Genomic DNA, 57,671 nt, shown 5'->3' with positions numbered 1-57,671 from the left:
CTTAAAGAAATGAATGACAATTACACCACAAAGGAGTAAATAAAGTCTATTTAGTATACTTAAAGCGGTGAGAAATCACCGCTTTTTTTATGCTCAAAAATTATTAATAATAGATTATCACATTCGTTTCAGTCTAAATTACTGCGTGAGTAAAATTGAATATCTGTATTTCTCTTTAAGATTGTGGCATTAGAGACATAATATTTTACTTGTAAAATATGAAGAAGTAGGCTTCAGATATTAATTTATTAGGGATTTTTTTAGAAATATTATAAGCTAATTTTTCAGGTGTTTAATTGAATTTAGACCTCAGTGTAAGCTATGATTTATCTTAAATTATTGATTGTTTTGTAACCTATTTGAAATCATAAATAGAGCGTATATTGCTCGTTATTTTATGATGTTTTATCACTGTAATATAATCTACTTTTAACTAACAAAATTGATCCTTAATGAGGGTGTGTTTTGTGTGTAAATTTATCTGAGGGCTAGTCATATTTTTAGCTTGTGAATGTTGTTATGCTATGTTCAATTTAGTTGAACCGGTGTGATGGAGTAAACCAGGCTATGCCTTTTTAAATATTGTGGTGAGTAATCTTCCTAAGGCGAATTGATTTCCTAAGGTATTTAGACTAAATATTATTTTAGCTTAATCTAAAAATATGTAATAAATTGATTTATTGACTCTTGCGATGTAATAATCTAGTGAGTTTAATAGAGAGATCAGTAAGGATAATCTTTGCATTACCGTTGCGCTCTATGTGATATTCGGCATCTTGTATGGCTTCTACAATGGGAAGTATATTGTTATTATGCACAAATGGAGCAAACTTAGAAAGATCAAATCCCGTCTCTGGTTCCATAAAAACAAGGTCATTTGCCTTGTAGTTTTTAAGCAAAGCCTGGCGGAAAAACTGGACACAATATTCAAGGAAATTTTTCTGTGTCTCACGACCAGATTTTGCTATCTCCTCGCTCCAAGATATAAGGCCTAAAACGGCTTCTTTTTTACCCTTTGCTTGGAAGGCTGTGCGTACCCAAGTAACGAACCATTTTTCAAATTGTATATCATCTCCATCGTGATGTAAAAGATGCAATGCTTGTTGATAATCACCTTGTGCTTGATGTGCAATTTTATTTGCTTCGGCTTCTGGTGTATTGTGTTTTGTAATTAGTGCTTGTGCAATTTGAGGTTCGCTTAGTTTCGGAAATGTGAGAACTTGACATCTTGACTTTATAGTGTCTATGATACTGTCTTCATTTTCGGCAATGAGGATAAATAGGGTTTGTGCAGGTGGCTCTTCAAGAAGCTTGAGTAATTTATTTGAAGCGGCGGTGTTCATTTTATCTACAGACCAAATGATCATTACTTTATATCCACCTTCATAAGCTTTAAGCGCAAGGGACTTATTAATATCTGCAGCTTCATTTACACCTATTTGACCTTGCTTTTTTTCAATACCTAGGTGCTGATGCCATTCAAAAAGGTCTCCATACGGGTTCTCTTTTATAAAAGAGCGCCACTGTTTCATAAAATGACTAGATACGGGATGGCTTTTTACTTCTGGCGTGGTAGCGACTGGAAAGGCAAAATGTAAATCTGGATGAGATAAATTTTCAAATTTTAAATTGCAATCTGGCGCGCCAGAGTTGTTTTCGCCTTGAGCGTTATTACATAAAATATATTGGGCATAAGCAATGGCCATAGGTAAGACACCTGTGCCAGCAAGGCCTACAAATAGTTGAGCGTGAGCAATACGACCTGCATCTACACTTGTAGTGAGGTGATTTTTAATAAAATCTTGCCCTATAACGTTTGAGAACAGCATAGCGCCAAATATAAAGGAATCACCGCATTTATTATCCTCTGTATCCATTATATTTGCTAGTAAAACCAACGGATATGATCACAGTAGACGACTTTAATTTTGAGAATAAGAAAGCACTCATACGTGTAGATTTTAATGTACCTCTTGATGAGGAAGGTAATATCACAGATACTACCAGAATAGAGGCTGCAAAACCTACTATTTTAAAAATTCTTGAGGATGGCGGTTCGGCTATTTTAATGTCGCACTTGGGACGTCCTAAAAATGAAGAAGAGGAGTTTTCACTATCTCAAATATGTAGTACTGTCTCTGAGATTATAGGGGTAGAAGTAAACTTTGTAGATAATTGTGTGGGTGATAAAGTAACGCAGGCAGCTCAAGACCTTGAGATGGGTAAGATTTTACTATTAGAAAATCTACGCTATCACAGTGAGGAAACTGCAGGTGATGAAGAGTTTGCAAAGCAATTAAGCACTCTAGGAGATATTTATGTAAATGACGCTTTTGGTACAGCGCACCGTGCACACGCATCTACTACAGTAGTTGCTCAATTTTTTCCAGATGCTAAGTGTTATGGATATTTACTAGCAAAAGAGATAGAGAGTCTTGATCGCGTGCTTAACAATAGCGAGAAACCAGTACTTGCTATACTAGGAGGATCTAAGGTGTCTTCAAAAATCACTGTAATCGAAAACATACTTGATAAAGTAGATGAGATGATTATAGGTGGTGGTATGGCATTTACGTTTATTAAGGCACAGGGAGGACAGATAGGAAACTCTATTTGTGAGGATGATAAAATGGACCTTGCGCTTGATATACTTAAGCAAGCAAAAGAAAAAGGTGTACAGATACATATACCTGTCGATGTTATTGCTGCAGATGATTTTGCAAACGATGCAAATACAAAAGTGAGTGACATCACAGCTATAGAAGATGGATGGCAAGGATTAGATGCGGGACCCGCTTCTCGCGAAAATTTTGATGCTGTTGTAAAAAGAGCAAAAACCATACTTTGGAACGGACCTCTAGGCGTTTTTGAGATGGAAACATTTGCAGGAGGTACTATTGCACTAGGCCATAGTATTGCAGAGTCTACTCAAAACGGAGCGTTCTCACTTGTAGGTGGTGGTGATAGTGTTGCTGCTGTAAAGCAATTTGGTTTTGATTCAAAAGTAAGTTATGTCTCTACCGGAGGAGGAGCAATGCTAGAAATGCTAGAAGGTAAAACACTACCAGGTATAGCAGCGATTAAAGCATAATGACAACACATAAATTTTTAAAAGCCACCCTAAGCGGTGGCTTTTTTAATGACTTATAGTGAGTAATTGCTATAATAAACACAAGTGAATTCTTTAATAAATATTCCTTGTTCTCATAATATATTTCCTTAAACCGTTAAGGTCTTCCCTTATTTTTAAAACCATACGATTTTCTCGTATCTTTCGTTTCTTGACTATGACCCAAATGAACATAAAAAATAATCTTTTCTTGCTTTGCTCTCTAGCGCTAGGTGCACTATCGTTACAAGCACAAGACACATTATCATACGAGGCTTACAAGCGCAAGCAACCGGCTAGTAATCAAGTAAAGACTCAGGTATTGCAACCGGATACAATTACTATAATAAATGAGGTGAAGGCAAATGTAGTATCTCAAGACCTACCTCAAACGGTTATTGCTACTCAGGTAAAAGATTCAATAACATTTAGGCTAGAAGATGAGCCACAGGCAGCACTCATAGATATGCGCTGGCGTCAAGAACTTGCCAGAATGGATCTTTATGACTCTATAAATGCTATAAGAAACAGCCAGACCTATCTACCAGAGGTAAGGCTTGAGTTACCCACAGATACTTTAAAAAAGCGACTTGCAGCCATAAATGCACGCACACCTTTTAATGTAGAGTATAATCCCTCACTAGAGAGCGTGATAAACCGTTATTTAAAACGTCATAAACCTACTATGGAGAAGTTAATGGCTGTGAGCCAGTTTTACTTCCCTATGTTTGAAGAACGACTAGACAGGTATGACATTCCTCTTGAGATGAAGTATCTCGCTATTGTAGAGAGTGCATTAAGACCTAGAGCAAAATCTAGAGTAGGAGCAACAGGTCTCTGGCAATTTATGTTTGCAACTGGTAAGATGTTTGATCTAGAGGTAAACAGTTATGTAGATGACCGTATGGATCCTATCGCTGCAACAGAGGCGGCTTGTGCCTACTTATCGCAACTATATAATATACACGGCGACTGGGACCTTGCCCTAGCATCTTACAACTCTGGCCCTGGTAATGTTTCTAAAGCCATAAGACGCTCTGGAGGTTATAAAAATTACTGGAATATACGCCAGAATTTACCTAGAGAAACCGCAGGATACGTACCAGCATTTCTAGCAACAATGTACCTTTTTGAATATGCAGATGAGCACGGCTACACTCCAGAAAAAGCACCCGTAAATTACTTTGCGACAGACACGATACACGTGAAACAAACTATTGCGCTAGACCAAGTATCTAGCATTGTGGGCGTACCTCTTGAGATTGTACAGTTCTTAAACCCGCAATACAAGTTGGACATCATTCCTGTGATAGAAAATAAGAAGTATTATGTGAGACTACCTATAGAGAGCGTAGGTAAGTTTGTCCAAAATGAGGCAGCTATTTACGCTTTCGCGAAAGCGGAATTAGACAAAAGAGAAAAACCTTTACCAGAGGTACTAGCGGCGAGCTCGCAAGTAAGATACCGCGTGCGTAGTGGTGATTACCTTGGTAAAATTGCAAATAAATATGGCGTGCGTGTAAGCCAGATCAAAAAGTGGAACAACCTGCGATCTAACGCACTTAAAATAGGGCAGCGACTCACAATATACCCTAGAAAACCAGTGACTAATAATGCTGTTGCGAGCAAGAAGAAAAGTGTCTCTCTTAGAGGGAAAAAGACCTATACCGTTCAAAATGGAGATTCCCTCTGGAAGATTGCAAATAAATTTCCAGGAGTAAGTGTTGAGAATATCAAAGTTTGGAACGATATTAGTAGCTCTAAACTCAAACCAGGAATGAAATTGCGTGTGTCAAAATAACTAGTTATGAAAACTCTTCTGTACGTCTTATGTTTTTGTATTGTGAGTGTGAGTATCGCTCAAGAGACTATACTTGAACCTGTAGATGTAGAGAACACTTCAAAAAAAGATTCGGTATACGAGTATCTATTACAACACTATAAACCTATTTCTGATAAAGAACCCATCCTGTCAGACGGTGTGGTAGATTGTGGTTTTACACAAATATTTGAAAACGGGTTGAGCTATGAGAAGCGCAACTGTGCAGATGCATACCTTGCTAGTGGTGAAGTGCTTACCGTTACAAATCCAGACAGAACATCAATAGTAAAATGGGTTGAGTCTCTCAATGCTATTTTTACAGAGCATAAAGGACACAACGGCTGGAATTTTGATCAGTCAGAATACAGGCCACTGTCTAATGTACCAGGCGCATTTTTTGAAATTTATAGATATAAAAACAGTACCAGCATCTTAGTAATGTCAGGATGTTAGAAAAAATTAAATAAAATGATTAAAAAAGTATTTTTAAGCTTAGTAACAGCAACTATTCTATTTTCTTGTTCTAATGGAGACGGTAAGAGAATCTTAACAGAGTCTGTAGGTAACATAAATAACGTAAAAGTAGTACTTACTAAAGATCAATGGCAGGGCACTATAGGAGACGCGCTAAGAGACGTTCTTGCAGATCCGGTATATGGATTACCTAGAGAAGAACCTAAGTTCTCTATAGACCAGATACCGCCAGAAGCTTTTGGTGACTTTTTACTTAAGAATAGAATCTTTGTACAGATTAAACCGGCAGACAGTGCGACTGTAACTATTGTAAATGATAAGTATGCCCGCCCACAAACAGGTATTATTATTACAGGCAAGAGCGAGACACAAATTGCAAACCTTATCATAGATAATGAAGAGAAGATTGTAACTGCGCTTAAAAATCAAGAACTGGTAGCAAACCAGCGCCGTATTAAAAAAGCACTCAAGAACACAGACTCTTTGCGCAAGACCTTTGGTGTACGATTCAATTTTCCAAATGCATATCGTTATGCAGAGCAAAAGCCAGATATTTTTTGGATTCGTAAGGATTTAAAACGTAGCGGTAATATGAACATAACGGTATACGAAGTACCCCTTCAAGCCATAGATAAAGATACACTTACGATAAAAAATATCATACGTATGCGTGACTCTATAGGTGGTAAAAAAATACCTGTAGATGATGGCCGTTTTATAACAGAGAGAGCATTCTCACCATACTTACAAGAGACGGAGATAGATGGCAAGTTTGCTTACGAGACTAAAGGAACGTGGGAGGTAGATGGTCGTTATATGGCTGGACCCTTTGTAAATTATGCAATACGTGATGAAGAAAACGGGCGATACCTCATACTAGAAGGTTTTATATTCTCACCTTCTCAAGACCAGCGTGATAATATGTTTGAGCTAGAGAGTATATTAAAAACGGCTAAGTTGAAGTAGGTTTTTAATCACGCTTTCGCGAAAAACAAGTGATACACACAAAAAACCGCATAACTAAAGGAGCTATGCGGTTTTTTATATAGTATAAAACTAGATTTTATTTTTTCTCTTCTATAAGATCGTCATCTTCATCTTTTGATGCTTTCTTAAATTCTTTAATACCGCCTCCTAAGCCGCGCATCATTTCAGGGATTTTTTTACCTCCAAAAAGTAGTAAAACCACTAATACAATAAGTCCTATTTGCCAAGGGCCTACCATTCCTAAAAGTATACTTAATGTGTTCATCATCTTCTGTTTTAGAAAAACAAAGATAGTAAGAAAACAAACATATGAACGTTAAAGTCATAAAAAGGACATAATAAGGAGCTTTGTAGTGTGTGATCGCAATTTTCGCGTAAGCGTAATAATAGGTCTACACTATATCACATCTAAAAAAGTATATTTGTAAATCAGATGGCAGAAAAGAAAACAAAAAAGAAGAAAATCGCAAAAAAGCTACTGCATAAGTACCGCTTAGTGATACTTAATGAAGATACTTTTGAGGAGCGTATTTCTTTCAAACTCACACGGCTTAACGTGTTTATATTGGTAGGTGTGTCTGCTATAGTACTTATAGCCTTAACCACATTACTCATTGCGTTTACACCACTTAGAGAGTATATCCCGGGGTACTCAAGCACAAAACTTAAACGTAATGCAACCTTACTAGTTGCAAAGACAGACTCGCTAGAAAATGCGATACGAGTAAACGAGCAGTACTACTCATCCATACGCAGAGTATTAAGTGGTGACGTAGCGGCACTAGAGTTTGATAGAGATTCTATACGAGATGCGGTTTTTAATGAAGAAGATATTTATGTGCTACCTAGCAAGGAAGATAGCTTGCTTAGACAAACGGTAGAGCAAGAAGATAAATACAATGTATTTGATAAAGCTGTAGAGGATACAGATTTCTCATTATTTCCGCCAGTGCAAGGGACCATTACATCTACTTATAATGCTGCCTTAAAGCATTATGCGATAGATATTGTAACAGAAAAAGATGCCCCTGTAAAAGCAGCGGCAGATGGTACGGTGATTTTTGCAGAGTGGACAGCAGAGACCGGTCACGTACTTATTATTGAGCACCCTAAAAACCTGATTACCGTTTATAAACACAACGCCTCTCTTAACAAGGAGCAAGGTGATCTTGTACAAGCGGGTGAAGTTGTGGCAACCGTAGGTAATACAGGAGAACTCACAACAGGACCACATTTACATTTTGAATTATGGAGTAATGGATACCCCATTAACCCAGTTAATTTTATTGATTTTAACTAATGTCATTAAAGTCTTTTGGCGCAAAGATTTTTGCCTCTTACATCACGGGTAAAATTAAGAAGTGGGCAGATCACCCTATAGAAACTCAACAAAAGGTTTTTGAGAAGCTCATAGATGCTGCGCAGTATACAAACTTTGGTAACGATCACCATTTTGATAAAATAAAAACCCATCAAGATTTTATAAAACACGTACCTGTAAGAGATTATGAAGCGCTTAAACCTTATGTAGATAAGATGGTTGCTGGTGAGGTAGATGTTTTATGGCCTGGAAAGCCCTTGTACTTTGCAAAAACATCTGGTACCACATCTGGAGTAAAGTACATACCCCTCACAAAAGATAGTATGAAGACGCACCCTAACAGTGCGCGTAATGCCATATTATCATATATCGCAGAGACGGGTAATACCAGCTTTGTAGATGGTAAAATGATTTTTTTACAAGGAAGCCCCATAATGACCGAAAAAAACGGCATCAAGTTAGGGCGTCTATCTGGTATAGTAGCTCACTATGTGCCTAACTATCTTCAGAAAAATAGACTTCCTAGCCTAGAGACTAACTGTATAGAAGACTGGGAGCAAAAAGTCGATAAGATTGTAGAGGAGACTATAGATCAAGATATGACCCTTATAGGAGGGATTCCGCCGTGGGTACAGATGTATTATGAGCGTCTTATCCAGAAGAGTGGTAAAACTGTGGGAGAGCTCTTTAAAAATTATCAACTCTTTGTGTATGGTGGGGTAAACTATGAGCCATACCGTCGCAAGCTAGAAGACCTTATAGGGAGAAGTGTAGACAGTATTGAGTTATATCCTGCAAGTGAAGGATTTTTTGCCTTTCAAGACTCACAGACTGAGAAAGGAATGCTCCTGCAGCTAGATAACGGAATCTTTTATGAGTTTATAAAAGCAGATGAGTTTTTTAACGAAAACCCTACAAGAATAACCCTCAAAGATGTACAGCTAGATGTAAACTATGTAATGATTATATCTACCACTGCTGGCCTGTGGGCTTATAACATAGGCGATACAGTAATATTTACCTGTCTCAAACCTTACCGTGTGATGGTCTCTGGTCGTATTAAGCACTTTATTTCGGCATTTGGGGAGCACGTGATAGGTAAAGAAGTAGAGCAGGCTATGCTTGAGGCATCTGCAGGTACAGATATCAAAGTGACCGAGTTTACCGTAGCACCACAAGTAGCTCCACAATCTGGACTGCCTTATCACGAGTGGATGATAGAATTTGAAAATGAGGGGACGGGAGATTTAAACGCTTTCGCGAAAGCGCTAGACACCTCACTACAAGCTCAAAATTCTTACTACTATGATCTTATAGAGGGTAAAGTATTACAACCTCTTAAAATCACGAGAGTGACTAAAGACGGATTTAACGAGTATATGAAATCACAGGGAAAACTGGGGGGGCAAAACAAGATCCCGAGACTCTCTAATGATAGAAAAATAGCAGATCTTCTTACAGTAAAGCAGTAACTTGCTTGTACTGAGACTAAAATAGTCTACATCCCACAAATAGTGAGATGTAAATAGTAATCATTACCTTTGACCTTTAATATGAGTATATTAAAAAAACAAGGGCGTACAAGAGCACAAGAGAGTAGCAGCGCCATCGAAAGGATGTATATCACAATGCGTCACCTCTTTAATAGAGGATTCTACAAACCAATGGGTGTTTCTGGAGAAACATTACGTGAAGCACTATTAATCTTAAGACCAGAAATTTACGGTACTATAGCAGAAGAAAAAGTCGAGCTAGACGGACTTCTTTATGTAATAGATAGACTTCCAGAAGGTATAGAGGAATGTAGATTTATTAATCTTACCAGCGACGAGGGTTATAAAAATAGCCACTTTGAGCCTATTGTACCGGCTAAGCGCCGTCGTAATTGCTATCGTATAGATGAAGAACAAATGAACATCGAGATTACTCGTGGTCGTTCTGAGATATATGATATCCTTACCCACATTACTTTTCTTTTTATAGAATCTCACAAAATAATGAAGCGTGTACTCATCAATGATGAGGGAGCGGTTATACGTGACTGGGAGAAGTTAGAAAAAGCTGTTTTGGATAATGATGATCTTGACCAGAAGGGTTGGGAAATCGCTATGACCCACACAGCAAACATTTTAGGAAGAACCTTTGCAGAGGTAAGTAGTATTGCTCCAGAGTTTAATACAAGAACAAATAACAAACGCTTTTTACAAATCATATACTGGCTAGGTAAACTGGCTATTGCAGAGGTTTTAAAAGAAAACAAGCGTACGGTTACATTTAGCCCAGTGTTGCGTGAGCGACTAGGTCATCACATACACGGTGAGGTATGGGCAAATGATATTAAGGCTACCTTAAAGCAACACGGTTTAATACATAGACCGTTACACATTATAAGTGCAAATATGCACTCTGTAATGAATACACTGTATGCCCCACTTGCTCTTAAGTCTGAACTTCGCAAGAAGTCTAAACTCGATATTTATGAGATGCTTAGTAATAGCGGGAACAGTGCATTACGTAATAAAGTGCAAAAAGTAGCGTTACAAAACGGAATGATATACCTTCCGGATGAAAGCGGAACGAATATCAACGTTCAGATTTTTGATATGTGTAAGCTTCCTGTGACAGAAAATGATTTCTGTAAGAAGGAGATGAAAGATGAAGAACATCCAGTAATTATTGTGATGGACTATGCTTTTGGAGAGCAAGCTTATGAAACTATGGAGGAGCTACTCAAACCATATCAAGATGGTGAGGAGAAGATATATCTAGACGTAGATTCTATATCTATAATGGGTAAAGCCGGTATTCTTGAAGGAGGCAAGGGAGATCTTATGATACCTAGCGCACACCTTTTTGAAGGAACTGCAGATAATTATCCTTTTGAAAATGAATTGTCTAAAGAAGACTTTGAAGATAACGGACTTCTCGTTTTTGAAGGAGCAATGGTTTCTGTACTAGGTACATCACTACAAAACAGGGATATCCTTAAATTCTTTCACGACAGTACGTGGAGCGTTATTGGACTAGAGATGGAAGGTGCTCATTATCAAAAAGCGATACAAGCCGCGGCAAAGTTGCGTAAAAGTATAAAGGAAACAGTAAAAGTGCGTTATGCATATTATGCTAGTGATAATCCCCTAGAAACGGGAAGTACACTGGCTTCTGGAGGATTAGGTACCACAGGTGTAAAGCCTACATACCTCATCACAGAAAAAATACTGGATCAATTATTCAAGTAATTTAAGAGTCTAAATTATAAACTGTATTTTGGACCTTTAACGGCTTACAGACCACTAACGACCAAAATATAATACGTATGAGCGATCATTACAATCAACCTGCAACCCAGCAGGAGATGGACCTTTCTGATATATTCTCTCTCATAGGCAGATTTATAAAAAACTGTATCTACTTCATATTTAGAATAGTAGATTTTATAATTAGAAAGTGGTGGATTATACTACTGCTTATAGTCGCAGGTATTGTCCTTGGCTACTTTACAAAGGGTGCAGCTTCATATGAGGCAAATCTTTTACTTAAGACTAATTTTAAAAGTCAGTCGTACGTTTATACTGCTATTAACCAGTTTAATAATAATCTAGCCGAAGGAGATACAGACTTTGTTACTTCTCTTGGTAAAGACCCATCTACCTTTGGCGTGGCTTCTGTAGAGGTCGCTCCCGTGGTAGAGGTACTTGATCTTATAGCGTATATAGGTGAGAATGATAGAGCCCTAGGCGAGATGACTCGTGAGTTCAAACTAGAAGATGATAGAGAGCTTTTTGCTACAGATCGTTTTCTGTCTACTTATAAATATCACAAGCTCACCGTAGGCCTCAAGAGTGAGCAGGGTAAAGAAGATATTGCAAGCCTTATGAGTTTCATTAATGATCAACCCTTTGCACGCGAGCTCAAGGAGAAAGGTCTTGTAACTCATACAGAATTTATTAAAAGCCAAGAGCAATCTATAGAACAGATTAATAGTCTTATCAATGCCTACAGTAAAGAAAACGGTCTCTTGAATAGCACTAAGGAAGATGGTTTCTATTTTAATAATAGAAGTGATAATATCTCAGATTTATTTGATGTAAAAACACTCCTACAAAGGAATTTAGAAGAACTTAAAAATGATGATGTAAGCTATACAGATGTGGCCGTTATTGTAAGCGACATTCAAGCTTCTAGAGACACATCTATTCTAGATAATATGATTGTTATATATCCGCTATTATTTGTGATATTGTTTCTTCTTGTTTCCGGCACAATAAAGTTTTACAACTCATATAAAGCCGAAACATTAATTAATTAAGAAACTCCAATACGCACGTTATGAGTCATAAAGTAGCATTAATCACAGGTGTCACAGGGCAAGATGGAGCTTATCTCAGTGAGTTTCTCCTCAAAAAAGGGTACGAAGTACACGGTATAAAACGTAGGACGTCACTATTTAATACAGATAGAATAGATCACTTGTATGAGGATCCTCATATCGATAATCAACAATTTTTCTTGCATTACGGTGATCTTACAGATAGCACAAACCTCTTTAGAATTATACAAGAAGTACAGCCAGACGAGATTTATAATCTTGGAGCAATGAGCCACGTTCAAGTTTCTTTTGAGATGCCTGAGTATACGGCAAATGTAGACGGTCTAGGTGCTCTACGCCTGCTAGAAGCTGTAAGAGCTTTAGGATTAGAGAAGAAAACAAAAATCTATCAAGCATCTACCTCAGAGCTGTATGGTAAGGTACAAGAGGTACCACAAAGCGAGACAACACCGTTTTATCCTCGTAGTCCATATGCAGTAGCAAAGCTTTATGCATACTGGTCTACCGTTAACCACCGTGAGGCGTACAATATGTTTGCTTGCAACGGTATATTATTTAACCACGAGTCGCCAGTAAGGGGGGAGACTTTTGTAACTAGAAAAATCACTAGAGCAACCGCAAAGATTGCCTTAGGTCTTCAAGATAAAATGTATCTAGGTAATCTAGATGCAAAACGTGACTGGGGACACGCAAAAGATTATGTGCGTATGATGTGGATGATCTTACAAGCAGATGAACCAGAAGACTGGGTGATAGCTACAGGAGAGACAACTACTGTGAGAGACTTCATAAAAATGGCTTTTAACTATATAGGCGTCACCTTAGAGTTTACAGGTAAGGGAGTAGAAGAAAAAGGTAAAGTAGTCTCATCAAATAATCCTGGGTACCCGGTAAAAGAAGGTCAAGTAGTTGTTGAGGTAGATCCAAAATATTTTAGACCTACAGAAGTAGAGCTCTTAATAGGTGATGCTTCAAAAGCTTATAATAAGCTAGGTTGGAAACCAGAGTATAAACTACAAGGACTTGTAGATGATATGATGAAGAGCGACATCAAGCTAATGCAAAAGGACAGCTATCTTAAAGAAGGAGGGTATCAAACAATGAACTATTTTGAGTAGCATAACTATACCTAAAGAGGCAAAAATCTATGTTGCAGGCCATAGAGGCCTTGTGGGAAGTGCAATTGTAAAGGCACTTACCGCAAAGGGCTATCATCACATCGTCACGCGCACACACCAAGAGCTGGATCTTACAGATACCCTTGCCACAGCAACATTTTTTAAAACAGAAAAACCAGCATATGTTTTTCTGGCTGCCGCAAAGGTGGGTGGTATCATAGCCAACAATACGTACAGAGCAGACTTTTTGTATCTCAACCTTATGATACAAAACAACGTGATACACCAGAGTTACAAGCACGGAGTTAAAAAATTACTTTTCTTGGGTAGTACCTGTATTTATCCAAAAAACGCACCACAACCTATGCCAGAAGATGCGCTGCTCACAGGTACACTAGAGTATACAAATGAACCCTATGCAATTGCAAAAATCGCAGGAATCAAGCTTTGTGAGAGTTACAATCTTCAGTACGGGACAGATTTTCTATCGGTAATGCCTACTAATTTGTATGGGTACAACGATAATTTTGACCTGGAGAAATCACACGTATTACCAGCACTTATAAGAAAAATGCACCTTGCAAAGCTCTTGTCAGAAGGTAAAAACGATGAGGTATGTAAAGATCTAGAGGTTTCCGCTTTCGCGAAAGCGCAACCTATCCTAAAAAAGTTTGGCATCTCTGCCGAAAGTGTAGAGATATGGGGAACAGGTAGTCCTAGACGCGAGTTTTTATGGAGTCAAGATATGGCAGATGCCTGTGTACATATAATGGAAAAAACAAGCTTTGACCAAGTAAGAGGTGACAGTGATGAGGTAAGGAATACCCACATAAATATAGGCACAGGAATAGACATTAGCATAAAGGAGCTTGCAATGCTTATAAAAAGCACCGTAGGTTTTGAAGGAAAACTAGTTTTTGACACCTCAAAGCCCGACGGTACACCACGTAAACTTACTAATGTAGATAAGTTGCATAAACTAGGGTGGAAGCATACTGTAGGCTTAGAAGAAGGCGTCGTAAGTCTGTACAATTGGTACTTAAAAAAGAAATAAATGAATCCCAAAATCTGGACCCCTAGATATATTACCAATAGATTAGGACTCTTTGTTTACGAACAGTTTAATAAAGATAAACCGTGGATTGCTCCGAGTGCTATAAAATGGCTAGAAGCAAACCTCAACAAAGAGATGCGTGGAGTAGAGTTTGGGTCTGGTAGAAGTACCGTTTGGTACGCTCATAAACTTAAGAGTCTAGTAAGCATAGAAGATCATCAAGAGTGGTTTCAAAAAGTAGAAGAACAACTTAATAATGCTAAGCTTACAAACGTACGCTATGTCTTAAAATCTTGTGAGAAAGATGCAAGCGGTAACATTCCATATGTAGATGTGGTTAAAGAATTTGATAATAACGCTATAGATTTTGTGGTTGTAGATGGTAAGCATCGAGATCGTATCGCGCTAGAAGCTATAAATAAACTCACGTCTGGAGGTTATTTATTACTAGATGATGCAGAGCGATACATACCAATAGCGTCACACACGCCTTATAATTTTAAGAGAGAGGGAAAAACGCAACCAGAAGCGTGGAAGCAGTTTTCTGACCTTACTAGCGATTGGAAACAGATTCATTTTACCAGCGGCGTCTCAGATACCGTAGTTTTAATTAAACCATAATTGAGCATACTTAAATCCATAAAAGAAAGTGCTGCAGGTCGTAAAATGGCTGGTAACTACGTATCGTTACTGTTTATACAGGCGGCAAATATTCTGTTACCTCTTATATTATTGCCTTACCTCGTACGTACACTAGGTGTAGAAAAGTATGGCCTCATATTACTGGGGCAGTCATTTTGTACCATTTTATATGTATTTGTAGAGTTTGGATTTAACTTAAGCGCTACTCGAAGAATATCTATCCTCAAAGACAATGCTACCGAAAAAGCCCAGGTCTTTTCGGCAGTGATATCTATAAAATTATTATTGGCTGTTGCAGTAGCTATGGTGTATGCTATAATCATCCTTGCTTTCCCTAGATTTAGGTTAGAGTGGGAGGTATATGCGTTAAGTTATGGTGTAGTAGTAGGGCAGGCATTGTTTCCAGATTGGTTTTTTCAGGGAATTGAGAAAATGCAGTTTATAGCAATACTCAATGTGCTTGCTAAAATCATTTTTACGGCTCTTATCTTCATTTTTGTACGTGAGGTAGGTGATTATAGCAATGTGCCATTATTCACCAGCATAGGCTTTCTTATAGCCGGAATCATAAGCTTTATGATAAGCCTCAAGTTTGTAAAACTCATCAAACCTTCAAAAAAGTTGATGGGCGAACTTATGGTAGAGAGTAAAAGCATCTTTGTGTCTAATATAGCTGCACGTCTTTTTAACTCTGCAAATGTATTTATAGTAGGGATGATTGCTGGAGATGCTATTGCTGGTATTTACGGCAGTTTTGAAAAGATTTTTATGGCAGCCAAAGGTTTCTTTTCCCCCATTATGCAAGCTGTTTTTCCCTGGCTCTCTGTACAAGATGAGGCAAAGAGAAGAGCGAGTATACGTAAGATGGCGCCGGGTATCATAATACTGGCTAGTATTTTTATAACTATCATACTTATCTTTGGAGAGGATATTTTACAACTGTTATTTGATGATCTTGCTATAACAGCTTATACAACTGCATTTAAGATATTATGTACTGCAACTGTTTTTGCAGGTCTCAATATGCTCATTATAACACTATACTTACCTGCTATAGGTGCCTATGTAAAACGTATGAATATACTACTAGTAGGAGGTATCTTTAATGTCTTACTTGCTTGCCTTCTGGTAAGTATATGGCCTATTTATGGTATTGTGGCAGCAGTGGTTCTTACAGAGTTTGTTCTCGCATTATTGAGCTGGGTGTATTTCTTTAAACAGTCTAAATCCCAAACTTATGCCGTCTAGACTTACCATTGTACAGACTGCATTACCAGACTATAGAGCAGGCTTCTATGCTGAACTCTACAGATTACTGGACACAAATTTCTCGCTATATGGTGGAGCCCATTATTTTGAGCCGTCTGTACAAACAGACAATAGTATTTTACACAAGAAACTAGAAAACAAATTTTTACTAGGTAATCGTTTTTTATGGCAACGAGGAGTTAGACATCTAGCACTAGAGCCAGGTATTGTTGTACTTGAGATGAACCCTCGCATATTGAGCAACTGGTGGTTGTTATATAAACGGAAATCTAAGGGGCTCAAAACCGTGTTGTGGGGTCACGCCTGGCCGCGTAAGGGTAAAAATAGTCCCACAGATCGCTTGCGTCATAAAATGCGTAAACTAGCTTCTACCATCGTGGTGTATACTAAAAAGCAGCAGGAAGAGCTACAAGAAAAAATGCCCGTAACACACATACTCGCCGCGCCTAATGCACTTATGAGTAGTGCGATAATGAATGTGCCCGCAGGTAAACCACAACATCTGATTTACGTAGGGCGATTAACTCCAGAAAAAAAATCACTCTTTTTAGTCCAAGCATTTAAAGCGTGTTTACCAGATCTCCCACCAGAAACAAAGCTTCTCATAGTAGGCGCAGGAGAAGAACAATCTAAAATCGCTACATTTATAGAGGAACACTGCCTTGATAGTCGTGTGGTTTTGTATGGCCATATAAGTGACACAAAGAAGTTAGAACAACTTTATGCATCAAGCTTGTTAAGTGTTTCGCCAGGTTATGTAGGCCTATCTATTACCCAGAGTTTTGGTTTTGGAGTACCTATGCTTGTCTCTCGTAATGAACCGCACTCTCCAGAAATAGAGGCAGCAATAGAGGGCGATAATGTGGTGTTTTATGAGACAGATGATGTTTTACGCTTTCGCGAAAGCGTAAAAAAAATATTCTCAAACAGAGAAGAGTGGATTGAAAAAAGGGCTGCAATCTCCACCTACTGTCGCGAGCGGTATACGGTAGAGGCAATGGCAATGGTGTTTTATAAACTTACGCAAGACGATGATAGGTAGACTCATCTTACTACTAGCTTATCTAGGGATAAGTGTTGTGCTGTTTGCAACTTTTGCAACAGATGTATGGGTGTGGATATCATTTTTTATGAGCAACCTTGTTCTGTTTGTGTTGTTCTGGTGGCATTTATATCAAGAGCGAGAGTACTCACCCTTTATATCTGTATACATTGTTTTTAACTTCTTGTTTTTTATAGTATCTCCTTTGCTTCAAATTGGAGAATTACATTTAAGAAATGGTGTATTTCCCACTAAACTGACATATAGAGAGGATGCCATTATATTTACAAATATTTTAATTATAATATTTAATCTAACCTTTTTCTCAAGCTATATATTTTTTAAAAAGGTTAGAATTTTAAAGGCGATTCCAAAGTACAGTAGGAAGAATTATAGAAATTTACCGCTAACAATCTTATCGCTTACCTTATTATCTGCTCTAATTTTTGTTAGTAGCTATAGTTTTGTTCAAGAAGAGGTAAGTAGACCTAGTTGGAAATCTTCTTCGGCATCAATAGGCGTACTGCTTTTATGGAAGAAGGTTTTATTTATGGTTCCTTTTGCTGGAATCATCTTGTGTTTTCAATATTTTAAAAAGAAAAAAAAGCTACTATCTAATATTCTAATTATCGGAGTACTGGGGTTGGTACTAGTAACATTTTTAATTTGGTTTAAAAACCCCCTTACAGAAAAACGTAATGCTCTAGGACCTATTTACATTAGCCTTATTTATTTAATAGTTCCAGCATTTTTGAATAGTAATACAAAAACAACATTATTTATGTTTTTTTCGATGATAATAGTGTTCCCTCTCTCCTCAATACTCACTCACGTAACGGTCACTTTTCGAGAAATATTAATACAGCCTCGTGTTTTATTAGATCAATTTGAGGGTTACGGAATAGGAGAAGTTTTTAATACAATACATTACGATGCTTTTATTAATATTACAGCTACTATTGATTATGTGAAATACGAAGGATTTGCTTATGGATATCAATTGTTAAGTGGTCTTTTATTTTTTGTGCCAAGAAGTTTATGGAAGTCAAAACCCCTTTCTACTGGTAATCAAGTAGGAGAACACCTTATAGATTATTACGGTTTTAATTATAGTAATCTTTCTAATCCGCTGGTTTCAGAAGGCTATGTGAATTTTGGAATTTCAGGTGTTTTTTTTATGGCACTTATTCTAGCAATGGTTTGTGTTAAACTTTTGTCGTGGTTTAAAAGTGATGATTATCTAAAAAAAATGCTAGGCTTTTACTTTGCAATACACTTGCTTTTTTTACTTAGGGGTGATTTTGCAAATGGTTTTTCCTATTACGTGGGAATATTTGTGGGGGTTTTAGTACTCACTCGAATTATTACTTTTATTATCGAGCAACTATTATTAAACCAAAGATTATGGAAATTGAAACAAATAAAAAAAATGTAATGTTGCTTAAAGTAGCCATTACACTACTATTTGCATCAATTATTCTTCCTACAAACATAAAGACTATTGCGGTAGTTTTTTTTGCTTGCGTTGTGCTAAGTACGATTTCATATACAAAGTTTGTTTTTAGGAAAGGTTATTTTCTATATTCTACGCTATTTTTCTTCGTTCTCATTCTTTCATCTCTTTATAGTGACAATAAAACCTATGCTTTACGTAAAGTCACTTCTATGTCATCATTGGTGATATTTCCATTTTTGTTTTCGCTACTTACTAAGGATATAAAGTCTATTGTAAAATCTTGGAAGCCCCTCTTATTAAAAGTTTACATCTTCTCTGTATTCTCATTTAACATATTACCATTTCTATATTTGTGGTTTACAAACTATACGTTTTCAGAAATGATAATTCACTACGCTACCATTGTAAGGGTCGATTTTGGAAAATTTGGAATCCATCCTATCTACTTATCAATGCACACAAGTTTAGCGATACTTTTTTCATTTTTTGTAATACTAAACACTACTTCTAAGAGACTTATGGCTTTGATTTTGGCTATAGATATTATACTAATTTCTTTTTTGCTTTTGTATGCAAAAAAAGGTCCTCTCATTGCGCTTTGCCTTATTCTTTTTCTTGCACTATTTTTCAAACGACGAGATAAGTTTTTCAAGCCTTTTTTGATAAGCATAATAGTATTAGTAGGATTAACTATTGCTGTACCTAAGACAAGAAATAAGTTTATTGAATTATTTAAGATGGAAAATGTTCAAGACAGCACTATAAATTCAACAAACATTAGGTATGGTATATATGAGTCGGCTATAGATGTAATAAGTAAAGCTCCATTATTAGGATATGGAATAGGAGATTATAATGATGTATTGTATGAACAATATAAAGTAGAGGGTAGTAAAGTATTAATGGAGGGAAGATATAACGCTCACAATCAATATTTGAGTTTTTTAATAATGGGAGGTCTTGTAGTATTTGTTCTGTTTGTATTTTATCTGTTATTAAGTATTGTTTTAGGAATAAGATTTGACAACCAATTACTCATTTTAACGATAATATTCTATGGTGTTGTAATGTTTACCGAAAATATTTTAGAAAGAGAGTCTGGGGTATTGTACTTCTCTCTTCTTACAAGTTATTTTTCTCTTTTTAATTCTAAAGAGTAGGTAATGCATATTGTTCAAATACATAATGAATACAAGGATATAGGAGGAGAAGACGTTGTAGTTGCTCGAGAGAAAAAGATGCTAGAGGAAGCAGGTAATAGAGTCTCACAGTATATAGTTAGTAATAAGGATATACTTAGCATCTCACAAAAGCTTAAAACAGCACTATCACTGACGTATTCATTAGCTCAAAAAAAAAATATAAAAGAGTTTCTTAAGCAAGAGGCTCCCGATGTTGTGCACGTTCATAATTTTTTACCCATTATTTCTCCAGCAGTCTTCTATGCTTGTAAAGAATTAAATGTTCCAGTAGTGGTGACAATTCATAATTATAGAATGATTTGTAGCAACGGTTTACTTTATAGACAAGGCGGTGTCTGTGAAGACTGCACAACTAATAGAATAGGGTTTTCTGGCATCAAAAATGGCTGCTATCAAAACTCTAAAATTGCAACTGCGTTTCCTGTCATAAGTAATGCTATACACGGTTATCTTAAAACTTGGACTTCGTCAATAGACAAAGTTATTTTTCTGAGCAATCTGTCAAAGGAAATTTTTGACAAGTCCCATATTAATTTTAGTGATAACCAAATTGAAATAAAACCAAACTTTGCAGATGACAACGGTTTTAGCTATCATAAAGACAATTATGCGCTTTTTGTAGGTCGCCTATCTGTTGAGAAAGGCGTACTAGTTATTATAAAAGCTTGTATTAAATCTGGAAAAAGGCTTAAAGTAGTAGGAAATGGTCCTCTTCTTGATGAGATTAAACAAATCTCGTATAGCAATAATAATATTGAAATTGTTGGTTTTCAAAACCAGCAGGAGCTAGCTTCATTATATAAAAATGCACAAGTACTTATTACGGGTTCAAAAATGTATGAGACCTTTGGCTTAGTAATTATAGAATCATTCTCGTATGGAACTCCCGTGATTGCTCCATCATTTGGAAATGCTGGCGAGCTGGTTACAAATAGTTATAATGGATTACACTACCAATTGAATAATATAAAGGATCTCGCAAATACTATTAAAAAATTAGACAGCGTACATCAACAATTCTTAAGGAAAAATGCTAGAAAAACGTTTCTAGAAAAGTATACTAGGGAAGAAAACCTCTCTCAGTTACTAGAGATTTATAGCTCTGTTTTATAACGAAAAAACCACCTTGACTTTTAATCAAGATGGTTTAAATACATTGAGAAAATAACTGTTTATTCTTTGATAATAGATTTTGAAATGACTTCTCCAGACTTCATTGTTAATTGTATAAAGTAAATACCAGTGCGCTTGCCAGAAAGGTCTACATTTATAGTTTCCCCTACAACAGATCTATTTTTAAATTGACTCGTCCCGTATTGATTATACACCTCCCAATTTACAACTTCTAGATTTTTATTCTCTAAAGAAAACTCACCTCTTGTGGGGTTGGGGTATAGAATAATGTGATTTCTTTTAGATATTACTACATTTTCATTTGAAATCTCATTAGATCTACTAGTTGTATAATTTGAACAGTCTTCTATGTATGCCCGAAAAAAACTACCTATATTAGCTGTAAATCCTGGCTTTAATACAACGTAGTTATTTATGCACAGGCGCGCACGACTATCGCTCACCTCATTTTGATATTTATGCAAAGCCTATACACATAGCAGAGAAGTGCTGGCTGGCTACAGATGTTTACGTGGCACCAGGAGTATCTGTAGGTGCCGGAACCGTAATAGGTGCTAGAAGTAGCGTTTTTAAAAACGTACCAGCAGGTAAGGTATGTATAGGTTCTCCACTAGTTATATTAAAAGATCGTATTGAATAATCTCACAGGCAAGCACATCACTCTTATCTCCCTTAACTTCTATCCAGAAGATACGGCCATAGGTTTATACAGCACCCAGATGGCAGAGTACCTAGAGCAACAGGGTGCACACATATCTGTCATCACAGCTTTTCCGTATTATCCGCAGTGGGAGATTGCTCCAGCATATCAAGATAAAGGGAGTTACTTACACGAGAAAAAAGGATCTATAGACATTTATAGATACAAGCAGTTTACACCTAAGAGTCCCACCTTTTTAAAGCGTGTAGTACATATTACAGACTTTACACTAGGCTCACGTTTTAACTTTAAGCAAATAAAGGAGTGCGATATTGTGATTTCAGTAATACCATTTACGAGCAGTGCGTGGTTAGGGAATACGCTTTCGCGAAAGCGTAATGCAAAACACTGGATACATATTCAAGATTTTGAATTTGATGCGGCTTTTCAATCTGGACTTGCTGCCACAACATCAGAAAATAAAAGTGTTGCTTATAAAGGTTTAATGCGTTTAGAACGCTCTATACTCGACAAAGCAGACTGTGTGAGCACTATAAGCCAGACTATGCTGGCTAAACTTAAAGAAAAGACAAATACGACTACATATTACCTGCCTAACTGGATAGATGCCACAGAGAGTGACCCGTCTCAAGTGGCACAACACCCATACTTTTCTCAAGACAAGTTTAGTATTCTGTATGCGGGTAATGTGGGGGATAAACAAGACTGGTCTTTTTTTAAAAAAATAGTTGCTGCACTAGATTTTACAAAGTTTGAAGTAATTGTAGTAGGTGCAGGAGCAAAAATGGAGATTCTTAAAGATCAACTTAAAGATTCTAGTGTACAATTTTATGATCCAGTACCACTTGAAGGGTTAGCGAGTTTACTAGCTAGTGCAGATGTACATATCTTATTTCAAAAAGCCGAAGTTGTAGACACAGTAATGCCTTCAAAAATTTTAGGAATGATGGCAAGTGCACGCCCTTCTATAATAACCGGCCACCCAGATGCAGAGCCTGCAAAAATTATAGAGGCATCGCAAGGCGGCTATTATAAAAGCACTACAGATGCACAAGAGATTGTGGCTATTTTAAACAGCTTACGTACCAATAGTGATCGAGCAACGTTAATGGGGAGTAACGCAAGGAAGTTTATAGTACAAAAATATGCCAGAAAAGCTATTTTGAAAGACTTTACTGACACATTGAGAAGGTTATAGGAGCTTAGTTTTATAAGCAGTGAATACTTCCTTATTTTTACGGCAAGCAGTCAGTCATAAGATTTGCTACCCAATCAACCAATAATAGATAATGAAGAGAGTTTTAATAACAGGTGCAGCAGGATTTTTAGGGTCACATTTATGTGATCGTTTTATTAAAGAAGGCTTTCACGTGATAGGGATGGATAATCTTATTACAGGTAGTTTATCTAATATTGAGCATCTTTTTAAATTAGAACATTTTGAGTTTCATCATCACGATGTGACCACTTTTGTACACGTGCCAGGTGAGCTAGATTACATATTACACTTTGCCTCACCAGCAAGTCCTATAGATTACCTTAAAATCCCAATACAAACCTTAAAAGTAGGCTCACTAGGTACCCATAACTTACTAGGTCTTGCAAAGGTTAAAAATGCACGTATACTCATAGCCTCTACTTCAGAGGTGTATGGAGATCCTCTAGTACACCCGCAAGATGAGGAGTATTATGGTAATGTAAATACCATAGGTCCTCGTGGTGTATATGACGAGGCAAAGCGTTTTCAAGAGTCTATCACAATGGCTTATCACCGTTTTCACGGTCTTGAGACGCGCATTGTGCGCATATTTAACACCTATGGCCCAAGAATGCGACTTAACGACGGTCGAGTAATACCAGCTTTTATGGGGCAAGCATTAAGAGGGGAGGATCTCACCGTTTTTGGAGATGGTTTACAGACACGGTCTTTCTGTTATGTAGATGATCAAGTAGAAGGTATTTACAGGTTACTTATGAGTGATTATGTACTTCCACTAAACATAGGTAACCCAGATGAGATCACGATAAAAGACTTTGCAGAGGAGATTATAAAACTTACAGGTACAGATCAAAAGGTAATCTATAAAGACTTGCCTGTAGATGACCCTATGCAGCGCAAGCCAGATATTACAAAAGCTAAAGAGATTTTGGACTGGACAGCTACCGTAGGTAGAAAAGAGGGTATGCAAAAAACCTTCGAATATTTTAAAAACCTTACACAAGAGGAGCTCTATAAAAGTGAGCATAAGGACTTCTCAAAGCACATACGTAAATAAGTATGGCGCAACGCGTAGGTAGATATTCAGTTTATATAAGGCCAGCAATTTATTGTATTGACCTTGCAATTATAGTGTTGCTAGCTAAGCTATGTCTTGTAATGAATGAAAACTTCTTGCTGTTTTCTATCTACATCATTGCTACGTGGGTGTTTACCGCAACCAAGTCAGATTTTTATGAGGTATATCGATACACAAGACCCACGCGCATTGTCTCTCTTATTTTATTACAACTTGCCATATTTGCTTTATTAGTATTTGCTTTTTATGGTTTCTTTCAAGATGTAAACACATCACCGCGTAGTATTATTTTTTATGTCTTATATGTATTTCTTGGGGTGTCTATCGTAAAGTTTGGGGTGTTTTATTTACTTAAAACCTATAGAACTGTGCTAGGTGGTAACCATCGTAATGTGGTTATTCTAGGTTGGAATAATCAAGCAGAAGAGCTCAAAAACTTCTTTTTAGAAAACAAGGCCTACGGGTATATGGTTAAGAACACTTTTGATATAAATAAACCTAAAGTCTCTCTAGATAGTATTTTTAGATATATCTTAGAAAATAATATAGATGAGGTATACTGTTCTGTAGAGCAATTCTCAAATGAAGAACTTAGAGAAATCTCTGAGTTTACAGATAACAATCTTAAAATCCTCAAATTTATACCAGATAGCAGAGAGATTTTTACAAAAAAACTAGAGTACCAATACTTAGGGATCACGCCAATCTTATCATTACGTACCATACCTATAGACACGCCTCTTAACCAGTTTATAAAGCGTGCTTTTGACATTGTTTTGTCGGTAATTGTACTAGTAGGAGTTCTTTCTTGGCTCACACCTATACTCGCCATATTAATTAAGTTGGACTCAAGAGGAACCGTGTTTTTTAAACAAAAACGTAATGGTCTTGACTATCACGAGTTTTACTGCTATAAATTTAGATCTATGAGACCTAATGAAAAGGCAGATCTTGAACAGGTGAGTAAAAATGATGAGCGCATCACTCGTGTAGGTCAGTTCTTAAGAAAAACAAGTATGGACGAGTTGCCACAGTTTATAAATGTCCTTAAAGGAGATATGTCTGTTGTGGGCCCACGACCACATATGGTAAGCCACACGCATATGTATGCAGAGCGCATAGATAAGTTTATGGTACGTCATTTTATAAAACCTGGTATTACCGGTCTGGCACAAGTAAGCGGTTATAGAGGTGAGGTGGAGACAGATGAGGATATTGTAAACCGCGTAAAGTTTGATATATTCTATGTAGAAAACTGGTCATTGTTTTTAGATATCAAAATAGTATTTACCACCGTTTATAAAGCCATAGTAGGAGATGAAAAAGCCTACTAGCCATACACCACAACCCTTAGTTTCTATTATAACACCATTGTATAATGCGGCACGTTTTATACAAGCTTGTAGCGCAAGTATACAAGCGCAAACCTATCAAAACTGGGAGCATATTATTGTAGATGATGCCTCTACAGATGGCTCGCTATCACTAGCACAAGAGCTTGCTAGCACAGATAGTAGAATACGTGTTGTTACGCTTTCGCGAAACAAAGGAGCCGCCTATGCCCGTAATAAAGCAACAGAGGTTGCGAGTGGTGACTACATAGCCTTTCTAGATGCAGATGATCTTTGGCATCCCGAAAAATTATCTAAACAAATTACTTTTATGCAAAAGCATAACTGTGCAGTATCATACACCAGCTACATACAAATAGATGATGAGGGTAACCCACTAGGAAAGCGCATAAACGCGATGCCTTCTCTTACGTATAGTAAACAGCACAAAAATAATTACATAGGTAATCTCACTGGAGTATACAATGCTAGCCTGACAGGTAAAATAAGCGCGCCTAGCATAAGAAAAAGGCAAGACTGGGCACTGTGGCTGGAAGCAATAAAAAGAAGCAATAAAAAAGCCCTAGGGCTTCAAGAGGATCTAGCTTTTTATAGAATAAGAGAAGGATCTATGAGTGCAAATAAAGTACAACTAGTAAAGTATAATTTTAAATTTTACAATCAGCATCTGGAGTATTCTTGGTTTAAATCAGCATACTGGTTAGGGATTTTTTTAATGGAGTACTTTTTTGTGAGACCAAAATATATAGAAACTTACTAGAAGGCTATTTGCATCCAGATAGGTCTGTGGTCAGATAGGTAATACTTTACATAAGACTTAAACTTGCTGTGGTTTTCTTGCCATAAGTCTGGAAAAACTGCGTTATCAAAATCAAAAGTCCCATTTGCCTGTATGGTGTTTTTTAGAGAAGGTAAAAAAGCTATTTGATCATACATCTTATCATCTGCAATGTTTGAGTATACCTTAGTAGAATGTTTAGGTAGTTCTAGGCCACGTTTTACCAAGGCTTTATAGATGAGGTCACCAGGTTCTACTAGTGGTAAGTTAAAATCACCAAGGGCAATAATTTTATCAGAAAAGGCATATTTAGAGTTTCCCATCAAGTCTGTGTGCCTAGCTATTGCATAAGTTTCTAAAGCTCTACGATGAATGTTTTTCTTACTGTTACTCCCAAAGTAGGAGTGTACATTAAGTAAAACAAAATTTGTATTTCTCCATTGAAAAGAGCCTAGATAAGGATTACGATCAAAGCCAGTAAAAGAGCTAGTAACTCCAGGTAACTTTATATACTTATGATCCTTAGGCGGGATTGCTACTTCCCCTACCATCTCAAGTTGCTTTACTACGCGGCTATCAAATATGTAGGCAAACCGTTCATTATTACCAGCCTTATCAGAAAAAAGTAAGTTATAATGACTAGGTAACGCGGCTTCTATTTGTCTAAGGCCTTCAAGGTTTACGTTTACCTCTTGTATGGCAATGAGATCAAACCAGTCTATAATTTCTGCTATAAGGGCTGCGTGTATAGTCCAGCGTTTATGAAGTCCTAAGTTTGCAATGTTCCAAGAAGCGATGAGCAATTTGGTTTTAGACTTTTCTGGTATGTGACGCTTTTCTTTATGTGCTAGTAATAAGTCTATCTGATCTTTAACCGAAAAATTATAAGTAAATGCGGGTTTTGGAAAGGCTGGCATAACACGATATTTTATGGTAAGATAGAAATTGTAATACTACCGATAAAGAGGTATTTGCCTGTTTATCAAGTCAGAACTTATGGATAAGTTCAGTTAGACTTTTGATGTAAACTGTTTTAATTTACCGCGGTCAGATCTATCCATTGTAGTTACCTTGATAAAATCTACTTTTAACCCTTCTTCAAGATAAGTTGCTGTTGCCTTTTTTATAGCATCTTGTTGCTCAGTACTGAGTGGTCTTTGTGCTGTATAAATAAACATAAATGTATCTAGTGCTGTTTGTTCAATTACAAACTCTTCTACATTACCATCATCTTGTATGATGCTCTTTGTTACATAATAAAAGGTGAGACCTGGTACTACTTTTCCGCTTGGTAATCTTGCTATATCATTTGTGCGGCCTTGCAATTTTTCTAGAATTGGTTTTTTGGGAGTACTTTTTCGCGAAAGCGCACCCATATCTCCTATATCATAGCGTATAAATGGATGGGCTTTATTATAGAGTGAGGTGACCACGATACGACCTATCTCCCCATTGGGAACTGAGCGATTATTTTTATCAAGAATTTCAACAAAAAGAAGTTCACTGTCTACTTGTAACTCATTGTCTTTATTTTGAAATGCGATGAGTCCAATTTCTGATGCCCCATACTCATTGATAATAGGTACGTTGAGGTATTCTTCTATAAGCTTACGGTCATCTGTAAAAAGCATCTCGCTCGTTACAATACAAGCTTTAAGAGTAGGGCAGACATCTGTGAGTATGAGATTGTGTTTTTTTAAATATTTGGCAAATAGTACAATACTGCTGGTGTAACCGTTTATGTACTCAAATTTCTTTTTCTTAAATGCTTTGTGGATAGATTTTAGTGCTTTCTCATTAAGATTAAAAATTGGGAAGCGGTATCTATTGCTTAAAAAGTCTTTGAGACGCTCTTTTGTATACCCAATAGCGTTGAGCGGAATACCGTAAAATCGTGCTTGTTTTGAGCGGTCTAGATCAAGGTCAAACCATTGATATCTATCTTCAAAAGAGGCCCAAGTGAGTGCGTGTGCGTCTTTATCTTTTGCAAATGTAAAAGGTGTGCCAGAGGATCCGGAGGTTTTACCTACGTGTACATTTTTGAGATGATAGAGTTCAGAGAGTCTTTGTTCAAGTGGTTGTTGTAAATCTTTCTTTGTGAGTACTGGTAGTGTTTCCCAGTCTTTTTCATCTCTTTCTATAAGTAGATTTTTATAAAAAGAGTTATAAATCTCGTGATAGGTTACTATGGTCTTTTTTTGTTCTGAAATGTAGTCTTCATATTCACTTTCTGGTATGCTTTGGATACGTGCTAATTCTGCTTTTGCAAAATCAGTATCAAACCCTTTCATTCGTAACGCTCGGTTAAATAGTTTCAAGTCACCTTAATTTTAAATACCAAAATACAAAACACGTTTGAAAAATATAGAGACATCGCACCTATTTACACAAGCAAAACTTATTTTTGCTCTTAAACCTAAAAACCACTCAAATGAACATCTTAATCTTAGGCTCTGGAGGACGCGAGCATACATTTGCATATAAAATTGCTCAAAGTGATCACTGTGATGCATTGTTTGTAGCGCCTGGTAACGCTGGAACGTCACAAATAGCAACAAATGTTGCCATAGGAGTTACAGACTTTGACGCAATTAAAGCGCTTGTTATAAAAGAAGATATAGAGATGGTAGTAGTAGGGCCAGAAGACCCGCTTGTACAAGGTGTTTATGACTTTTTTAAGGCAGATCAATCACTTAAAAACGTAGCTGTTATAGGGCCTAGTAAAGTAGGCGCAGCGCTAGAAGGAAGTAAAGAGCGTGCAAAAGAGTTTATGATGGCTCATAATATTCCTACGGCGGCCTATGAGGCATTTACCGCAGAAACACTTGATAAGGGACAGACATTTTTAGAAACACTACAGGCGCCTTATGTACTAAAAGCAGATGGTCTTGCTGCAGGAAAAGGGGTTTTGATTATAGACAATCTTGAAGAGGCAAAGCAAGAGCTAGCAAATATGCTGGGAGGAAAATTTGGTGATGCAAGTGCGACTGTGGTGATCGAGGAGTTTTTAGACGGTATAGAGCTTAGTGTTTTTGTACTCACAGATGGTAAGAACTATAAAGTACTCCCTACAGCCAAAGATTATAAGCGTATAGGTGAGGGAGATGTAGGTCTTAACACTGGTGGTATGGGTGCTATAAGTCCGGTACCATTTGCAGATGATGCTTTTATGCAAAAAATAGAGGAGCGTATCGTAAAACCTACGGTAAACGGGCTTTCTAAAGAAAACATTGAGTACAAAGGTTTTATTTTTATAGGTCTTATCAAAGTAGGAGATGATCCTAAAGTAATAGAGTACAACGTGCGTATGGGAGACCCAGAGACAGAGGTGGTATTACCACGTATACAGTCTGATCTTGTAGAGCTTTTTATGGCAGTAGATGCTCAAACGTTAGATAAACAGGAATTTAAACTAGACTCAAGAAGTGCAGCAACGGTTATGCTCGTATCTGGAGGTTACCCAGAAGCATATGAAAAGGGTAAAGTCATTACAGGCCTTGATACGGTAGAAGATTCACTTGTTTTTCACGCCGGAACTACAGAAAAAGATGGGCAAGTAGTGACTAACGGAGGTCGTGTTATCGCAATTACATCTTTTGATGATGACTTCAAACAGGCCATAAAAAAATCCTATCAAAATATAGAAAATCTACATTTTGATAGGATCAATTATCGTACAGATATAGGCTTTGACCTATAAAGTAATATTAAAGGTTGCTCTCGAGCTCGCTGTTTTTTCCTAAAAAACCGTGAGCTTTTGCTTCACGATACTCAGTATCATTTGCATCATATTTCTTGATTTCCATAATCCAGTATACGATTGCAACAGCACAAATAAGCATAAAAATCCAGTTTATACCGTTTGCAAGCCACCAGTTACTTAGCTCTAACTCTGCGAGTGCATTAAAGGGTGCAAATAAAGTTGCTTCTGCAAATTCTTGAACTCCTTCAAAAAATCCTGTCAAACTCATAATGTTGTATGTTTACAATATTGAAATCTTAGTTGTACATCTATAGATGCGACTGCAAAAATAGGAAAAAAACTAGCTATGCTCACAAGATTTTTTGGTACTTCAAAGCCCCTAGCCGTAGTTGTGGTCATCATTTATATGACATTAGGCTTTTTTTATAGCAATAGGCAGTGGGTTATAGAGCCCTTTAACTGGCAAGAAACCCTGCGACTAGTGGGGATGTGGCTACTTTTTATAAGCACAATGTTTATACTCAATTTTGTAGCTCAAAAAAATGATTTGACTAAGCGTAGTACCTACGGCGTATTACTTTTTGCCGCGTTTAGCCTTGCATTGCCAGCGGCTTTACGAGATGGCGCGATACTACTTGCAGGCTTTTTTATTCTCATAGCCTTGCGACGTATCATAAGTTTTAAATCTGAGTTGTATATGGAACGAAAGATTTTTGATGCCACCCTATGGATACTTCTAGCAGCACTTTCTTTTTATTTTAGTTGGTTGTATTTAATAGCGATTTATATTGCACTTCTATTATACAATATATCAAACCCCAGATATTTAATTATACCCCTCATTGCAATCATATCATTTGCAGTTATATACTATAGTTTTTTACTGTTACAAGCTGGTAGTCCGGCAGATGTTGACATTGTATTTGAGTCTGTGTCATTTGATTTTAAGGCCTATAATGAACTTGAAACTCTCACACCCATTGCATTTTTTATAGCCCTGCTATTATGGACCGTATGGCGCTACCTAGGAGAGCAAAGAAATGCCTCTTCTGGAGCAAAGTCTCGATACTCTGTAATATTAGGATTGCTAGCCGTAGGGATAGTTGTTATCACACTCTCGGCACATAAAACAGGAGCAGAGTGGTATCTTATTGTACCTGTGATGACCATTATAGTAAGTAACTTTTTAGAACACACAGAGAGTCCTATTTTTAAGGAAAGCTTGTTGTGGCTTATTGTCCTTCTTCCAGTATTTATAAACTATATCGCATAATGAAGCTCGATATATCCTACATAGAGAGTGAGTTAAAGAAAAGGTGTAACCTTCCCTATGTTTGGAATAGAAAGCAAAATGATACTTGGGATGATGCGACTAAGTTTATTTATAAAACAATGTCTTGGGAAGCGCTTTTAGTTCAAATTGAGGAGCAACAAAAGGAGCATAATTTTCCCACACAAGATTTCTTTAACTACGCCATAAACAGATGGTACAACTTCTGGAGTGCCCAGGCCGTAGAAAAAATTTTTACAGACCTACCAGGTTTCGCACCTAACCCTAATCCGGTAGAAGACCACTACGATTTTAGATGGCTAGGCGAGCGCATAGACCATAAAACAAGTATATTCCCAAAAGGATTTGGTGAGAATTACGCTTTCGCGAAAGCGCACAAAACGCAATTCATACAGTGGTTTTACAAGCACCAAAGTACCGGGCAACGCTTTCACCTCAATAACAGGTTATTTATTGTCGTGCACGACCAAAACGGAGAACACTGGAAACTAAAAGCCGAAATAGAACTCATAAAATCCATCATAGAACCCTACGGAAAACAGAAAACACCAGCAGTAATGGAAGTCCTTTCCCTCGAGGAAGGAAAGGAAACAATGGCAGACATTATATGGGTAAATAGATGAATTATATAGGTTCAAAACATAGATTATCTTCCTTTATACAGGACACTATATATAGCGTGTGTGGGCAAGACCTAAGAGATTTGGTTTTTTGCGATCTCTTTGCAGGTACAAGCGCGGTAGGTAGAGTATTTAAACCTCAAGTAAAAGCCGTCATAGCAAATGATTTTGAGTTTTATAGCTACGTTCTCAATCGTAATTATATAGGAAATTATAAGAGTTTTGAATATAATGACCTTATAGAAAACCTAAATTCATTACCACTACAAAAGGGTTTTATTGCCGCACAATATGGAGAAGGAGGTGTGGGTAATCGGTTATATTTCAGCAAGCATAATGCTCAAAAAATTGATAGCATACGCACAGAGGTTGAAAAATGGTATGGTAATAAAGCGATAAGTACAGATGTCTACTATTTTCTACTAGCCAGCCTACTTGAGAGTGCAGATAAAATTGCAAACACAGCCTCTGTTTATGGGTCTTATCTCAAAACTATAAAACCTAGAGCCGCAAAGAGTATGGTCATTACTCCGGCTACTTTTGAGATTACAAAGACAGCCCATAAAGTATTTCAAGAAGATGGTAACGAGCTTATTACTAAAATAAGCGGAGATATTTTATACATAGATCCACCATATAATGTACGTCAGTATGGTGCAAATTATCACATACTTAATACCATTGCAAAATATAATATCTTTGCACCACGAGGAAAAACAGGTCTTCCCATCTATAATAAAAGTGCTTATTGTAGTAAGAAAACGGTTGTCTCAAGCTTTGAACAACTTATAAAAAATGCTCAGTTTAAGTACATTTTTGTAAGCTACAGTAATGAGGGTTTAATGAGTCCATCAGTTATTAAGAAGGTGATGGAGCAGTATGGTAGATATGATGTAAAAACCACCAGCTATAAACGATTCAGAGCAGATAAAACAGCTAGCCGTCATCACAAAGCTAGCAGCACAATAGAGTATTTACACATTTTAGAAAAACAATAATATGTTTACAGATAAGGCAAATGCCATTTTTAAAGAAGCGATAGACACCTATCACGTAATAAACACCGTAGATCAACCTTTTGTCAACAAGTATGATAAAAATGAAGATGTACTAGGGCACTTGCTATACCGTAAATGCTGGATAGATACTGTACAATGGCATTATGAAGATATTATACGCGACCCTCAAATAGACCCTGTGGCTGCACTTACACTTAAACGTAAGATTGATGCCTCAAACCAAGATCGTACAGATATGGTAGAGTATATAGATAGCTATTTTCTTGAGAAGTATAAAGATGTAACTGTAAAAGAAGGAGCAACAATTAATACAGAAAGCCCAGCTTGGGGAGTAGACCGTTTATCTATACTTGCTTTAAAAGTATATCATATGCAAGAAGAAGCAACACGTGAAGATGCAAGTGATGCACACAGAGCTGCTTGCCAGACTAAGCTAGATGTTTTACTAGAGCAACGCGTAGACCTCTCTACAGCAATAGATACCTTACTTGATGATATCTCAAAAGGAGACAAGTATATGAAGGTATACAAGCAAATGAAAATGTATAATGATGATGAGTTAAACCCAGTACTCAGAAACATTAAAAAGTAATGAATCCTTACGCACGATACTGTTCTTTATTTTAAAGAACGGTATCGTGCATTCTTATAATGGCTAGACAAAAACATATTCTCATCATACGGCTCTCTGCAATGGGAGATGTAGCGATGACGGTGCCTGTGGTTTACGCTTTCGCGAAAGCAAATCCAGACATAAAAATATCTTTTCTCTCAAAACCATTTTTTAAACCCATTGTAAGCTCCATACCTAACCTTGAATTTGTTGCTGCAAATGTCACTTCAGAACATAAAGGAGTGATGGGTATATTGAAACTCGCACGCCAGCTGAAAAAGCTTGGTATCACACACGTTGCAGACTTGCACAATGTCATACGGTCTAAAATGCTTCGTACCTTTCTTAATCTGCCTAGTGCAACTCTAGATAAAGGAAGAGCCGAAAAGAAAGCACTCACTAGAGAAAGCGATAAGAACTTTACACAACTTGCTACAACTGTACAGCGCTACAAAGCTGTTTTTGACAACCTAGAATTTAAAGACCTAGTTCCAGAGGTTTTACCAAAACCCAATAAAGCGCCAGCAATCATTGAGTTTACAGCAGGTCATAGTCGTAAGTGGCTGGGAGTAGCACCTTTTGCCGCTCACCTAGGTAAGCAGTATCCTCTAGACTATATGAAAATGGTAGTAGAAGGAATAGACCTATATGATAAGTACGATATCTTTCTATTTGGAGCGCCCTCAGAAGTGACTATACTTAATAACCTCTCAGATAGTTGTAAAAATGTAAAGGTCGTAGCTGGAGCACTTAAATTTAAAGAAGAACTTAATCTTATAAGTCAGCTAGACGGGATGCTTTCTATGGATAGTGGTAACGCACACCTAGCAGCAATGTATGGCGTTCCTACGATAAGCCTTTGGGGAGTAACACATCCTTATGCAGGCTTTGCTCCATTTAATCAAGAAGAGCACTGCATAGTGTCAGACAGAAAAAAGTATCCAAAAATCCCAACTTCAATATACGGCAATCTAGTGCCAGAAGGTTATGAAGATGTGATGAAAACCATCTTACCAGAACAGGTAATTGATAAGATTAAAGCAACTATCTAACACAACATACTATGCGCGCACAGTAAAATTATACTATATTTGTGGTATATTATATAACTATGAGCGCAACAAAACCTACCCTTAACGACTTACTAGGCATTACTCACCCTATTATTATGGCACCTATGTTTCTGGTGTCTAATGTCGCAATGTTAAAAGCCGGAATGGAAAGCGGTATCGCTGCTTGTGTGCCAGCACTTAATTATAGAACTATAGAAGAGCTCAAAGCTGCCATTACTGAGCTTAAAGCGGCAAAAGTACCTGGAGGAGCCTTTGGGATAAATCTTATTGTAAATAAATCTAATATGAAGTACCCTGCACAGCTGGAAGCAGCTTGTGAGCTAGGTGTAGACTTCATTATCACATCTCTCGGGTCACCTAGAATGGTTATCGAGAAGGCAAAACCAAAGGGAATTAAAGTATTCTGCGATGTTACAGACTTGAGCTATTCAAAAAAGGTAGAAGCAATGGGTTGTGACGCACTAGTTGCAGTAAATAATCAAGCAGGAGGTCACAGAGGTAATATTGCTCCAGAAGCACTTATAAAAGAGCTTAATGAAAACTGCGCGATACCAGTAATAACTGCTGGTGGAGTTGCAAACAAGAGCGACCTTGATCTTGCAATGTCTTACGGCGCGATAGGAGCAAGTATAGGAAGCCCTTTTATAGCTTCAGAAGAGGCACCTGTGTCTCAAGAGTACAAGCAAGCTTGTGTAGACTTTGGTGCAAAAGATATCGTGATGACACAAAAGATATCTGGTACACCGTGTACAGTTATTAATACACCTTATGTTCAAAAGATAGGAACAAAACAAACCTGGCTAGAAGGTCTTCTTAATAAAAATAAGAAGCTCAAAAAATGGGTAAAAGCCATTCGTTTTGCAAAGGGTATGCGTGATACCACAAAGGCCGCACAGGGAGCTACTTATAAAACCGTATGGGTTGCAGGACCATCTATAGAGCAAACCACAGCGATAGAGCCTGTAGCAACGATTATTAAGAAGTTTATATAGAAGTACGCTTTCGCGAAAGCGTAAATAAAACCAAAACCTGTCAAGTCATAAAGATGAGACAGGTTTTTTTATTTAATATACCCTTGTAGCCTAAGATCTTCTACCGAATATACTACCGAAGAAAACCCGTTAGAAAGTACAATGTTACTCGTAGTAACGTCTAGTACATCTGTATAATAATGGTCTGTGAGTATGATTCCTTTTTTTGCTTTAAGCGAAAACAAAAACTCTTTTATCTTTTCTTTATACAAGGGCTCTATCATAGAGAAAGGCTCATCTAGCATAAGGAATGGGTGATTAAGATTTGCTACAAGTAGCAGCTCTAGATAACGTATCTCACCCATTGAGAGTACGCCCGCTTTTTTTGACGCTATTTTTTCTATAAATGGAGCTCTAAAAATGGCGTCTTGATCATCACCATCACTATAAAATAGCGGGATGATATCTCTTACTTTTAAATGCTTAGGTAGAAAGCTCTCTTGCGGTAAATACCCTATATATTGCTCTGGAATAATCTTCTTTAGAGATATAGGTGAGCCATTTATGGTAAGTGTTGCTTTAGTCGCTCTTAAGGTGCCAAAAAGTATCTTGAGCAATGTAGATTTGCCAGATCCATTAGCACCAAATAGTCCCAAAATATCACCAGTCTGTAGTGTGAAGGAGACATCTTTGAGCACTTCTTTGCTTCCAAATGATTTTTGTGCAGATATGAGTTGTAGCTCGTTTATCATACAAAGAAGGATGTAATGATAAGCAAGACTATGGCTAGAACACCATTTATCACATAGGTTCTTGTGATGAGGTGCCTCTTTGTAAAACCAAGATTATGGTACATATAGTATTGTTGCTTTTGAAAGTAATTAAAAGCAAGAATGCCCAAGCCAGTCCCAAACACACCAAAAACAACGATGGTTACCAAAACACCATTTATAATGCTATCTCGAGCAGGCACCGTCGCGAGTCCAAATAAAAGGCAGACTGCAGCAGCATATAATGTTACGTCACGATAAAAGTTCCACATAGGTTAAAAATAGATAATCTCCTTTTAAGGTAGGGGTAACATACTTTAATGGCATAAAAAAACCTGCCCGTTGTATAACGGGCAGGTTTTTAATCATTCAGTTTCTTCTCGAAAAAATGTTTTATATTTTTTGTTAGTCCAAAATGCTTTTACTCTTCGTCGGTCAAGAGTTCCATTTTCATTAATTCGATAGAGTTTGTTTCTTTTCCAACAAATTTTAGTCGGTGGTTCATATCGATTTTGTCCTCCACTTGATAAGAATGATACTATAAATTCATTTTTTTCAATTCGGTCAATTTTTCGGTCAGATGAAATAACCAAAGAATCACCAATAACATTATTTTTCGAATCCCTAATTTGCAAAGTGTCCATTACTAATTCAGTTTTCAGATAGATAGTGTCATTTTTCACATTCCACTTTCCAGTTGTCCAACTCGAAGCAAGGTCAAATTGCCATTTGTGCATAAAAGTTGAGTCCGATTTTAATTCAATACTTTCTGAAAATCGATCTTTATAAATTCCTACATATTTCTTTTGTCCAAAAGTTAAATTAGATATTAATAAAATCAGAATTAATTCGGTTAATCTCATTTTTGGTCAACTAGTGCACAACAATTATATATCATCATAATCTACCACAATTCTAGCTGAGGTAGGATGCGCCTGGCAGGTAAGGATAAGTCCCTCTGCAACCTCTGCATCTGTAAGAATTTGATTTTGTGACATCACAGCAGTACCTTCTGTTACTCGTGCGATACAGCTACTACATACACCGCCTTGACAAGAGTGTGGTGCGTCTATATCTTCATCTAGCGAGGCGTCAAGAATGTTTGTCTCTTGATCCATTGTAAACTCAAACTCCTCATCGTCACAAAGTACTTTTATAGCCGTTTTACCATCTAGAGGCGCCTCGATCTCTGTAGTTTCTGTACTTGCTGTAAAGAGTTCAAAATGTATGGCAGTGTCTGCAACTTCATTTTCTTTTAGAACTTTAGTTACTTCATTAATCATTGCCTCTGGACCACATAAAAAGTAATCGTCAAAGTTGTTTTCGGCATATTTATTTTTTACAACAAAGTTTACCGTAGATTTCATAATACGGCCAAAGTGTGCGCCATCTACACGCGACTGCGAGTAAATAGACTCTATAGAGAAGCGATCTGTATATTGAGATCTCAACGCTTGTAACTCGTCTATAAACATCGCCTCCTCTGGCGTTCGGTTCCCAAAGACTAGTACAAAAGTGCTATCTGGAGATTGAGTAAGGGTTGTCTTTATCATAGACAGAATAGGTGTAATACCAGAACCTGCGGCAAATGCTGCGTAGTTTTTCGCTTTCGCGAAAGCGGAATTATCTATCTTAAATCTACCCTCTGGTTCTTGTACCTCTAGCGTGTCACCTTCCTTAAGTTCTCTATTTGCATACGTTGAGAACGTTCCGTTTTCTACCTCTTTTACAGCAACGGTAAGCCCCTCTTGAGGTGTGCTACAAATAGAGTAAGCACGTCTAACCTCTGTGCCATCTATAGTAGTTTTTAAAGTAATATATTGACCAGGCGCAAAGGTAAAGTGCTCTTTTAAAGCACCCGGAAGTGCAAAAGTAATAGCAACAGACTTTGCTGTGATTCTTTTAATGGTCTGAATATGAAGTGTATGAAATGAAGACATTGACGTTTTTTTTACAAAAATACAAAGCAATGCGTTTTATGTGTAACATTACGAGTAGTTTAAATACCTATACCTCGCTAAACAACCGAAAATTATGGTCAAACAATTTGTAAGCCTTGAGTGGAAGGCATTTTTTAGAAGTCCTGCTTTTGGGACTAACCTTGCACTTAAAATTTTGATGGTTTTTGGAGCCTTAATGATGGTTTTATACCTAGGAGGTGCTGGTGTGGGTCTTTATTTTATACTTGAAAAGGCAGACCTTGAGCCTTTCTCTACCGTAAATACATTTGTTATTTACTACATAGTAGGTGATCTTATAATAAGATATATGGGGCAAAAAATGCCTGTGGTAAATATCAAACCGCTATTACTTTTACCTTTTAAAAAGACTAAGATTGTAAAGTTTGCACTTGGTAAAACGGTGCTTGCCTTCTGGAACTGGATGCACGCTTTTTTCTTTATTCCATTTTCTATTGTTTTACTGGCAAAGGGTTTTAATCCGCTAGGTGTGATTGCGTGGCACGTGGCAATGTTTTGCTTTATATATGCAAATAATTTTATTAATGTCTTTTTAAATGATAAGCTTTGGCTTGTGTTGAGCGTAGGAGCATTATTTGCTGCCTTAGGCTTTGCTCAGTATTATGGCTATTTTGATATCACAGGGTTTACACAACCGTTTTTTCAAGGGTTATATGAGTATATGTGGCCTGTTATATTTCCTATAGCATTACTTGTTACAGTAGCAACGGTTGCTTTTAAGTACTTTCTTGCAAGATTATATCTAGATGCAGGGCTGGCAAAAAAGGTGAGTGAAGCAAGTGGTGGAGATTTAGGGTGGCTAGATCGTTTTGGGAAGCAGTCTACTTTTCTTAAAAATGATATTAGACTTATAATGAGAAATAAACGCTCTAAGACTACTGTGTTTATGAGTGTTATGTTCTTGTTTTACGGGTTGCTCTTTTTTACGGGTGCAGTTGAGGTTTATGATGGTCCTTTCTGGAAGATGTTTGCAGCTGTATTTGTGAGTGGTGGTTTCCTCTTTAGTTTTGGGCAATTTGTTCCATCTTGGGATAGTGCCTATTACCCACTTATGATGACACAAAATATTGCTTATAAAGATTACTTAAAGTCTAAGTGGTTACTTGTGGTGATTGCAACATTCTTTTCGGCCATATTATGTATACCCTATATTTATTTTGGGTGGGATATACTTATTGCAGTACTAGTAGGAGCTATATTTAATATGGGTATAAATGCACACCTTGTTTTACTAGGGGGCGCTTATATAAAAACACCCATAGACTTACAGAGTGGTAAAAAGGCCTTTGGAGACAAGAGCTCTTTTAACCTTAAAACGCTGCTTGTGAGTTTACCTAAAATGCTTGGACCTATGGCACTTTATGCGATAGGGCACTTTACGGTAGGACCTACTTTGGGCTATGCACTAGTCGCTATAGTAGGGCTTATAGGCTTTGCTTTTAGAGACAAAGTATTTGACCAGATTATAAAAATATACAAGACTGAGAAGTATAAAACGCTTGCAGCTTACAAACAAACAAAATAGAGAGACGATGATCACAGTACACAACTTGTCAAAATCATATAACGGAGTTACAGTTCTTAACCTTGAAGGTTTTGAAATCCCAAGGGGTCAATCTTTTGGACTTGTAGGTAATAATGGAGCCGGTAAGACTACGCTTTTTAGCTGTCTGCTAGATCTTATACAACCTTCTACAGGTTATATAGAAAATGGAGGCGTAAAAGTAAATGAGAGTGAAGACTGGAAAACACACACGGCTTCCTTTATAGATGAGTCATTCCTTATAGGATACCTTACTCCAGAAGAGTACTTTTATTTTATAGGAGATCTAAGAGGAGAAAATAAGGCAGATGTAGATGCATTGCTCGCGACTTTTGAAGACTTTTTTAATGATGAGATTATAGGAAAACGTAAATACTTACGTGACCTTTCAAAAGGAAATCAAAAAAAGGTAGGTATTGTAGCAACATTAATAGGGAGTCCAGATGTAATTATACTTGATGAGCCATTTGCAAATCTTGATCCTACTACGCAAATACGTTTAAAAGGAATTATAAAAAAGATGGCATCAGATAGAGAGGTAACTGTCTTGGTATCTAGTCACGATCTTCAGCACGTTACAGAAGTTTGTGAGCGTATTGTGGTGTTAGAGAAAGGAACTTTAGTAAAAGATATTATGACTTCTCCAGCAACTCTTAAAGACCTAGAGGCTTACTTTGCTGGTAATGAGGTGGTAGTAGAGTAAGAGCCTTAAGTTGGGGTAAAAAAAAATGGCCACAATAAAGCGACCATTTCCTAAGTTCCCCAACTTAATTCTTCAAGTTTATGCAACTTGAACAGTAAAAATACTAAAGTGCTAGGTATCAACCGAAAAAACAGCGGTTTTTTTTAGAATTTTCTTAACTTTTTTTTAAGACATCCACAAATTATCTGCTCAAAGGCACTATATGACGTGAAGAGTCCTAATAAAAAGATGGAAATCTATGTTTTTTCAAAAAGAAATGTATTTTTACACGCTTCCATACTAAAATGGGTAAATTACAGTTCCTTTTAGTAAAAACACAACAGGTTTGACAATACTCTTAAGACGTATCCTCTGTACAAGTATTCTTGTATTAATTCTTGCGAGCTGCTCTCGCAAGAAAGATTCATTTATAAGTCGCAACTACCACGCAGTTACCACAGAGTACAATACGTTATATAATGGTAACGTCGCCCTAGATGAAGGTAAGAGTGCACTTATACAAACCTTTAATGATAACTACTGGGAGGTATTACCTATAGAGCGTATATCTTTTGAAGAAAACACGGCTCTAGGTGAAGAGAACAGAGATCCTAACTTTGTAAGAGCAGAGGAAAAAGCAATTAAAGCCATACAGCGCCACTCTATGAAAATAGATGGAGAAGAGCGCAACCCACAAATGGATGAAGCCTTCTTACTACTAGGAAAAGCAAGATATTTTGACCAGCAATTTGTCCCAGCACTCGAAGCTTTTAATTACGTACTTGCATATTACCCTAAGAGTAACAATATCGCTCAGGCAAAAGTCTGGAAGGAAAAGACAAACATCAGGCTAGAAAATAATGAGATTGCTATAGAGAATCTCAATAAGATTTTTAAAGTAGAGAAAAATCTCAAAAACCAAGACATTGCAGATGCAAAAGCAATGCTTGCGCAGGCCTACCTTAATCTAAACAAACCAGATAGTGCTCTCATTTATATAAAAGAAGCATCAGACCTTACTCGTAAGTATGAAGAAAGAGGTCGTTATAATTATATAAAGGGGCAGCTATATAATCGTCTAGATAAAAAAGATAGTGCAAACCTTGCCTTTCAAGAAGTGATAGACCTTAATAGAAAGATACCGCGCAAGTATCATATTAATGCACATCTAGAGCAAATACGTAGTAGTGACCTTACTACAGAAGATACTCTTGCACTAAGAGAGCGTCTAGATAAAATGGTAAGCAATAGAGAGAATAGACCATTTTTAGATAAAATATATTACACAAAGGCGGCCTATTATATGAGCCTAGGTAAAGAAGACTCTGCTATTGCAAATTATAATAAGTCATTAAGGGAGACTAGCACAGATAACTATCTTGTGTCACGAGATTATCTCGCACTTGCAGACTATAATTTTGAGCAAGCCGCATATAAAACTGCTGGTGCTTATTATGATAGTATGCTGGGTAAAATAAGCGACCGTACAAGAGAGTATAGGTCTGTAAAAAAGAAGCGTGATAACCTTACAGATGTTATTGCATATGAAGATCTTACCCTTCGTAATGACAGTATAATTTCGCTAGTTACAATGTCTGAAGATGATCTAACGGCATATTTTGACAAGTATATAGCAGAGCTTAAAGCAAAGGAAGCTGCAGACTCTATTGCTAGAGTAGATAAAATACGTAATAACGAGTTTTTTAATAGTAGTACTAGTGCTCGTAAAAAAACACAAGCTACAGCTGGTGAATTTTACTTCTATAATGATGTGGCCGTATCTTATGGTAAGCAAGCCTTTGAGCGTAGATGGGGTAAAAGAAGACTAGCAGATGGATGGCGCCTCTCATCAAAACAAACTCCAGCTAGTAACGGAGGACTCTTGCCGGTAGCACTTCAAGAAGAAGAGGAGACACAAAAGAAAACAGCACAAGACTATATTGCAACACTGCCTAGGGATAGAACTCAAATAGATAGCCTTATTAAAGAGCGTGACTTTGCATACTTTCAGCTAGGACTTATTTATAAAGAAAAATTTAAAGAATATCCTTTGGCGGCAAATCGTTTAGAAAAGCTATTAAGTTTCAAACCTGATGAGAAGCTTGTGTTGCCAGCTACCTATAACTTGTATCAAGTGTATGAATCTATGGACGCTTTCGCGAAAGCGGAAACCTATAAAAACGAGATCACCACAAAGTATCCAGACTCTCGTTATGCTACAAGAATAAATAATCCTAATACAGCACTTGAAGCAGATGCAGAGGCTCCAGAAGAAATTTATAAAGGTTTATACAAGCGTTTTCAAAACCAAGAATATGCAGGTCTTCTCTCAGACCTAGAAGTAAAAATTGATCAACTTTATGGAGATCCATATTTGCCTAAATTTGAACTGCTTAAAGCAACCGTATTGGGTAGATACAAGGGGTATGATGCTTACAAAGAGAGCCTTAATTATGTAGCACTTACCTACCCACGTACAGAAGAGGGTAAGAAAGCTCAAAACTTATTGCGCAACGCTTTGCCTACAATGAAGTTTGAAAACTTTGATGACGAGGCAATTTCTATAAACTATAAGGTGCTATACTCCTTTACAAGTTCTGACGTGCAGGGAGCGCGCGATTTTCAGAGGAGACTTGTAGAGAGCTTTGAAAAAATAGGCTACACACAGTTTTCTACCTCTATAGATGTATATAATGAGAAAGAGTCTTTTGTAGTAATACACTTTTTAGACAGTAGAAATCAAGCCGAAGGCCTTGTTGAATTACTTGCAGTAAATGATCAAGTAAGAATTACAAGACCTAATACCATTATTGCTTCAGAAAATTATAAGATCATCCAAGTACATAAAAACTTTGATGCTTATAAGGCACAAAAAACAAAATGAGATTAAATATAAACCCCCTTACAAATGTTTTCAGATAACAAAAAAGGAAAAGGACCTGCTCTTACAAATCAACAAAACCGCATAAGCCAGGGTACAACTCTTAAGGGAGATGTTACCTCAGAAGGAGGTTTTCGTATAGATGGTGTAATAGAGGGTAATATTACAGCGCCAAATAAGATTGTAATAGGTAAAACAGGTGTTGTAACCGGTACAGTTATTTGCAATGATGCAGATGTAGAGGGTAAAATTGTAGGTAGATTAGAGATAAAAAATTTACTCTCTATAAAGACTTCTGCACATATTGAGGGAGAGGTTATTACTGGTAAGCTTGCCGTAGAGCCTGGGGCAACCTTTAATGCATCTTGTGAGATGAAAGGCAACCTTAAATCGCTATCTAATGCCAAAGGAAAAGGAGAACGCTCCGCTTAAAAACTGGGCGCGGTTTTCTACCATTGCCTTACAAATGGGTGTGACTATATACTTAGGTAATCTATTAGGCATATGGCTGGATCAAAAGTTTGAAACTACATTCTTAGAAAAAACAGTTACACTCTTTGCTATTTTTCTTTCTATCTACTTCGTCATAAAAGGGGTAATGCGTCTCAATAAATAAGTGTTGATCAAAAAATTAATTCTTTATACACTGGGTGTTATAAGCTTATTTCTCATTAGTTATAACGTTCACCATTATCTCACATTAAAATTTGAGATATATCATCCATACAGTTTATGGAGTGTTTATCTATATCAAGCAATAGCATCTTATATACTTGTTGTAGTCTTTGAGCTACTTGCCTCGCTCACAAAAGAATTTAAAGATCAACTAGGTTTTTTATACTTAGGATCTATGGCGGTAAAAGTTTTATTCTTTTGTGTTCTTTTTAGAGATGTTATTTTTTTTGGACCTGATTTGAGTAAGATAGACAGTGTTTCTCTACTGTTACCCATCTTCATATTTATCTTTTATGAGGTAATTGTTATTGTGAAAATCTTGAATAGAGAGACTCAAAATTGAAATAATTACGAAATCTGTTTTATTTTCAAGAAAATGAGTACTTTTGCACAGAATTTTAGGCCACGTCATTTATTGAAAATATTGGAATGAAAATAGCATCAAAATCGATTTCATTTTTAACATTAGTTCTTGTGCTTTTGACTTCTTTTTCTGTTTACGGAAAAGATGGAGCAAAAAAGGGTGATCCTGTTAATACAAGAACGGAGATTAATGAGTACATACAACATCACTTAAAGGACTCTCACGACTTCCATTTATTCTCAACTTTTGATGATAATGGAGTTGAGCATCACTGGGGTTTTCCTTTACCAGTAATGTTATGGGGAGAAAATGGCTTTACAGCTTTTATGTCTTCAGAGTTTCACCACGATGATGACGGAACTGTCGTTGTAGAAAAAGGTGATAGCCGCTTTGTAAAACTTCATAGTAGAATATATGAGCTTAACGCTGGTGAGACTGCCGTTCAGTTTGATGAAGAGCACCACGCAGTAAATGCTTCAAAGCCTTTTGATTTATCTATCACAAAGAGTGTCTTCGGGATATTACTTATAGGTTTATTAATGCTGTTTTGGTTCTCAAGACTAGCAAGACAATACAAAAACAAACAAGTTCCTACTGGATTTGGACGTGTACTTGAGCCACTAGTGGTTTATGTACGTGATGAAATTGCTAAGCCAAACATTGGTGAGAGCTATAGAAAATTTACTGGATACCTTCTTACTGTATTCTTCTTTATTTGGATACTTAACCTTGTAGGTTTAATGCCATTCGGATTTAATGTTACAGGTCAGATAGCTGTTACAGCGGCACTAGCTGTTATTACATTAGTAATTTATGTGTTTAGTGGTAATAAGCACTTCTGGGGGCATATGTTATGGATGCCAGGTATTCCTTATGTGTTTAGACCATTACTAGGTATTATAGAACTTATAGGTACACTAGTTATTAAGCCATTTTCATTATTAGTACGTCTGTTTGCAAACATTACTGCAGGTCACACGGTTGTAATGAGTCTTGTAGCGGTAGGTATTCTTATGCAAGAAAGCTTATCTGCAACAGGGTCTACTATTGTATCGTTATTTTTATCATTATTCATAATGCTTATTGAGGTGCTAGTAGCATTCTTACAAGCTTATATATTTACAACACTCTCTGCACTATTTATAGGTATGGCAGTTGCAGATGATCATCACGATGAGGAGCTGCACGACGAGCTAGGAGAGGAGATTGAGGACACTGAAGTTATCCGTAAGAACTTCACTTAATTAAGAATTTTTATTTGTTTAATTTTTTATATACACTATTATGTCTTTAGCATTAGTACAAGAAGTAGCACCAATGTTCCCAAATTTAGTAGGAGCTGGTCTAGTAGTAATTGGAGGTGGTATCGGTCTTGGTAAGATTGGTGGAGCTGCAATGGAAGGAATTGCTCGTCAGCCTGAGGCTGCTGGTAAAATCCAGACTGCGATGATTATCGTTGCTGCACTTTTAGAAGGACTTGCATTTGGAGCGCTTATATTAGGAGCTTAATCCAGATCAACTCTAAAAATTCAACTTCCTGTAACGGTTGGTTACAGGAGTTGAATTTAATTAAACAAAGATTATAAGAACACAGAACCACTTTTGAGATGGAACAATTATTAGAGAATTTTTCACTTGACCTGTTTGTAAAACAAACAATCCTTTTCTTATTGCTTATTTTCCTTATGGTAAAATTTGCTTGGAAACCTATTATGAGCGCACTTAATGAGCGTGAAGAAGGAATACAAGGAGCTCTTGATGCTGCAGAAAATGCAAAGAAAGAGATGGCAAGTCTTCAAGCAGATAACGAGAAGCTTTTAAAAGAAGCTAGAGCAGAGCGTGAAGCGATGCTTAAGGAAGCTCGTGAGATGAAGACTAAAATGATAGATGACGCAAAGGTAGAAGCAAAAGACGCTGCAGATAAAATGGTAGCTCAAGCACAAGCAGCTATTGAGGCAGAGCGTAAGAGCGCTATCGCAGATCTTAAAGGTCAGGTTGCAGCACTTTCTGTAGAGATTGCAGAGAAAGTTGTAAAAAATGAGCTTTCTGATAAAGAAAAGCAACTAGGTCTTGTAGACAAGATGCTAGGTCAAGCAACATTAAACTAACAGATTTTAAGCCGCTATCACTATGAGTAGAGCAGCAATACGATATGCAAAAGCAGTACTAGATCTTGCAAAAGATAATGGATCTGTAGAGGCAGTTTTAAATGATATGAAATCTGTAAAGGCTACTATTGAAGGAAGTAAAGAACTTCGCAATGCCTTAAACAGTCCTGTAATAAAAGCAGACGATAAGCGCGCTGTATTACGTCAGGTATTTACAGACGGTACAAAAGAGACCTTAGGTCTTGTAGATGTTCTTGTAGATAATAGTAGAGCAAATTTACTAGGTGGTGTGGCAGATAGTTTTATTGCAGAGTACAATAAAAGCAATAAGATTGAGAGTGCTACAGTAACTACGGCAGTAGCTTTAACTCCAGAACTGGAGACTAAGGTTCTTGCAAAAGTAAAAGAGCTTACAGGAAGCACGAACGTAACTCTTACAAACGAGATTGATGAGAGCATCATAGGTGGTTTTGTATTAAGAGTAGGTGATACACAGTACAATGCAAGTATCGCTAGCCAGTTAGGCAAGTTAAAAAGAGAATTTAGTAACAGTCTATAAATATGAATCTGAGGACTTTTAGTTTAGTTTCTATTCTTTTCCTTTTGTTAGGGTTTCAGGCAAGTGCTCAGAAATTCAAACTAAAAAAAGGTCAAGTCCTCGTGGATGGTGTTGCAATAGCAGCATATGATGGAGATAATTACAATACAGTTTTTACTGACCTCAAGGATAAGTCAAAAAAAATAATCGTTACCTATACGGCAAAAACTTTCGCGGGAAGTGAAACTCGTAGGCAGTGGGTCACTTTTAAAAATGAAGACGCTTCAAAAAAGTCTGATGTGAAATTGGAAGACCTTAAATTCTCTCTCAATTTTAGAAAAGGTTTAGTTCAAAGTATGTTTTTGGATTTTAAGATGTTGACGATGGAAGGTTTAGATATGCAAGCCTTTGCAGAGTTTATGTCTGTAGACCGACCTAATCTTGAAGATGAATATAGTGGTAAGAATAAAAAAGCTGATGCTTTAAATGCAGATCAGGTTACGGCTCTTGAAAAAGATGATATAAACATCTATGCTAGAAAGGGTTTCGTTATCGTAGGAGAGGAAAAAAAGGAAGGTGTAATTACTATGATTTTTGATGATAATGCTTTTCAAAAAAGTGGACATACTGTTCTAAAATATAACCCAGAAGAAGAGGGTACTTATTTGCGATTGTTTTCTTTAGAAAAGGGTGTTGCTGAAACAAAGCGTTTTTTAGGCGTTAATGCTGAATCAAATAGTCGTTTTTGTGTAGAAGTAGGTGATGATATGGAGTGCTATTACGGACTTCAACTTAAAGGGGGAATGGCCGGAGCACTCGGAGCGATTGGTTTTAATACTGCAGCTTTTCATAAAATTATAGCATTAAAAAGTGGTGTTGCAATTGTAAAAGACTACGAGACTGGAGGATATGCTATTAAAATTAGTAGTGAATCAAAAGGATACTTATTCAACACGAGCAATAAAGATAAGAATATAGAAAAACTAGCAAAGTATCTTGATTGTGATATGAGCAAGTTTGATACAGCAGATTTTTCAGCTGAGAGTACAGCATTAGATGTTATGAAATACTATAACTCGACTTGCAATAAATAATAGAATTAAACAAGAAGGTTAAATTTTCGCGAAAGCGTACTATAAATAGTTTAAAATGGCAGAAGTTAAACCAGCAGAAGTTTCGGCAATATTAAAGAAACAACTTTCAGGTTTTGAAGCAACAGCTTCCCTTGACGAAGTAGGAACAGTACTAACTGTGGGTGATGGTATCGCTCGTATTTACGGACTTGCAAACGCACAATATGGTGAGCTTGTAGAGTTTGAAAGCGGTCTTGAGGCAATTGTTCTTAACCTTGAAGAAGATAACGTAGGGGTTGTACTCTTAGGTACTTCTTCATCTATTAAAGAAGGTGATACCGTAAAACGTACACAACGTATCGCATCTATCCAGGTAGGTGAGGGTATTACTGGACGTGTGGTAAACACGTTAGGTCTTCCTATTGATGGAAAGGGGCCTATCGCTGGAGAAACTTATGAGATGCCACTTGAGCGTAAAGCGCCTGGTGTTGTTTTTCGTGAGCCAGTAACAGAGCCATTACAAACAGGTATTAAGGCAATTGATGCTATGATACCAGTAGGTAGAGGACAGCGTGAGCTTGTAATTGGTGACCGTCAGACAGGTAAGTCTACTGTTTGTATTGACACTATCCTTAACCAAAAAGAATTTTACGATGCTGGTGAGCCAGTACACTGTATATATGTAGCTATTGGACAAAAGGCTTCTACTGTTGCACTTATTGCACAGGTACTAGAAGATGCTGGAGCAATGGCATACACAACTATCGTAGCGGCAAATGCATCAGATCCTGCAGCAATGCAAGTATATGCACCATTTGCAGGAGCTGCAATTGGAGAGTACTTTAGAGATACAGGTCGTCCTGCATTAATCATTTATGATGATTTATCTAAGCAAGCAGTTGCATACCGTGAGGTATCACTTCTTCTTCGTCGTCCACCGGGACGTGAGGCATACCCTGGAGATGTATTCTTCTTACACTCTAGATTACTTGAGCGTGCTGCAAAGGTGATTAATGATGATGCTATTGCAAAAACAATGAATGATCTTCCAGATAGTCTTAAACCTATCGTAAAAGGAGGAGGATCACTTACTGCACTTCCTATCATTGAGACACAAGCGGGTGACGTATCTGCTTATATCCCTACAAACGTAATTTCTATTACAGACGGGCAGATCTTCTTAGATGGAGATTTATTTAACTCTGGTGTACGTCCAGCTATTAACGTAGGTATCTCGGTATCACGTGTAGGAGGTAACGCACAGATTAAGTCAATGAAGAAAGTATCTGGTACACTTAAGCTTGATCAAGCTGCTTTCCGTGAACTAGAAGCGTTTGCAAAGTTTGGATCAGATCTAGATGCTGCTACCCTTAACGTAATTGAAAAAGGAAAGCGTAACGTAGAGATACTTAAGCAAGCAGAAAACACGCCATTTACAGTAGAGGATCAAATTGCAATTATTTATGCAGGATCTAAAAACTTATTACGTGACGTGCCTGTAAACAGAGTTAAAGAATTTGAAGCAGAATATATCGAGTTCTTAAACGCAAAGCACAGAGGTATCCTTGATACACTTAAGTCTGGAAAGCTTACAGATGAAGTTACAGATACACTTGTAGCAGTAGCAAAAGACCTATCTGCTAACTATAACTAGTAGAATTTCGCTTTCGCGAAAAATATAATTCAACAACTCCCGCGCAAGCGGGAGACTTGTCAAAATTAAAGACAAATCGTGCCTAGCAAGTCTTACTTGTAAACACGGGAATTTATACAAGATGGCAAACTTAAAGGAAATAAGAAACAGAATTTCATCAGTATCTTCTACGATGCAGATTACTAGTGCTATGAAAATGGTATCTGCTGCAAAGTTGAAGAAAGCACAAGATGCAATTACAGCAATGCGCCCATATTCTGATAAGCTTACTGAGCTTTTACAGAACTTAAGTGCAACGCTAGAAGGAGATTCTGGAAGCAAACTCGCAGAAGATCGTGAGATTAATAAGGTACTTATTGTAGCTATTTCATCAAACAGAGGTCTTGCAGGAGCTTTTAATACAAACATTATTAAAGGTGTAAATGCACGTGTTGCTGCAAAGTATGCTGGCAAAGAAGTGCACCTAGTAACCTTAGGTAAAAAAGCAGATGCTATACTTGGTAAGACTTTTAAGGTAATCGAAAATAACAATGATATTTACGATGATCTTACTTTTGATAACGTATCAGCTATTGCAGAAGATTTAATGGCTCGTTTTGAAGCTGGTGAATATGACCGTATAGACATCATTTACAACAAGTTTAAAAATGCAGCAACGCAAATTGTTACTCCTGAGCAGTTTCTACCTATCGTAGCAACCGTACAAGAAGAAACAACTGCCACTGCAGATTATATCTTTGAGCCGTCTAAAGAAGAGATTGTAGAAGGATTAATTCCTAAAGCATTAAAGACACAGCTTTTTAAAGGTATAAGAGACTCTGTAGCATCAGAACACGGTGCACGTATGACTGCGATGCACAAAGCAACAGATAACGCAACAGAGCTTAGAGATGCACTTAAGTTGCAATATAACAAAGCACGTCAAGCGGCTATTACAAACGAGATACTCGAGATTGTAGGTGGTGCAGAAGCTTTAAATAACTAATAAGTAGCAATTACTTTCATTATAAAAAAATCCCGAATCAAATGATTCGGGATTTTTTTATGCCTAATTGAAACGTGGTGTAGGTACGTTTTAAATGAGTCTCTTTTAAAATATCGACCCGTTTTACGGGTGATAATAGAGTAAACGATTATCGGTTTTCACCTATTTATTTATGAAGCTAGTTATATTTAAATTCTTTCTTCACAATTATTTTGGTTTGAGTGTAAACCTCGAGGTGTCTATGATCTCGAGGTTTTCTTTTGTAAGACGAAGTCTAATTGTTGTTTACTATCGTATCTTGGAATGAGATTTGTATATTACTCATAAACAACCATCATATGTATAAACTATTTACAGTTTTGAGCCTAGCAGTTAGTTCTTTGTTATTAACGCAATGCAAGTCTGCCTCATCTATAGAAAATCAAGAAACAATGACCTTGTCCACACCTTCATTTGCTTCTGTAGCCGCTCATTATAATACGTATGTTGCCGGTGTGCAGGGTGGTGGTACGGGTATTGAGTTTTATATCCCTACAGAGGTAGCTACAACGATTACAATGGAGAAAATCTTCTTTCGCGAAAGCGCAGGTAGACTTATGAAATCTAATACAGGTTATGTTGCACGGTTTAGAACAGATAAAGGCTTAGATCAGGATGTTGTGATGTCTAATAATGTAAATGAAGAAGCTGTAAACACACCTCCAGTGATAAATGATACATTTCCATTTGCCCTTACAAATGATCAAGCAGGGCTTATCTATAAAGATAATGGGGTTGTGAAGTACTGTATCTTGTCTAACATAAAGGAGCGCGACTCAAAAGCCTACCCACAACAACGACCAAGAGGAAATGGCTACTAGATACTAGGGTTAATTTCTGTATTTTTAGCCTATAAATTCCTTCCTCTTTGAGCGCTCTTAAAAATCTTTTTAAACACACGTTTATTTATGGCCTGGCAACAGTTTTGCCTAGAGTTCTCACGGCTCTATTAACGCGATTGTATACTGGTTACTTGCCAGATACAGATGCTTTTGGAGAGATGACTATTGTGTTTTCATATATAATGATTTTTAACGTGCTGCTTACTTATGGTATGGAGACAGCTTTTTTTAGGTTTTTTAATGATGAACGGCATACTAAAAAAACACTATCAACCTCTTTACTTGGTTTGCTAGGGTCTACCATTCTATTTGTTATTATAGCATTTACTGGGATAGATGCACTCTCAAGTATATCTGATGTTCCTGCGCAATACTGGAGATGGGTGATTTTAGTTATAGCGTTTGACACGCTTGCGGTAATACCCTTTGCATATATGCGAGCTCAAAATAAGAGTATGCGCTATGCACTTATAAAGTTACTTAACGTTGTTATTTCTACAGGATTATCTGTGGTATTTCTTGTGTGGCTACCGCAGTTAGATAGTATAAACAGTTATTTACCCACAGATAAAATTGAGCTTGCATTTATTGCATTTTGCATACCTAGTTTTTTGATACTACTTATCGTGATAAAGCCCTATTTTACAAGATGGTCTTTTGATACGATTTTATTTAAAAAAATGCTTGCCTACGGTGCGCCCGTACTTATTGCAGGTCTTGCCTTTGCTGTAAATGAATCTTTTGATAAGATTTTATTAGAAAAGTTACTACCAGAAGACATCGCCAAAGGAGAAGTGGCTATTTACGCCGCTTGCTATAAATTATCTATTGGTATGACACTGTTTGCTACGGCATTTAGAATAGGGATTGAACCTTTCTTTTTTAGCGAAGCAAAAAATGAAAATGCACAGGCTATGTATGCTCAAATTACAAAGGCATTCGTAGTCTTAGGCTCTGTAGCGCTATTTGCTTATGTGGTCCTCGTAGATGTTGTAAAAGTTATTTTGCTTGATGGAGAAGAATATTGGGAAGGAATGAACATCGTGCCACTCATTCTCGTAGCATACCTGTTTTTTGGAGTTTATCAAACGCTATCTGTCTGGTATAAAGTAACAGATAAGACAAGATATGGCGCTTATATTTCGGTTGCAGGGGCATTACTTACCATAGTGATAAATGTCTTACTCATCCCAAAAATAGGATATCTAGCCAGTGCCATCGCTACCTGTGCAGCATACACCTTGATGATGGTCACATCGTATATAATGGGTCGCAAACATTTAGCAATCCCTTATGATCTAAAAAATATACTTTTGTACCTCGTATTAAGTATCGCATTGTCTAGTCTATATTTTTATGGATTTAGAGATTACTTTGGCGTGGGTAGCTTGAGACTGTATCTTGTAGGAGCGGCAATGACCGTATTATTAATTGGTGTAATAAGCTTCCGCGAAAAAGAGCTACTCTTGCGTATATTAAAAAGAAGATGAGTACGCTTTCGCGAAAGCGTACTTAAAAAATAATAGTATCTCAGTACGAGAATAAGTTAGAAAGAAGAACAAATGAAAATAAAGGTTATAAATAAAAGTGCACACGCACTCCCTCATTATGAGACCATTGCTAGCGCAGGAATGGATTTGCGTGCAAATATCACAGAGTCAATCACGATAGGACCGTTAGAAAGAGCTATTGTTCCTACCGGGATATTTATGGAGCTACCAGTAGGTGTAGAGGCTCAAGTAAGACCACGTAGTGGCCTAGCTGCAAAAAAGGGCGTGACTGTGCTCAATGCTCCTGGAACCATAGATGCAGATTATAGAGGAGAAGTGGGAGTAATCCTTGTAAACCTATCTAATGAACCGTTTACAATTGAAAATGGAGAGCGCATTGCACAGATGGTCATTGCAAAGCACGAGCAAGGGCAATGGGAAGAAGTAACAGAACTCTCAAGTACAGATCGTGGTGAAGGCGGTTTTGGGAGTACTGGGGTAAAATAAGAAATGACACCTAGCAACATAATAGCAACCTTATTATAGAAAAATTTATATAAATGAAAATAATAGTACCAATGGCCGGTCTAGGCTCTAGATTGCGACCACATAGTTTAACAATACCAAAACCACTAATTCCCGTAGCGGGAGCGCCTATTGTGCACAGACTTGTAAGAGATATTGCAAAGATCTTAAAGCAACCTATAGACGAGATTGCTTTTGTACTAGGAGACCCTACATTTTTTGGTGATGCTGTAATTGCACAACTTGAAGAGCTTGCAGAGAGTCTTGGAGCAAAAGCATCTATTTATCGCCAGGGAGCGCCATTAGGAACTGGTCACGCTATTATGAGTGCAGAGCCTTCTTTAAGTGGTCCTGCGGTAATCGCATATGCAGATGCACTTATACGCGCAGACCTGGAACTAGATCCAGAGGCAGATAGTGTAATCTGGACTAAGAAAGTGCCTAACCCAGAAGCTTACGGAGTTGTAAAACTTAATGAGAAAGATGAGATTGTAGAGCTTGTAGAGAAGCCAGAAACTTTTGTGTCTGATCAAGCGGTGATAGGTATATATTATTTTAAGGATGTAGCCGTTCTTAAAGAGAAGCTTCAAGAAGTTCTTGATGAAAACCTTATGAATGGAGGTGAGTATCAGATTAACGATGGTATTAAGAAAATGATGGCAGAAGGTCGTATTTTCAAAACTGGAACCGTAGATGAGTGGATGGATTGTGGTAATAAAGAGGTTGCCATAGATACTAATTCTAAGATGTTACAGTTCTTACACGATGAGAAGGAAGAGCAACTCATAGCAGACACTGTGGTAAATGAAAATTCAACTATTATTGAGCCTTGTTTCATTGGCGAAAATGTAGTTCTTAAAAATTGTACCATAGGTCCAGGTGTTGCGATAGGAGCTGGCACAACTATTGAAGATAGTACCATAAGTCACAGCTTAATCCAGCAAGATAGTGTGATAAAAAACGCACAGTGGACAGAAGCGATGATAGGTAATAAAGTACAATATAATGGAGAGCACACACGCGTAAGTTTAGGGGATTACACGGTGATGAAATAAGTTTTATATAATCATATTTAATGAAAAAAGGAATCTACATACTCATACTCACGATCGCTTTTACACTAGTAAAGGATCGTGCGTATGGGCAATTCTTAAAAGAAGCAAATCCTTTTGCAGATGAGAATGTAGATGACCTAGGTAATGTTTCAGACGATTTTCAGACATCTTTCTTTGAAGCATTAAAACAAAAGGGAATTGAGAATTATGAGCGTGCCATTATGGAGCTTAACAAGTGTATCTCAATGTCACCATCTAGTCATCCTATTTTATATTTTGAGCGAGGTAAAAATCACGTATTCTTAAAAAAGTATGATGAGGCTGCTTTAGATTTTAATAAGTTTTTAGAACTCGAGCCAAATAATGAAGATGTACTAGAAGCACTATATGAAGTCTACTTCCAGCAGCGAGATTATGATGCTGCTGAGACTACAGTAAAAAATCTCATTAATTTTGACGTGCAGTATAAAGAAGATCTAGCACGTATCTATACAAGCACAAAAAGATATAACGAGGCGCTAGATCTTATAGATGAGCTTGATGAAGAAATAGGTACAGATATATATCGTGATAGATTAAAAAACAGATTGTATCTACTCTCTGGAGATACATCTAGGCAGGTAAAAGCTATAGAGAAAAATATAGCCTCAAACCCTAAAAGTGAAGCAGAGTATCTTAAACTCATATTGCTTTATAGCGAGCAAGGAAATACGCAAAAAGCTTATGAAACCGCTCTAGAACTTCAAAAGGTAAACCCATATGCAGATGAGGTACACCTAGCTCTGTATAAGTTTAATCTCAATGATAATAAAATAGACGAGGCCATAAGCTCTATGCAAAAAGTACTGGAAAGTACTCGTATGAGTGCCGCAGCAAAGCATCGCGTGCTTAATGACTTTGTGCTATTTGTAAACGGTAACCCACAATATGAACCGCAGTTAGAAAAAGCCATTGCAGTTTTTGACACACAGGTGGGAGATTCTAATATTTATCAAGAATTAGCTTCTTATTACATTAAAAAAGGAAGTAAGGATAAGGCACTGCCATATCTAAAGAAAGCTTTACAAAGTGATCCAGAAAATCTCGAGCTTATTAAAAACACAAGCCTTTTACTTTTGGACTCTGGAAGCTTTAAAGATGCCGAAGAGATTGCTGCAAATGCACTAGACCTTTATCCATCACAGCCGCTATTATACCTTACTTATGGAGTCGCACTTAATAATCAAGGTAAATTTAAAGCAGCCATAGATCAACTTGAACTAGGTGTAGATTATGTGATAGATGATGTAAAGATGGAAATAGATTTTTACCAGCAACTGGGCGATGCACATAAAGGAGACGGTAAGGCTTCTACAGCAAGTAAATACTACAATAAAGTAGAACAATTAAAAGCGCAAGGATAATAATGAGAAAGCTCGTTTACATTATTTTATTAGTTGCTCTCGCAAGTTGTGGTGCAAAAAAAGCAGCGAGTACTAGTACTGCCGAAGATGTCTCTGCAAAACGACTTATTACTGAGTATTACAACAATGCACTCACTTATAAAACGCTAGATGCCCGTACCAAGATAAAGTACAGAGATAAGAAAGGATCAAAGCCTACAGTAACACTTACGATACGTATAGAAAAAGACAAAAAAATCTGGCTAAACGCGTCACTCATTGGTTTTTCTGGTGCTCGCGCCTTGATTACACCACAAAAGGTACAATTTTACGACAAGCTCAATAATCAATATTTTGATGGAGACTTTACATTTCTTAGTCAGTACTTAGGAGTAGATATAGATTTTTATCAGTTACAGCGATTGCTTACGGGACAAACTGTTTATGACCTAAGAGAGGGAAAGTATACCTTTAAAGAAACGCAAACGGGTTATGAGGTCACACCAAAAAAGCAACTCAAGGAGGCACTCATCTTCTTTGGGATTGCTACTCAAAATTTTGTCACGCAAGAACAGCGCATAGAGCAAACAGATGGTAACGGGACTTTAGATATCGCATATGGAAATTACAAACAGATAGGAAGTAAGACCTTCCCATTTTCGCTAGATATTCTTGCAGATGATGGTCGCAACCAGTCAGAGGTACAAATCGAGTTTCGTGATATAGATTTAGATGGAGAGGTGCGTATGCCGTTTAGTATTCCTTCTGGATATGAAGAAATAAAGCTAGATGCAAAGAGATAGGCGCATATATATAGCTCTTCTGAGTGTTTTTATGATGCTCTTTGCTACGCAAGCGGCTTTTGGTCAGTCTGCAAAGCAAAAGCAACTAGAACAGCGTCGTGAGGCTCTTAAAAGGGAAATGCGACAGTTGCAGCGCTTACGCGAAACAAATAAGAAAAAAGAAATATCTATTCTTACCCAAGTAGAAGATCTGGACACCCAGATAAGACTACGCTCAGATCTCATACGAGTTACAAATAGTCAAGCCAATTTATTGTCAAGAGAGATTAATGAAAATCTCGTAAAGATGGAAAACCTCCGTAAGGAGCTCGCCATATTAAAAGAAGATTATGGTGAGATGATACGCAAATCGTATAAAAGTAAGAGCGGGCAAAGCAGGGTGATGTTCTTACTCTCTAGTGAAGATTTTAAGCAAGCTTACAAGCGTGTGCAGTATATGAAGCAGTATGCAAACTACCGCAAGAAGCAAGGTGAGCAAATCAAGGAACGCACAATACTTATACAAGAGACTAATAAAAAACTAGTCAAGCAAAAAGCAGACAAAGAAACCCTCATTGTCGAAAATAGAACAGCAAAAAAGGAACTAGATAAAGAAAAGCAACGCCAGGATCTACTCATAAAAGAAATACGTAAAGAGTCTAGTACCTATATCGCTCAGATCAAAAAGAAACAAAAGGAGGCAGATCGTATAGATAGACAGATAGATAAGCTCATTGCAGATGCTATTGCTGCCAGTAATAAAAAAGCAGGTAAATCTACAAGCAGTAAGACATTTGCCCTCACACCAGCAGAGGTTACACTCGCAAAAGAGTTTTCTAGTAATAAAGGTAGACTCATATGGCCAGTAGAGCGTGGCCGCGTGGTAAGACCTTACGGTAAGTCTGCACACCCTACCTTACCCGGGATTACTTTAAGCAATAGTGGTGTAGATATAGAAACTACAGA

The 57,671-nt window shown here is 37.1% G+C and carries 59 protein-coding genes (2 of these 59 cut by a window edge); 49 read left to right on the top strand and 10 right to left on the bottom strand.

All coding sequences use genetic code 11. The annotated features are described in order from the left end of the window. On the top strand, positions 1–39 hold the 3' end of the coding sequence (locus ACJJVM_RS07825) for an OmpH family outer membrane protein (RefSeq protein ID WP_298349775.1). It extends 477 nt beyond the left edge of the window; 39 of the gene's 516 nt are visible here — the last part of the coding sequence; its start codon lies off the left edge, out of view; it ends in the stop codon at positions 37–39. A gap of 638 nt (positions 40–677) precedes the next feature. On the opposite strand, the gene ACJJVM_RS07820 is transcribed toward ACJJVM_RS07825, so the two are convergent. Beyond that, positions 678–1,829 carry an ATP-binding protein gene (locus ACJJVM_RS07820; protein WP_405212185.1) on the bottom strand — a complete coding sequence of 384 codons (1,152 nt, stop codon included), beginning with the start codon at positions 1,827–1,829 and terminating at the stop codon, positions 678–680. 74 nt (positions 1,830–1,903) lie between these two features. Between ACJJVM_RS07820 and ACJJVM_RS07815 the strand changes: the two genes are divergently transcribed. From ACJJVM_RS07815 to ACJJVM_RS07800, 4 genes are all read left to right on the top strand, one after another. Continuing rightward, positions 1,904–3,091: a phosphoglycerate kinase gene (locus tag ACJJVM_RS07815; protein WP_298349777.1), complete on the top strand. Its 1,188-nt coding sequence runs from the start codon at positions 1,904–1,906 to the stop codon at positions 3,089–3,091. 205 nt (positions 3,092–3,296) lie between these two features. Further along, the gene (locus tag ACJJVM_RS07810) at positions 3,297–4,910 is read left to right on the top strand and encodes a LysM peptidoglycan-binding domain-containing protein (RefSeq protein ID WP_405211307.1); all 1,614 of its coding nucleotides are present in this window, start codon (positions 3,297–3,299) and stop codon (positions 4,908–4,910) included. Positions 4,911–4,916: 6 nt separating this feature from the next. Beyond that, positions 4,917–5,384, top strand: a complete 468-nt coding sequence (locus tag ACJJVM_RS07805; protein WP_299149342.1) for a hypothetical protein — start codon at positions 4,917–4,919, stop codon at positions 5,382–5,384. Positions 5,385–5,399: 15 nt separating this feature from the next. Beyond that, a complete protein-coding gene (locus tag ACJJVM_RS07800; protein ID WP_035326227.1) occupies positions 5,400–6,371 on the top strand; it encodes a DUF4837 family protein in 972 nt (323 codons plus the stop codon). Positions 6,372–6,468: 97 nt separating this feature from the next. Here ACJJVM_RS07800 and tatA read toward each other — a convergent pair whose 3' ends face one another. Beyond that, complete coding sequence (gene tatA, locus ACJJVM_RS07795; protein WP_035326230.1) at positions 6,469–6,657, bottom strand: twin-arginine translocase TatA/TatE family subunit; 189 nt, start codon at positions 6,655–6,657, stop codon at positions 6,469–6,471. A gap of 168 nt (positions 6,658–6,825) precedes the next feature. Here tatA and ACJJVM_RS07790 point away from each other — a divergent pair, with 168 nt between their 5' ends. The 12 genes from ACJJVM_RS07790 (at position 6,826) to ACJJVM_RS07735 (ending at position 20,939) form a co-directional block, all read left to right on the top strand. Beyond that, the gene (locus tag ACJJVM_RS07790; RefSeq protein ID WP_038598168.1) at positions 6,826–7,692 is read left to right on the top strand and encodes a M23 family metallopeptidase; all 867 of its coding nucleotides are present in this window, start codon (positions 6,826–6,828) and stop codon (positions 7,690–7,692) included. Continuing rightward, positions 7,692–9,185 (top strand): GH3 auxin-responsive promoter family protein, encoded by a 1,494-nt coding sequence (locus ACJJVM_RS07785; protein WP_405211306.1) that lies wholly within the window; start codon positions 7,692–7,694, stop codon positions 9,183–9,185. Before ACJJVM_RS07790 ends, ACJJVM_RS07785 begins: the two co-directional genes overlap by 1 nt. An 81-nt stretch (positions 9,186–9,266) precedes the next feature. After that, complete coding sequence (locus ACJJVM_RS07780; protein WP_405211305.1) at positions 9,267–10,952, top strand: DUF6909 family protein; 1,686 nt, start codon at positions 9,267–9,269, stop codon at positions 10,950–10,952. Positions 10,953–11,029: 77 nt separating this feature from the next. After that, positions 11,030–12,022: a hypothetical protein gene (locus ACJJVM_RS07775; RefSeq protein WP_405211304.1), complete on the top strand. Its 993-nt coding sequence runs from the start codon at positions 11,030–11,032 to the stop codon at positions 12,020–12,022. 20 nt (positions 12,023–12,042) lie between these two features. Then, positions 12,043–13,161 carry a GDP-mannose 4,6-dehydratase gene (gene gmd, locus ACJJVM_RS07770; RefSeq protein WP_405211303.1) on the top strand — a complete coding sequence of 373 codons (1,119 nt, stop codon included), beginning with the start codon at positions 12,043–12,045 and terminating at the stop codon, positions 13,159–13,161. A gap of 7 nt (positions 13,162–13,168) precedes the next feature. Continuing rightward, positions 13,169–14,215, top strand: a complete 1,047-nt coding sequence (locus tag ACJJVM_RS07765; protein ID WP_405212184.1) for a GDP-L-fucose synthase family protein — start codon at positions 13,169–13,171, stop codon at positions 14,213–14,215. Next, on the top strand, positions 14,216–14,836 hold the full coding sequence (locus ACJJVM_RS07760; RefSeq protein ID WP_405211302.1) for a class I SAM-dependent methyltransferase: 621 nt from the start codon (positions 14,216–14,218) through the stop codon (positions 14,834–14,836). Continuing rightward, the gene (locus ACJJVM_RS07755; protein ID WP_405211301.1) at positions 14,837–16,105 is read left to right on the top strand and encodes an oligosaccharide flippase family protein; all 1,269 of its coding nucleotides are present in this window, start codon (positions 14,837–14,839) and stop codon (positions 16,103–16,105) included. Further along, the gene (locus ACJJVM_RS07750) at positions 16,095–17,168 is read left to right on the top strand and encodes a glycosyltransferase family 4 protein (protein WP_405211300.1); all 1,074 of its coding nucleotides are present in this window, start codon (positions 16,095–16,097) and stop codon (positions 17,166–17,168) included. The genes ACJJVM_RS07755 and ACJJVM_RS07750 overlap by 11 nt, the downstream gene beginning before the upstream one ends. Further along, positions 17,158–18,603: an O-antigen polysaccharide polymerase Wzy gene (locus ACJJVM_RS07745; RefSeq protein ID WP_405211299.1), complete on the top strand. Its 1,446-nt coding sequence runs from the start codon at positions 17,158–17,160 to the stop codon at positions 18,601–18,603. The genes ACJJVM_RS07750 and ACJJVM_RS07745 overlap by 11 nt, the downstream gene beginning before the upstream one ends. Then, a complete protein-coding gene (locus ACJJVM_RS07740) occupies positions 18,573–19,784 on the top strand; it encodes an O-antigen ligase family protein (RefSeq protein ID WP_405211298.1) in 1,212 nt (403 codons plus the stop codon). Before ACJJVM_RS07745 ends, ACJJVM_RS07740 begins: the two co-directional genes overlap by 31 nt. Before the next feature lie 3 nt (positions 19,785–19,787). After that, positions 19,788–20,939, top strand: coding sequence for a glycosyltransferase family 4 protein (locus ACJJVM_RS07735; RefSeq protein WP_405211297.1), 1,152 nt, complete (start codon positions 19,788–19,790; stop codon positions 20,937–20,939). Between the two features lie 59 nt (positions 20,940–20,998). Here the strand turns inward: ACJJVM_RS07735 and ACJJVM_RS07730 are convergent, their stop codons facing one another. After that, complete coding sequence (locus ACJJVM_RS07730; RefSeq protein ID WP_405211296.1) at positions 20,999–21,424, bottom strand: T9SS type A sorting domain-containing protein; 426 nt, start codon at positions 21,422–21,424, stop codon at positions 20,999–21,001. A 47-nt stretch (positions 21,425–21,471) separates the two neighbouring features. Between ACJJVM_RS07730 and ACJJVM_RS07725 the strand changes: the two genes are divergently transcribed. From ACJJVM_RS07725 to ACJJVM_RS07705, 5 genes are all read left to right on the top strand, one after another. Then, on the top strand, positions 21,472–21,600 hold the full coding sequence (locus ACJJVM_RS07725; protein ID WP_405211295.1) for a hypothetical protein: 129 nt from the start codon (positions 21,472–21,474) through the stop codon (positions 21,598–21,600). Then, positions 21,593–22,819: a WcaI family glycosyltransferase gene (locus ACJJVM_RS07720; protein WP_405211294.1), complete on the top strand. Its 1,227-nt coding sequence runs from the start codon at positions 21,593–21,595 to the stop codon at positions 22,817–22,819. The genes ACJJVM_RS07725 and ACJJVM_RS07720 overlap by 8 nt, the downstream gene beginning before the upstream one ends. Positions 22,820–22,910: 91 nt before the next feature. Continuing rightward, positions 22,911–23,897, top strand: a complete 987-nt coding sequence (locus ACJJVM_RS07715; RefSeq protein ID WP_405211293.1) for a UDP-glucuronic acid decarboxylase family protein — start codon at positions 22,911–22,913, stop codon at positions 23,895–23,897. A 2-nt stretch (positions 23,898–23,899) separates the two neighbouring features. Continuing rightward, positions 23,900–25,252, top strand: coding sequence for an undecaprenyl-phosphate glucose phosphotransferase (locus tag ACJJVM_RS07710; protein WP_405211292.1), 1,353 nt, complete (start codon positions 23,900–23,902; stop codon positions 25,250–25,252). Further along, complete coding sequence (locus ACJJVM_RS07705; RefSeq protein ID WP_405211291.1) at positions 25,236–26,030, top strand: glycosyltransferase family 2 protein; 795 nt, start codon at positions 25,236–25,238, stop codon at positions 26,028–26,030. Before ACJJVM_RS07710 ends, ACJJVM_RS07705 begins: the two co-directional genes overlap by 17 nt. On the opposite strand, the gene ACJJVM_RS07700 is transcribed toward ACJJVM_RS07705, so the two are convergent. Both ACJJVM_RS07700 and ACJJVM_RS07695 read right to left on the bottom strand, forming a co-directional pair. Further along, positions 26,027–26,965: an endonuclease/exonuclease/phosphatase family protein gene (locus ACJJVM_RS07700; RefSeq protein ID WP_298349822.1), complete on the bottom strand. Its 939-nt coding sequence runs from the start codon at positions 26,963–26,965 to the stop codon at positions 26,027–26,029. The two genes, ACJJVM_RS07705 and ACJJVM_RS07700, sit on opposite strands and share 4 nt — an antisense overlap. Positions 26,966–27,058: 93 nt before the next feature. Next, a complete protein-coding gene (locus tag ACJJVM_RS07695) occupies positions 27,059–28,339 on the bottom strand; it encodes a phenylacetate--CoA ligase family protein (protein WP_405211290.1) in 1,281 nt (426 codons plus the stop codon). 140 nt (positions 28,340–28,479) lie between these two features. Here ACJJVM_RS07695 and purD point away from each other — a divergent pair, with 140 nt between their 5' ends. Continuing rightward, positions 28,480–29,748 carry a phosphoribosylamine--glycine ligase gene (gene purD, locus ACJJVM_RS07690; protein WP_405211289.1) on the top strand — a complete coding sequence of 423 codons (1,269 nt, stop codon included), beginning with the start codon at positions 28,480–28,482 and terminating at the stop codon, positions 29,746–29,748. A gap of 7 nt (positions 29,749–29,755) precedes the next feature. On the opposite strand, the gene ACJJVM_RS07685 is transcribed toward purD, so the two are convergent. Next, positions 29,756–30,019 (bottom strand): DUF6341 family protein, encoded by a 264-nt coding sequence (locus ACJJVM_RS07685; RefSeq protein ID WP_298349828.1) that lies wholly within the window; start codon positions 30,017–30,019, stop codon positions 29,756–29,758. A 78-nt stretch (positions 30,020–30,097) separates the two neighbouring features. Here ACJJVM_RS07685 and ACJJVM_RS07680 point away from each other — a divergent pair, with 78 nt between their 5' ends. From ACJJVM_RS07680 to ACJJVM_RS07655, 6 genes are read left to right on the top strand one after another with little or no spacing between them, the layout of a single operon-like run. Then, positions 30,098–31,024, top strand: coding sequence for a DUF6427 family protein (locus ACJJVM_RS07680; RefSeq protein ID WP_299149311.1), 927 nt, complete (start codon positions 30,098–30,100; stop codon positions 31,022–31,024). Next, complete coding sequence (locus ACJJVM_RS07675) at positions 31,024–31,665, top strand: hypothetical protein (protein ID WP_405211288.1); 642 nt, start codon at positions 31,024–31,026, stop codon at positions 31,663–31,665. The genes ACJJVM_RS07680 and ACJJVM_RS07675 overlap by 1 nt, the downstream gene beginning before the upstream one ends. Continuing rightward, positions 31,662–32,660 (top strand): DNA adenine methylase, encoded by a 999-nt coding sequence (locus ACJJVM_RS07670; protein WP_405211287.1) that lies wholly within the window; start codon positions 31,662–31,664, stop codon positions 32,658–32,660. Before ACJJVM_RS07675 ends, ACJJVM_RS07670 begins: the two co-directional genes overlap by 4 nt. Before the next feature lies 1 nt (position 32,661). After that, a complete protein-coding gene (locus tag ACJJVM_RS07665; protein WP_405211286.1) occupies positions 32,662–33,273 on the top strand; it encodes a DUF4254 domain-containing protein in 612 nt (203 codons plus the stop codon). Between the two features lie 59 nt (positions 33,274–33,332). Beyond that, positions 33,333–34,346 (top strand): glycosyltransferase family 9 protein, encoded by a 1,014-nt coding sequence (locus ACJJVM_RS07660; protein WP_405211285.1) that lies wholly within the window; start codon positions 33,333–33,335, stop codon positions 34,344–34,346. A gap of 59 nt (positions 34,347–34,405) precedes the next feature. Next, complete coding sequence (locus tag ACJJVM_RS07655) at positions 34,406–35,359, top strand: NAD(P)H-dependent flavin oxidoreductase (RefSeq protein ID WP_405211284.1); 954 nt, start codon at positions 34,406–34,408, stop codon at positions 35,357–35,359. 68 nt (positions 35,360–35,427) lie between these two features. Here ACJJVM_RS07655 and ACJJVM_RS07650 read toward each other — a convergent pair whose 3' ends face one another. The 4 genes from ACJJVM_RS07650 to ACJJVM_RS07635 all read right to left on the bottom strand — a co-directional run bounded on the left by ACJJVM_RS07650 (position 35,428) and on the right by ACJJVM_RS07635 (position 38,048). After that, positions 35,428–36,090, bottom strand: coding sequence for an ATP-binding cassette domain-containing protein (locus ACJJVM_RS07650; RefSeq protein ID WP_038598211.1), 663 nt, complete (start codon positions 36,088–36,090; stop codon positions 35,428–35,430). Next, on the bottom strand, positions 36,087–36,380 hold the full coding sequence (locus ACJJVM_RS07645; RefSeq protein ID WP_405211283.1) for a hypothetical protein: 294 nt from the start codon (positions 36,378–36,380) through the stop codon (positions 36,087–36,089). The genes ACJJVM_RS07650 and ACJJVM_RS07645 overlap by 4 nt, the downstream gene beginning before the upstream one ends. A gap of 93 nt (positions 36,381–36,473) precedes the next feature. Continuing rightward, positions 36,474–36,971 (bottom strand): hypothetical protein, encoded by a 498-nt coding sequence (locus tag ACJJVM_RS07640; RefSeq protein WP_405211282.1) that lies wholly within the window; start codon positions 36,969–36,971, stop codon positions 36,474–36,476. A 24-nt stretch (positions 36,972–36,995) separates the two neighbouring features. Then, positions 36,996–38,048, bottom strand: coding sequence for a 2Fe-2S iron-sulfur cluster-binding protein (locus ACJJVM_RS07635; protein ID WP_405211281.1), 1,053 nt, complete (start codon positions 38,046–38,048; stop codon positions 36,996–36,998). Between the two features lie 94 nt (positions 38,049–38,142). Between ACJJVM_RS07635 and ACJJVM_RS07630 the strand changes: the two genes are divergently transcribed. The 20 genes from ACJJVM_RS07630 to ACJJVM_RS07535 all read left to right on the top strand — a co-directional run. Then, a complete protein-coding gene (locus tag ACJJVM_RS07630; protein ID WP_405211280.1) occupies positions 38,143–39,612 on the top strand; it encodes a DUF5687 family protein in 1,470 nt (489 codons plus the stop codon). Positions 39,613–39,619: 7 nt separating this feature from the next. Continuing rightward, positions 39,620–40,333: an ABC transporter ATP-binding protein gene (locus ACJJVM_RS07625; RefSeq protein WP_299149292.1), complete on the top strand. Its 714-nt coding sequence runs from the start codon at positions 39,620–39,622 to the stop codon at positions 40,331–40,333. 325 nt (positions 40,334–40,658) lie between these two features. Next, entirely contained in the window at positions 40,659–43,196 is a 2,538-nt protein-coding gene (locus tag ACJJVM_RS07620; protein WP_405211279.1) for a tetratricopeptide repeat protein, read from the top strand. A gap of 24 nt (positions 43,197–43,220) precedes the next feature. After that, positions 43,221–43,625: a polymer-forming cytoskeletal protein gene (locus ACJJVM_RS07615; protein ID WP_035326305.1), complete on the top strand. Its 405-nt coding sequence runs from the start codon at positions 43,221–43,223 to the stop codon at positions 43,623–43,625. Then, the gene (locus ACJJVM_RS07610; protein ID WP_298349857.1) at positions 43,594–43,809 is read left to right on the top strand and encodes an AtpZ/AtpI family protein; all 216 of its coding nucleotides are present in this window, start codon (positions 43,594–43,596) and stop codon (positions 43,807–43,809) included. Before ACJJVM_RS07615 ends, ACJJVM_RS07610 begins: the two co-directional genes overlap by 32 nt. Continuing rightward, positions 43,810–44,211 (top strand): DUF6168 family protein, encoded by a 402-nt coding sequence (locus ACJJVM_RS07605; RefSeq protein WP_405211278.1) that lies wholly within the window; start codon positions 43,810–43,812, stop codon positions 44,209–44,211. An 86-nt stretch (positions 44,212–44,297) separates the two neighbouring features. Then, complete coding sequence (atpB, locus tag ACJJVM_RS07600; protein ID WP_298349859.1) at positions 44,298–45,476, top strand: F0F1 ATP synthase subunit A; 1,179 nt, start codon at positions 44,298–44,300, stop codon at positions 45,474–45,476. 40 nt (positions 45,477–45,516) lie between these two features. Next, the gene (gene atpE, locus ACJJVM_RS07595) at positions 45,517–45,741 is read left to right on the top strand and encodes an ATP synthase F0 subunit C (RefSeq protein WP_269465683.1); all 225 of its coding nucleotides are present in this window, start codon (positions 45,517–45,519) and stop codon (positions 45,739–45,741) included. A gap of 98 nt (positions 45,742–45,839) precedes the next feature. After that, positions 45,840–46,340, top strand: a complete 501-nt coding sequence (locus tag ACJJVM_RS07590; protein WP_035326314.1) for a F0F1 ATP synthase subunit B — start codon at positions 45,840–45,842, stop codon at positions 46,338–46,340. A 22-nt stretch (positions 46,341–46,362) separates the two neighbouring features. Further along, complete coding sequence (gene atpH, locus ACJJVM_RS07585) at positions 46,363–46,899, top strand: ATP synthase F1 subunit delta (protein WP_035326316.1); 537 nt, start codon at positions 46,363–46,365, stop codon at positions 46,897–46,899. A gap of 2 nt (positions 46,900–46,901) precedes the next feature. Then, on the top strand, positions 46,902–47,972 hold the full coding sequence (locus ACJJVM_RS07580) for a hypothetical protein (RefSeq protein WP_405211277.1): 1,071 nt from the start codon (positions 46,902–46,904) through the stop codon (positions 47,970–47,972). A 55-nt stretch (positions 47,973–48,027) separates the two neighbouring features. Further along, positions 48,028–49,605 (top strand): F0F1 ATP synthase subunit alpha, encoded by a 1,578-nt coding sequence (gene atpA / locus ACJJVM_RS07575; protein ID WP_035326318.1) that lies wholly within the window; start codon positions 48,028–48,030, stop codon positions 49,603–49,605. A 121-nt stretch (positions 49,606–49,726) separates the two neighbouring features. Then, a complete protein-coding gene (gene atpG / locus ACJJVM_RS07570) occupies positions 49,727–50,590 on the top strand; it encodes an ATP synthase F1 subunit gamma (RefSeq protein WP_035326320.1) in 864 nt (287 codons plus the stop codon). Between the two features lie 338 nt (positions 50,591–50,928). Then, positions 50,929–51,450: a hypothetical protein gene (locus tag ACJJVM_RS07565; RefSeq protein WP_405211276.1), complete on the top strand. Its 522-nt coding sequence runs from the start codon at positions 50,929–50,931 to the stop codon at positions 51,448–51,450. Between the two features lie 47 nt (positions 51,451–51,497). Next, on the top strand, positions 51,498–52,961 hold the full coding sequence (locus tag ACJJVM_RS07560) for a lipopolysaccharide biosynthesis protein (protein ID WP_405211275.1): 1,464 nt from the start codon (positions 51,498–51,500) through the stop codon (positions 52,959–52,961). Between the two features lie 72 nt (positions 52,962–53,033). Then, positions 53,034–53,468, top strand: coding sequence for a dUTP diphosphatase (dut, locus tag ACJJVM_RS07555; RefSeq protein WP_038598233.1), 435 nt, complete (start codon positions 53,034–53,036; stop codon positions 53,466–53,468). 53 nt (positions 53,469–53,521) lie between these two features. After that, a complete protein-coding gene (locus ACJJVM_RS07550; RefSeq protein WP_405211274.1) occupies positions 53,522–54,541 on the top strand; it encodes a sugar phosphate nucleotidyltransferase in 1,020 nt (339 codons plus the stop codon). A 20-nt stretch (positions 54,542–54,561) separates the two neighbouring features. Beyond that, positions 54,562–55,944, top strand: a complete 1,383-nt coding sequence (locus ACJJVM_RS07545; protein WP_405211273.1) for a tetratricopeptide repeat protein — start codon at positions 54,562–54,564, stop codon at positions 55,942–55,944. A gap of 2 nt (positions 55,945–55,946) precedes the next feature. Next, positions 55,947–56,726, top strand: coding sequence for a DUF4292 domain-containing protein (locus ACJJVM_RS07540; RefSeq protein WP_405211272.1), 780 nt, complete (start codon positions 55,947–55,949; stop codon positions 56,724–56,726). Further along, positions 56,713–57,671 carry the 5' portion of a murein hydrolase activator EnvC family protein gene (locus tag ACJJVM_RS07535; RefSeq protein ID WP_405211271.1) on the top strand. Its footprint extends 274 nt past the window's final position, so 959 of the gene's 1,233 nt are visible here — the first part of the coding sequence; it begins with the start codon at positions 56,713–56,715; its stop codon lies off the right edge, out of view. Before ACJJVM_RS07540 ends, ACJJVM_RS07535 begins: the two co-directional genes overlap by 14 nt.

It is taken from the genome of Dokdonia sp. Asnod2-E02, from assembly GCF_045063915.1.
Taxonomy (GTDB): Bacteria; Bacteroidota; Bacteroidia; order Flavobacteriales; family Flavobacteriaceae; genus Dokdonia.
This window is presented reverse-complemented; position numbering and strand designations above follow the sequence as displayed.

Bases quoted from the DNA above. Each gene is read 5' to 3' on its own strand.
- ACJJVM_RS07805 (WP_299149342.1), top strand. From the start codon at position 4,917: ATGAAAACTCTTCTGTACGTCTTATGTTTTTGTATTGTGAGTGTGAGT.
- ACJJVM_RS07545 (WP_405211273.1), top strand. From the start codon at position 54,562: ATGAAAAAAGGAATCTACATACTCATACTCACGATCGCTTTTACACTA.
- ACJJVM_RS07640 (WP_405211282.1), bottom strand. From the start codon at position 36,971: ATGAGATTAACCGAATTAATTCTGATTTTATTAATATCTAATTTAACT.
- ACJJVM_RS07660 (WP_405211285.1), top strand. From the start codon at position 33,333: ATGGCTAGACAAAAACATATTCTCATCATACGGCTCTCTGCAATGGGA.
- atpH (WP_035326316.1), top strand. From the start codon at position 46,363: ATGAGTAGAGCAGCAATACGATATGCAAAAGCAGTACTAGATCTTGCA.
- tatA (WP_035326230.1), bottom strand. From the start codon at position 6,657: ATGAACACATTAAGTATACTTTTAGGAATGGTAGGCCCTTGGCAAATA.
- ACJJVM_RS07750 (WP_405211300.1), top strand. From the start codon at position 16,095: ATGCCGTCTAGACTTACCATTGTACAGACTGCATTACCAGACTATAGA.
- atpG (WP_035326320.1), top strand. From the start codon at position 49,727: ATGGCAAACTTAAAGGAAATAAGAAACAGAATTTCATCAGTATCTTCT.
- ACJJVM_RS07745 (WP_405211299.1), top strand. From the start codon at position 17,158: ATGATAGGTAGACTCATCTTACTACTAGCTTATCTAGGGATAAGTGTT.
- ACJJVM_RS07550 (WP_405211274.1), top strand. From the start codon at position 53,522: ATGAAAATAATAGTACCAATGGCCGGTCTAGGCTCTAGATTGCGACCA.
- dut (WP_038598233.1), top strand. From the start codon at position 53,034: ATGAAAATAAAGGTTATAAATAAAAGTGCACACGCACTCCCTCATTAT.
- ACJJVM_RS07785 (WP_405211306.1), top strand. From the start codon at position 7,692: ATGTCATTAAAGTCTTTTGGCGCAAAGATTTTTGCCTCTTACATCACG.
- ACJJVM_RS07580 (WP_405211277.1), top strand. From the start codon at position 46,902: ATGAATCTGAGGACTTTTAGTTTAGTTTCTATTCTTTTCCTTTTGTTA.
- ACJJVM_RS07740 (WP_405211298.1), top strand. From the start codon at position 18,573: ATGGAAATTGAAACAAATAAAAAAAATGTAATGTTGCTTAAAGTAGCC.
- ACJJVM_RS07565 (WP_405211276.1), top strand. From the start codon at position 50,929: ATGTATAAACTATTTACAGTTTTGAGCCTAGCAGTTAGTTCTTTGTTA.
- ACJJVM_RS07695 (WP_405211290.1), bottom strand. From the start codon at position 28,339: ATGAAAGGGTTTGATACTGATTTTGCAAAAGCAGAATTAGCACGTATC.
- ACJJVM_RS07645 (WP_405211283.1), bottom strand. From the start codon at position 36,380: ATGTGGAACTTTTATCGTGACGTAACATTATATGCTGCTGCAGTCTGC.
- ACJJVM_RS07630 (WP_405211280.1), top strand. From the start codon at position 38,143: ATGGTCAAACAATTTGTAAGCCTTGAGTGGAAGGCATTTTTTAGAAGT.
- ACJJVM_RS07790 (WP_038598168.1), top strand. From the start codon at position 6,826: ATGGCAGAAAAGAAAACAAAAAAGAAGAAAATCGCAAAAAAGCTACTG.
- ACJJVM_RS07820 (WP_405212185.1), bottom strand. From the start codon at position 1,829: ATGCTGTTCTCAAACGTTATAGGGCAAGATTTTATTAAAAATCACCTC.
- purD (WP_405211289.1), top strand. From the start codon at position 28,480: ATGAACATCTTAATCTTAGGCTCTGGAGGACGCGAGCATACATTTGCA.
- ACJJVM_RS07625 (WP_299149292.1), top strand. From the start codon at position 39,620: ATGATCACAGTACACAACTTGTCAAAATCATATAACGGAGTTACAGTT.
- ACJJVM_RS07665 (WP_405211286.1), top strand. From the start codon at position 32,662: ATGTTTACAGATAAGGCAAATGCCATTTTTAAAGAAGCGATAGACACC.
- ACJJVM_RS07670 (WP_405211287.1), top strand. From the start codon at position 31,662: ATGAATTATATAGGTTCAAAACATAGATTATCTTCCTTTATACAGGAC.
- atpB (WP_298349859.1), top strand. From the start codon at position 44,298: ATGAAAATAGCATCAAAATCGATTTCATTTTTAACATTAGTTCTTGTG.
- ACJJVM_RS07705 (WP_405211291.1), top strand. From the start codon at position 25,236: ATGAAAAAGCCTACTAGCCATACACCACAACCCTTAGTTTCTATTATA.
- ACJJVM_RS07635 (WP_405211281.1), bottom strand. From the start codon at position 38,048: ATGTCTTCATTTCATACACTTCATATTCAGACCATTAAAAGAATCACA.
- atpE (WP_269465683.1), top strand. From the start codon at position 45,517: ATGTCTTTAGCATTAGTACAAGAAGTAGCACCAATGTTCCCAAATTTA.
- ACJJVM_RS07540 (WP_405211272.1), top strand. From the start codon at position 55,947: ATGAGAAAGCTCGTTTACATTATTTTATTAGTTGCTCTCGCAAGTTGT.
- ACJJVM_RS07675 (WP_405211288.1), top strand. From the start codon at position 31,024: ATGAAGCTCGATATATCCTACATAGAGAGTGAGTTAAAGAAAAGGTGT.
- ACJJVM_RS07810 (WP_405211307.1), top strand. From the start codon at position 3,297: ATGAACATAAAAAATAATCTTTTCTTGCTTTGCTCTCTAGCGCTAGGT.
- ACJJVM_RS07815 (WP_298349777.1), top strand. From the start codon at position 1,904: ATGATCACAGTAGACGACTTTAATTTTGAGAATAAGAAAGCACTCATA.
- ACJJVM_RS07735 (WP_405211297.1), top strand. From the start codon at position 19,788: ATGCATATTGTTCAAATACATAATGAATACAAGGATATAGGAGGAGAA.
- ACJJVM_RS07760 (WP_405211302.1), top strand. From the start codon at position 14,216: ATGAATCCCAAAATCTGGACCCCTAGATATATTACCAATAGATTAGGA.
- ACJJVM_RS07780 (WP_405211305.1), top strand. From the start codon at position 9,267: ATGAGTATATTAAAAAAACAAGGGCGTACAAGAGCACAAGAGAGTAGC.
- ACJJVM_RS07650 (WP_038598211.1), bottom strand. From the start codon at position 36,090: ATGATAAACGAGCTACAACTCATATCTGCACAAAAATCATTTGGAAGC.
- ACJJVM_RS07775 (WP_405211304.1), top strand. From the start codon at position 11,030: ATGAGCGATCATTACAATCAACCTGCAACCCAGCAGGAGATGGACCTT.
- ACJJVM_RS07710 (WP_405211292.1), top strand. From the start codon at position 23,900: ATGGCGCAACGCGTAGGTAGATATTCAGTTTATATAAGGCCAGCAATT.
- atpA (WP_035326318.1), top strand. From the start codon at position 48,028: ATGGCAGAAGTTAAACCAGCAGAAGTTTCGGCAATATTAAAGAAACAA.
- ACJJVM_RS07715 (WP_405211293.1), top strand. From the start codon at position 22,911: ATGAAGAGAGTTTTAATAACAGGTGCAGCAGGATTTTTAGGGTCACAT.
- ACJJVM_RS07590 (WP_035326314.1), top strand. From the start codon at position 45,840: ATGGAACAATTATTAGAGAATTTTTCACTTGACCTGTTTGTAAAACAA.
- ACJJVM_RS07700 (WP_298349822.1), bottom strand. From the start codon at position 26,965: ATGCCAGCCTTTCCAAAACCCGCATTTACTTATAATTTTTCGGTTAAA.
- ACJJVM_RS07655 (WP_405211284.1), top strand. From the start codon at position 34,406: ATGAGCGCAACAAAACCTACCCTTAACGACTTACTAGGCATTACTCAC.
- gmd (WP_405211303.1), top strand. From the start codon at position 12,043: ATGAGTCATAAAGTAGCATTAATCACAGGTGTCACAGGGCAAGATGGA.
- ACJJVM_RS07685 (WP_298349828.1), bottom strand. From the start codon at position 30,019: ATGAGTTTGACAGGATTTTTTGAAGGAGTTCAAGAATTTGCAGAAGCA.
- ACJJVM_RS07680 (WP_299149311.1), top strand. From the start codon at position 30,098: ATGCTCACAAGATTTTTTGGTACTTCAAAGCCCCTAGCCGTAGTTGTG.
- ACJJVM_RS07610 (WP_298349857.1), top strand. From the start codon at position 43,594: ATGCCAAAGGAAAAGGAGAACGCTCCGCTTAAAAACTGGGCGCGGTTT.
- ACJJVM_RS07615 (WP_035326305.1), top strand. From the start codon at position 43,221: ATGTTTTCAGATAACAAAAAAGGAAAAGGACCTGCTCTTACAAATCAA.
- ACJJVM_RS07800 (WP_035326227.1), top strand. From the start codon at position 5,400: ATGATTAAAAAAGTATTTTTAAGCTTAGTAACAGCAACTATTCTATTT.